At 63.3% G+C, this 42,463-nt stretch carries 41 protein-coding genes (1 of these 41 cut by a window edge); 18 read left to right on the plus strand and 23 right to left on the minus strand.

Going from position 1 to position 42,463, the window contains the following annotated elements:
- The 7 genes from JV201_RS10410 to JV201_RS10440 all read right to left on the minus strand — a co-directional run.
- Window positions 1-1,933: part of an RHS repeat-associated core domain-containing protein coding region (locus JV201_RS10410; protein WP_219407152.1), annotated on the minus strand (this coding region is incomplete at its 3' end). Its footprint begins 2,294 nt before the window's first position; the window shows 1,933 of its 4,227 annotated nt.
- Between the two features lie 174 nt (window positions 1,934-2,107).
- A complete protein-coding gene (locus JV201_RS10415; RefSeq protein ID WP_003209865.1) occupies window positions 2,108-2,869 on the minus strand; it encodes an SDR family oxidoreductase in 762 nt (253 codons plus the stop codon).
- Window positions 2,862-3,662: an SDR family NAD(P)-dependent oxidoreductase gene (locus JV201_RS10420; protein WP_219406857.1), complete on the minus strand. Its 801-nt coding sequence runs from the start codon at window positions 3,660-3,662 to the stop codon at window positions 2,862-2,864. Before JV201_RS10420 ends, JV201_RS10415 begins: the two co-directional genes overlap by 8 nt.
- Window positions 3,655-4,476 carry a molybdenum cofactor biosynthesis F family protein gene (locus JV201_RS10425; protein WP_102368617.1) on the minus strand — a complete coding sequence of 274 codons (822 nt, stop codon included), beginning with the start codon at window positions 4,474-4,476 and terminating at the stop codon, window positions 3,655-3,657. The genes JV201_RS10420 and JV201_RS10425 overlap by 8 nt, the downstream gene beginning before the upstream one ends.
- An 86-nt stretch (window positions 4,477-4,562) precedes the next feature.
- Entirely contained in the window at window positions 4,563-5,222 is a 660-nt protein-coding gene (locus tag JV201_RS10430; RefSeq protein ID WP_177009907.1) for a LuxR C-terminal-related transcriptional regulator, read from the minus strand.
- A 51-nt stretch (window positions 5,223-5,273) separates the two neighbouring features.
- Window positions 5,274-5,639 (minus strand): cupin domain-containing protein, encoded by a 366-nt coding sequence (locus JV201_RS10435; protein WP_087694950.1) that lies wholly within the window; start codon window positions 5,637-5,639, stop codon window positions 5,274-5,276.
- Between the two features lie 146 nt (window positions 5,640-5,785).
- Entirely contained in the window at window positions 5,786-7,084 is a 1,299-nt protein-coding gene (locus tag JV201_RS10440; RefSeq protein WP_219406858.1) for an FAD-binding oxidoreductase, read from the minus strand.
- 195 nt (window positions 7,085-7,279) lie between these two features.
- Between JV201_RS10440 and hpaR (JV201_RS10445) the strand changes: the two genes are divergently transcribed.
- The gene (gene hpaR / locus JV201_RS10445) at window positions 7,280-7,702 is read left to right on the plus strand and encodes a homoprotocatechuate degradation operon regulator HpaR (RefSeq protein ID WP_003209875.1); all 423 of its coding nucleotides are present in this window, start codon (window positions 7,280-7,282) and stop codon (window positions 7,700-7,702) included.
- Window positions 7,703-7,834: 132 nt separating this feature from the next.
- Here the strand turns inward: hpaR (JV201_RS10445) and hpaI are convergent, their stop codons facing one another.
- The 8 genes from hpaI to JV201_RS10485 form a co-directional block, all read right to left on the minus strand.
- Window positions 7,835-8,635, minus strand: a complete 801-nt coding sequence (gene hpaI / locus JV201_RS10450; protein WP_102368620.1) for a 4-hydroxy-2-oxoheptanedioate aldolase — start codon at window positions 8,633-8,635, stop codon at window positions 7,835-7,837.
- Window positions 8,636-8,653: 18 nt separating this feature from the next.
- Window positions 8,654-9,457, minus strand: a complete 804-nt coding sequence (gene hpaH, locus JV201_RS10455; protein WP_008437182.1) for a 2-oxo-hept-4-ene-1,7-dioate hydratase — start codon at window positions 9,455-9,457, stop codon at window positions 8,654-8,656.
- 10 nt (window positions 9,458-9,467) lie between these two features.
- Entirely contained in the window at window positions 9,468-10,772 is a 1,305-nt protein-coding gene (locus JV201_RS10460) for an MFS transporter (RefSeq protein WP_008437183.1), read from the minus strand.
- 51 nt (window positions 10,773-10,823) lie between these two features.
- Window positions 10,824-11,216, minus strand: coding sequence for a 5-carboxymethyl-2-hydroxymuconate Delta-isomerase (locus JV201_RS10465; protein WP_219406859.1), 393 nt, complete (start codon window positions 11,214-11,216; stop codon window positions 10,824-10,826).
- 142 nt (window positions 11,217-11,358) lie between these two features.
- Window positions 11,359-12,216: a 3,4-dihydroxyphenylacetate 2,3-dioxygenase gene (hpaD, locus tag JV201_RS10470; protein ID WP_003209884.1), complete on the minus strand. Its 858-nt coding sequence runs from the start codon at window positions 12,214-12,216 to the stop codon at window positions 11,359-11,361.
- Window positions 12,217-12,364: 148 nt separating this feature from the next.
- Window positions 12,365-13,825: a 5-carboxymethyl-2-hydroxymuconate semialdehyde dehydrogenase gene (gene hpaE, locus JV201_RS10475; RefSeq protein WP_219406860.1), complete on the minus strand. Its 1,461-nt coding sequence runs from the start codon at window positions 13,823-13,825 to the stop codon at window positions 12,365-12,367.
- A 5-nt stretch (window positions 13,826-13,830) separates the two neighbouring features.
- On the minus strand, window positions 13,831-14,601 hold the full coding sequence (locus JV201_RS10480) for a fumarylacetoacetate hydrolase family protein (RefSeq protein ID WP_003209888.1): 771 nt from the start codon (window positions 14,599-14,601) through the stop codon (window positions 13,831-13,833).
- Window positions 14,598-15,263: a fumarylacetoacetate hydrolase family protein gene (locus tag JV201_RS10485; protein ID WP_102368624.1), complete on the minus strand. Its 666-nt coding sequence runs from the start codon at window positions 15,261-15,263 to the stop codon at window positions 14,598-14,600. Before JV201_RS10485 ends, JV201_RS10480 begins: the two co-directional genes overlap by 4 nt.
- A 143-nt stretch (window positions 15,264-15,406) precedes the next feature.
- Between JV201_RS10485 and hpaA the strand changes: the two genes are divergently transcribed.
- Complete coding sequence (hpaA, locus tag JV201_RS10490) at window positions 15,407-16,309, plus strand: 4-hydroxyphenylacetate catabolism regulatory protein HpaA (RefSeq protein ID WP_003209891.1); 903 nt, start codon at window positions 15,407-15,409, stop codon at window positions 16,307-16,309.
- An 11-nt stretch (window positions 16,310-16,320) separates the two neighbouring features.
- Here the strand turns inward: hpaA and JV201_RS10495 are convergent, their stop codons facing one another.
- Entirely contained in the window at window positions 16,321-17,577 is a 1,257-nt protein-coding gene (locus JV201_RS10495) for an OprD family porin (RefSeq protein ID WP_219406861.1), read from the minus strand.
- 212 nt (window positions 17,578-17,789) lie between these two features.
- Here JV201_RS10495 and hpaR (JV201_RS10500) point away from each other — a divergent pair, with 212 nt between their 5' ends.
- Together hpaR (JV201_RS10500) and JV201_RS10505 are read left to right on the plus strand one after the other, a co-directional pair.
- Complete coding sequence (gene hpaR, locus JV201_RS10500) at window positions 17,790-18,212, plus strand: homoprotocatechuate degradation operon regulator HpaR (protein WP_008437189.1); 423 nt, start codon at window positions 17,790-17,792, stop codon at window positions 18,210-18,212.
- A gap of 88 nt (window positions 18,213-18,300) precedes the next feature.
- On the plus strand, window positions 18,301-20,691 hold the full coding sequence (locus tag JV201_RS10505) for a TonB-dependent receptor (RefSeq protein ID WP_219406862.1): 2,391 nt from the start codon (window positions 18,301-18,303) through the stop codon (window positions 20,689-20,691).
- Here JV201_RS10505 and JV201_RS10510 read toward each other — a convergent pair.
- Genes JV201_RS10510 through JV201_RS10520 form a run of 3 tightly spaced genes read right to left on the minus strand, consistent with a single transcriptional unit; the run spans window position 20,661 to window position 25,185 of the window.
- Window positions 20,661-21,614: a sulfonate ABC transporter substrate-binding protein gene (locus JV201_RS10510; RefSeq protein ID WP_102605828.1), complete on the minus strand. Its 954-nt coding sequence runs from the start codon at window positions 21,612-21,614 to the stop codon at window positions 20,661-20,663. The genes JV201_RS10505 and JV201_RS10510 overlap by 31 nt on opposite strands.
- Window positions 21,611-22,942, minus strand: a complete 1,332-nt coding sequence (locus tag JV201_RS10515; RefSeq protein ID WP_219406863.1) for an LLM class flavin-dependent oxidoreductase — start codon at window positions 22,940-22,942, stop codon at window positions 21,611-21,613. The genes JV201_RS10510 and JV201_RS10515 overlap by 4 nt, the downstream gene beginning before the upstream one ends.
- Window positions 22,943-22,944: 2 nt before the next feature.
- A complete protein-coding gene (locus tag JV201_RS10520) occupies window positions 22,945-25,185 on the minus strand; it encodes a TonB-dependent receptor (protein WP_219406864.1) in 2,241 nt (746 codons plus the stop codon).
- Between the two features lie 205 nt (window positions 25,186-25,390).
- Between JV201_RS10520 and JV201_RS10525 the strand changes: the two genes are divergently transcribed.
- The 12 genes from JV201_RS10525 (at window position 25,391) to gspD (ending at window position 36,866) form a co-directional block, all read left to right on the plus strand.
- Complete coding sequence (locus JV201_RS10525; RefSeq protein WP_008437199.1) at window positions 25,391-26,431, plus strand: LacI family DNA-binding transcriptional regulator; 1,041 nt, start codon at window positions 25,391-25,393, stop codon at window positions 26,429-26,431.
- Window positions 26,432-27,058: 627 nt separating this feature from the next.
- Complete coding sequence (gene gspE, locus JV201_RS10530) at window positions 27,059-28,753, plus strand: type II secretion system ATPase GspE (RefSeq protein WP_003209908.1); 1,695 nt, start codon at window positions 27,059-27,061, stop codon at window positions 28,751-28,753.
- Entirely contained in the window at window positions 28,750-29,952 is a 1,203-nt protein-coding gene (gspF, locus tag JV201_RS10535) for a type II secretion system inner membrane protein GspF (protein WP_102605832.1), read from the plus strand. The genes gspE and gspF overlap by 4 nt, the downstream gene beginning before the upstream one ends.
- A gap of 20 nt (window positions 29,953-29,972) precedes the next feature.
- Window positions 29,973-30,398 (plus strand): type II secretion system major pseudopilin GspG, encoded by a 426-nt coding sequence (gene gspG / locus JV201_RS10540; protein ID WP_003209911.1) that lies wholly within the window; start codon window positions 29,973-29,975, stop codon window positions 30,396-30,398.
- Window positions 30,398-30,829, plus strand: coding sequence for a type II secretion system protein (locus JV201_RS10545; protein ID WP_003209913.1), 432 nt, complete (start codon window positions 30,398-30,400; stop codon window positions 30,827-30,829). The genes gspG and JV201_RS10545 overlap by 1 nt, the downstream gene beginning before the upstream one ends.
- Window positions 30,826-31,194 carry a type II secretion system protein gene (locus tag JV201_RS10550; RefSeq protein WP_008437204.1) on the plus strand — a complete coding sequence of 123 codons (369 nt, stop codon included), beginning with the start codon at window positions 30,826-30,828 and terminating at the stop codon, window positions 31,192-31,194. The genes JV201_RS10545 and JV201_RS10550 overlap by 4 nt, the downstream gene beginning before the upstream one ends.
- Entirely contained in the window at window positions 31,191-31,808 is a 618-nt protein-coding gene (locus tag JV201_RS10555) for a prepilin-type N-terminal cleavage/methylation domain-containing protein (RefSeq protein WP_219406865.1), read from the plus strand. The genes JV201_RS10550 and JV201_RS10555 overlap by 4 nt, the downstream gene beginning before the upstream one ends.
- Window positions 31,805-32,527, plus strand: a complete 723-nt coding sequence (locus JV201_RS10560; protein ID WP_087694939.1) for a type II secretion system protein GspK — start codon at window positions 31,805-31,807, stop codon at window positions 32,525-32,527. Before JV201_RS10555 ends, JV201_RS10560 begins: the two co-directional genes overlap by 4 nt.
- Window positions 32,524-33,564, plus strand: coding sequence for a PilN domain-containing protein (locus tag JV201_RS10565; protein ID WP_219406866.1), 1,041 nt, complete (start codon window positions 32,524-32,526; stop codon window positions 33,562-33,564). The genes JV201_RS10560 and JV201_RS10565 overlap by 4 nt, the downstream gene beginning before the upstream one ends.
- Entirely contained in the window at window positions 33,539-34,150 is a 612-nt protein-coding gene (gene gspM / locus JV201_RS10570) for a type II secretion system protein GspM (protein WP_023659000.1), read from the plus strand. The genes JV201_RS10565 and gspM overlap by 26 nt, the downstream gene beginning before the upstream one ends.
- Entirely contained in the window at window positions 34,147-34,671 is a 525-nt protein-coding gene (locus JV201_RS10575; protein ID WP_008437209.1) for a general secretion pathway protein GspN, read from the plus strand. Before gspM ends, JV201_RS10575 begins: the two co-directional genes overlap by 4 nt.
- Complete coding sequence (gspD, locus tag JV201_RS10580; RefSeq protein ID WP_219406867.1) at window positions 34,668-36,866, plus strand: type II secretion system secretin GspD; 2,199 nt, start codon at window positions 34,668-34,670, stop codon at window positions 36,864-36,866. Before JV201_RS10575 ends, gspD begins: the two co-directional genes overlap by 4 nt.
- Before the next feature lie 8 nt (window positions 36,867-36,874).
- Here the strand turns inward: gspD and JV201_RS10585 are convergent, their stop codons facing one another.
- The 4 genes from JV201_RS10585 to JV201_RS10600 form a co-directional block, all read right to left on the minus strand.
- The gene (locus JV201_RS10585) at window positions 36,875-37,537 is read right to left on the minus strand and encodes an RraA family protein (protein ID WP_219406868.1); all 663 of its coding nucleotides are present in this window, start codon (window positions 37,535-37,537) and stop codon (window positions 36,875-36,877) included.
- A 26-nt stretch (window positions 37,538-37,563) separates the two neighbouring features.
- A complete protein-coding gene (locus JV201_RS10590) occupies window positions 37,564-38,901 on the minus strand; it encodes an MFS transporter (protein WP_257903310.1) in 1,338 nt (445 codons plus the stop codon).
- A 103-nt stretch (window positions 38,902-39,004) separates the two neighbouring features.
- Complete coding sequence (locus JV201_RS10595) at window positions 39,005-40,228, minus strand: pyridoxal phosphate-dependent aminotransferase (RefSeq protein WP_219406869.1); 1,224 nt, start codon at window positions 40,226-40,228, stop codon at window positions 39,005-39,007.
- Window positions 40,225-40,881 carry an RraA family protein gene (locus JV201_RS10600; RefSeq protein WP_008437212.1) on the minus strand — a complete coding sequence of 219 codons (657 nt, stop codon included), beginning with the start codon at window positions 40,879-40,881 and terminating at the stop codon, window positions 40,225-40,227. Before JV201_RS10600 ends, JV201_RS10595 begins: the two co-directional genes overlap by 4 nt.
- Window positions 40,882-40,985: 104 nt before the next feature.
- Between JV201_RS10600 and JV201_RS10605 the strand changes: the two genes are divergently transcribed.
- A complete protein-coding gene (locus JV201_RS10605) occupies window positions 40,986-41,870 on the plus strand; it encodes a LysR family transcriptional regulator (RefSeq protein WP_003209935.1) in 885 nt (294 codons plus the stop codon).
- A 332-nt stretch (window positions 41,871-42,202) separates the two neighbouring features.
- A partial coding sequence (locus JV201_RS10610) for a hypothetical protein (protein WP_219406870.1) occupies window positions 42,203-42,463 on the plus strand: 261 nt, incomplete at its 3' end.

Genomic DNA, 42,463 nt, shown 5'->3' on the forward strand with positions numbered 1-42,463 from the left:
CCGCCTTGCCAGACCGTTCCCACTCCCAGAAGAAACTCGCCCCACCGGCCAGTTCCCGCTCCAGGATCACCTGCTGATCGTCGTACCGATAACGCTCGCTTTCGCCTACCGCGTTGGTCGCCTCAACCAACCGCCAGGCATCGTCGTACGTGTAGGAAACAACGTTCTGTTCGGTAACCCAGCCCGGCTCCCGCTGCACCTGATAGTCGACGGCAACGATATGGCCGCGCTCATAMCGCAGCAGCAATCCYTGGCCAACRTGGTTATCGATCCGMTGAATCCGCCCGGAATARTCGCGRGMAATGCGCAGYCGGTTGTCATACGCATCGCTGATCGMCGTCAGCACACCGTYRCGGAAGTGGTAGAAAAGCGACGCCTGAGCCAGCACCMRTTCATCCGGCAAAGCACYCAGATAAATCGCCGCTTCCGCCAGGCTATTGGTGATCGCCGGCCGTGCAGCAGAGGGCAGGGGAAASGTSGTRCTGCGGTTTTCGTGATCGGTCCACACCACCGATTCACCGCTCACCACCAACCGCTGCGCCAGCGAATGRCTCCAGCCAAACCCCAACCCGCAATCCACTTCCACGGCRCTGCTGCGATACAACCGCGTCCAGGCAAAYGGCAGCACACCCTCCAACGAGCCGTCCGTCAGGGTCAGCAGTTCCTCACCAGTAACCATCGAAACCGGGCAGCCATTGGTACAGGTATTCGCCGAACAGACCGAAGCATCCCCATTGGGGTTTTTCGCCGAAGCTGGGGCATCATCCACATGTTCTTGCTTCACCAGCGCCGTGCGCGCCGTCTTCGGCTCCCGCACCATCGGTGCCGGATTGGAAATCTCGTCCACGCCAGCCTTCAACGGCACCGCCGCAGCCTTGACCGGTACTGCCTGACTCTGAAGCGATAACGGCTTAAGCACCTCCGCATGCCTATCCAGCGGGGCCGTACCGCCCAGCTTGGCAATCTGCTCCAACCACTCCCGTGCCCGCTCGGACCTGACCTTGCCCAGCACCTGCGCGCCCAGCCGTACCGCCACACCCATACCGCCGGTAGCCCACAGCAACAGCAGGTTGAGCAACACCTCGGTGGTGATTTCCCCGAGCAACTCAAACATGTAATGCGGCGGCAGCATGCGCATCCAGCTGACCATCGCGGACAGGTAGATGAACAGCAGCGGCTCGTCGCTGAGAATCAACAATCCTTTGGCAATCGCCTCATGACTGAGCTTCAGGAGCGCTCCAAGCTCGGCTTGGGAGAGGTACTGCAGGAGCTTTTCGCTGTTGGGCTTGATGTCTGCCAACCACTGGTACAGCTGCGCAATACCGTCCCAGAGGCCGTAAAGCACGTTTTCAAAGCCCCGCGCATAAGCCAGTTGCAGCGAGGTGTAGCGCTCGCCATAACCCGCCTTGGCATAGCTCTCCCATACCGGCTTGAACGTGCTCGTCCACTGACCGCGCAAGTTGCCTTCCAGCGAGCTGATCTCGGACTGATAGGAGGCATACAGTGCCTTGATGTGATCCCTGGAAACGTTGGGATAAAAGCTGACTCGATACTGCCGGTCGACGGTGCACTCGGTGACTTCGAGAATGCCGCTGGGGCCGATGGTCTTATGGATGGGATCGCCGAGGGGACCACCGTCTTGCGCGACTTCCTGCAGCATCACCGGCGTATTGCCGATGGGCACGAACCGTGTGCTCTGGAACATGTGCACCAGGGTCAACGGTGAGTTGGCCTTGCAGGTCGCGACGGTGCTGGCGGGATACAGGGAACGGGTGATGGGCGCGACCAGCGAAACCTCGTCGCCGACCTTGAACACCTGCTCGACATCCAGTGCCGAAAAGCTCCAGAAGCTCTCGGCCCACGCGTCGTAGGTGTTCAGGCAATGTGTAAAGTCATTGAGAACCCCATCGACGTCGCGCGTCTTCGGGTCCATCGCCGCCACGACCAGAAAGCCTATGGCGGGATTCAAGAGGCAGCCCCATCGGGCAGGGCATTAATCGAAAAAAACATCGGCGTTCCCTCGCGCTGTGTGATCAGGCGAGGGACTTTGCAGAGGTTCTCAGGGCAGGGGAGTAGAGGTTATCCGGCAGTTCGGTAGGACGTTTCGTTAAACCTCCGGCAAGGTCGAGCCGCCATCCACCACCAGCGTCTGCCCAGTGATATAGCCCGCCAGGTCCGATGCCAGGAACAGCATTGCCCCGGCGATATCCGACGGTGCACCCAGCCGTCCCAGCGGCACCCGGCTGGCGATCTGTGCATTTACCTGGTCATCCCCCAGGTTGCCCATGGCCGGGGTTGCGATCATGCCGGGCTCCACACCGTTGACTCGCACATTCAAACCGGCCAGTTCCAGCGCCGCATTGCGAATGAACCCGTTGACCCCGGCCTTCGACGCCGCATAGTGACTCAACCCCGGAAACGCAACCCGCGGCCCCGTGACAGACGACGTAACCAGCACGCAGCCCCGACCCTGACGGCGGAACATCGGCAACGCCGCCTGGGTCAGCCAGAACAACGCCGAGAGGTTGACCGCCAAGGTACGGCCGAGCATCGCCGGAGTGATCTCGGCAAAGGGCGTCAGCGGAAAATACCCGGCGTTATGCACCAGAATATCCAGCCGCCCCCAGTCGTGTTCCACCCCTGCAATCAGCTCGAAAACCGCAGCCGCATCCGCCAGATCCACCGTCACCGCTTCCACCTGGCAGCCGCGCCCGCACAGCTCCAGCGCGAGCGCCTCTGCCAGTTGCAGGTCGGCGATCATCACCCGCGCGCCCCGCAGGGCAAACGCTTCGACGATGGCCCGACCAATACCCTGGGCGCCACCCGTTACCAATACGTTGCGACCAGTGAAATCCAGGTCTTCATTCATGACGCTGCTCCATACGCGCATAGGCCAGCGTCGGCACATCGACGATGCTTGAGCCTCCGTCCGCCACCAGCGTCGCACCCGTAATGATCGACGCGTCACTGGAGGCCAGGAAGCGGCACACCCTGGCGATTTCTTCAGCGCTGGCGGGGCGTCGCAACGGCACGTCGGCGCACACCCGGTCATAGGCGTGTTGCAGCGTTTCGCCATAAAAGTCCATCAACGGCTGCATCTCCTCATCCGCCATCGGCGTGCGCACCCAGCCGGGGCACACCGCGTTCACCCGCACCCCGCGCGGGCCGTAATCCCGGGCCAGCGAGCGATTGAGCCCGAGCAAGGCATGCTTGGCCGTGGTGTAGCCGCACACCTCGGGCCCGGCAGCCAGTGAGGCAATCGAACCCATCAGCACGATGTTCCCGCCACTTTCCAGCAGCAGCGGCAAGCACGCCCGCGCACTGTAGAAGGCGCTGTCGAGGTTGCTGCGCAGCGCCGCTTCCCAGGTCTGCGGGCTGGTGTCGGTGGCGCTGCCCACGCCATGGCCGCCCGCACAGGCCAGCAGCACGTCGATCCGGCCGAAGCGCTGACGAATCTGCGCAATAAAACCCTCCCAGGTCTGCGGGCAGGCCGCATCACCCACCAGCACCCACCCCCCGGTTTCCCGCGCGACCTGCTCCAGCGGCTCGCGGCGACGGCCGATCAGTATCAACTGCGCACCCTCGGCAGCATACAGCCGGGCGCACGCAGCACCGATGCCCGTGCCGGCCCCGGTGATCACAATCGTGCTCGGCTCAGTCATCAGGATGCTCCGTGCGATTGAGCACCTGGCAGTAGGAACTGATGGGAAAGTTCGATAGTTCATCGAAGGAGGCGTCGGCATAGCCAAAGATCTTGCCGTCGCTGCGGTGTTGCTGCAGGTCGATCAGCACCAGGCCGAGGGTGGGGATGATTTTTTCGCGCCAGACGAACAGGTAGAGCTGGTCGGCGATCTTGTAGTAATCGCAGCGGTCGGTGTCGCACAGGCCTTGCTCGACACCCTTGAGGCATTGCCAGGCGTAGAACTGGTGGTTGAGGTAGATGTGCTCGTAGACCTCGCTCGGGCTGTAGCGATACTGGTTGCGCAGGCCGATCAGGTCGGTGGTTGGTGCGTGGGGGCATTGGCCTGGCTGCCACGGGCGGTCGAGATTGCCGTGGAGAAATTCCACTTCCACCGAAGTCAGCGGCTTGCCGGCAAGGGCGCGGCTGTAGAGGCCTTCGCGGGTTTGTTCCTGGGTGGGCATGCGCCCGAGCACAGCGGTGAACGAAGCGCTGGCGGTGTCGAGCACCAGGCTGACCGACCAGGCCTGCGTGCCTTCGCGCTTGATGAAATCCACCAGGTACAGGCCGGGGCGCACCGAGGTCGCACGGTAGGTGGCGCTGCCGCTGGAGTGACCGTCGGCTGCAACCCAGGAGAGGCTGTCGCGCTCGAAACGGTGCTCGATCTGCCAGCCATTGGCGAAGTGCAGGGTGAAGGCCTTGCCGCTCAGGTCGGCCAGGTTCGGCAGGATAAATGCCTCTGGGGCGAAGCCGTCGGCCAGGGCGCCCACGGTGATCCAGTCAGAAGGGGTGGTCATTTGCGAAGCTCCGGTTGGGTGGGTGAACACCACGAATCATCGCGCCCGGGAGCAGGCGCGGGTATCAACCGGATGGTTGAGGCGAACTACAGGAAAAGACTTCCCACCAGTTCTGTGCGACTGCTGACGCCGGCCTTGCGAAACAGGTTGATCAGGTGGGTCTTGATGGTGGGCAGGCCGACATCCAGCTCCTGGGCCAGCTGTTTATTGCTGGCGCCCTGGCGCAACAGCAGGGCGATCTGGCGCTCCTTGGGTGTGAGACCGGCCAATGCATCTTCAGTGGGCTGCATGTTGGCCACCGCCAGTTGCAGCAAGGTTTGCAGGGCGTTCAGTTGGGCCAGTTGCTCGCCGGTGAAAGCGCCCTGGTCGGCGGTGCGCAACAGCGAAATCGCCGCCTGGGGCTGGCCGGCGCGCTGGGCGAAAATCTCCACCACATCGACCACGCCATAGCGCCGCAGAAAATCCCCATAGCGCCGGGTATCCCGCGCCGGCTGGCGGGCCATGGCAACGTCCAGCGTTACCACCGCCAGGCCACTGGACAGGCAGTTGCGCGGTTGCAACGGGTCGAATTGGCGGTAGTTGTCGAGGTAGTCGCGGTGCATTTCGCCGCTCATGCCGTGCAACTGGAAATCCCGGGCTTGCAGCTGGCGGTCGACGCAATAGAACGCGGCCTGGCTGACCGGAATCAAGCGGGTGAAAGCCTGCAGGCACTGGCCGGCGACTTCGTGGGCGGGGAGAGCGTGCATGGGGGATACCTGCGCCAAAAGGCTGCCGACGGGTGCCGGCAGCCGGGGCTATCACACCACGGCGAAGTAGTGTTTGACGAAACTTTCGCTGACCACTTCCCACAGCACCGGGGTGCCCTTGGTCACGAACCAGCTGTCACCGGCCTTGTAGCGGGTCCTCTGGCCGGTGGACTCGTCGGTGAGCACCACTTCGCCGGTGACCACGGTGGCTTGTTCGGCAAACGGGTAGACCATGCGGAACTTGCCCTGGGTGGTGCCGAAATAGGCGCTGCTGACCGGGTCGGTGGGGGCACCGAAGGTCATTTTGCCGAAGGCCCGGACTTCGCCTTCGAGGATGGTCGAGCCGAGGTCGGCGACGGTGCCCCAGGCGTCGAGTTCGGATAGCTGGATGTCTTTCTTGAGGGTAACGAGGGTCATGGCAGTTGCTCCTGATGAGAAAAAATTAGTGACCAACTGTAGGAGCGAGCTTGCTCGCGAAGGTCGTCAACGATGACGTTGGCGTCCTGGATTAACGCGGCGCCCTTGGGTTTTTCGCGAGCAAGCTCGCTCCTACAGGGTGTTTGTCAGCGGCGGCCGTTCCAGTAACCGGAGAGCTGGTGCCAGGATTTGCCGGCGGTAAGCAGCAGCGGGCGGATCGCGTCCTTGCCGATGATGGTCGGGCGATGGATCGAGCTGACCAGGTCATACCGCGCCGAGCCTTCGCTCATGCCTTCGGCCAGCACCTTGCAGATGATGTGGCTTGGGGTCACGCCGAAGCCCGAATAGCCCTGCACATAGAACGCGTTGCTGCGCCCGGACAGGGTGCCGACCTGCGGGAACAGGTTCGGGCTGCAGGCCATCGGGCCGCCCCAGGCCAGGTCGATCTTCACGTCCTTGAGGTACGGGAAAATCTTCAGCATCAGGTTGCGGTTCCAGGCTTTCAAATCGCCGGGAATGTGCTCCACCAAAGGCGTGGCGGCGCCGAACAGCAGGCGGTTTTCGTGGGTGACGCGGTAGTAGTCGATCACCGGGCGAATGTCGCTGTAGGCCCCGCGAATCGGGCTGATACGGTTGATCAGCTCTTCTGGCAACGGCTCGGTCATCATCTGGAACGCGTAGGTGTTGATGGTCGAGCGGTGCAGTTCCGGCTCCAGCTTGTTGAGGAAACTGTCGCAGGCCCACAGCAGCTTGCTGGCCTTGACCGAACCGCGGCCGGTGCGCACGGTGATGCGCTCGCCATAACTGACTTCCAGCGCCGGGCTGTTCTCGAAAATCCGCACGCCGTGGCCGGCCAGGGCCTTGGCTTCGCCCAGCAGCAGGTTCAACGAGTGCACATGCCCGCCGCCCATGTGCAGCAGGGCGCTGCTGTAGGCGTCGGAGCCGATGATCTGCTTGACGTCGGAGCCGCCAAGAAAGCGGATCTCGTGTTGGGTGTTGATGGATTTGAAGTCTTTCTCCCAGGCGCGCAGGGTCTTTTCCTGGCGGGCGTTGAAGCCCATGTAGCCATAGCCGTGGCAGAAGTCGGCATCGATGTCGTACTTGGCGATGCGGTTCTTGATGATGTCGGCGCCCAGGTCGCTGATCTCGAAGATCTGGCGCAGGCCGTCTTCACCCACGTCCTTCTTGATCTTTTCCAGGTCGTGGCCGATGCCGGCCATGATCTGCCCACCGTTGCGCCCGGTACCGCCAAAACCCAGGTAACGCGCTTCCAGCACGACGATGTTGGTGATGCCTTTTTCGGCGAGCTCCAGGGCGGTGTTGATCCCGGAAAAGCCGCCACCGATGATCACCACGTCGGCTTCCACGTCCTGCTCCAGGGTGGGGAAGCTGAGGTTGTATTTCTTGGTCGCCGTGTAATAGGTCGGCGTTTCGATATTGATCATTGCGCTGCCTGACAGTGAAGAGCTAATGAGTGTATTAAGGCCGTTGGCGCGCTGGATGTCTTGATTCTGTGTGCCGCCGGTTTTGATCCTGCGCGCCAGAGCCTTCGCCGGCTTCACAAGTTATAGCGTGAGGTGGGGAGGAGAGTGTTAGAGTTTCGTTAAAACATTAACTAAATTTATCGTGACCCTGAGCCTATGTTGAAACCCAGACAATCCCTGACCCTGACCTTGCTTCAGGCCCGTGAAGCGGCCATGAGTTTTTTCCGGCCCTCGCTGAATGAGCATGGGCTGACCGAGCAGCAATGGCGGGTTATTCGAATTCTCAGCCAGCATGACGAGCTGGAGATTTACCAACTGGCGGAACTGGCGTGCATTCTCAAGCCGAGCATGACCGGCGTGCTGGTGCGCATGGAGGCGGCGGGGATGGTGCACCGGCGCAAGGCCGAGCAGGATCAGCGGCGGGTGCTGGTGACGCTGGCGGAGAAGGGCAAGGCCAGTTTCGAGTCGATGAGCCAGTGCATGGAGGAGAATTATCAGCGGTTGCAGGAGCAGTTCGGGGAGGAGAAGTTGCAGGTGTTGTTGGGGTTGCTGGATGAGTTGAAGACTATCAAGCGCTGACACACCGCCGATCCAAATGTGGGAGCGGGCTTGCTCGCGAATGCGGTGGGTCAGCCAACAAACCTGGCACTGATACACCGCTTTCGCGAGCAAGCCCGCTCCCACATTTTGGATCTTTGTGGTTTCAGAGCGTCAGTACACGCCGCCGGTAATGGCCGGTGTTGCGGTGTCTTTGAATTTCGCCGCCAACCCCTGCAACCCGCGCATCAACACGGTCGTATCCACCCCCACCGCCACAAACGCCGCCCCCAACTCGATATACCGCCGCGCCAGTTTCTCATCCGCACTCAAGATGCCCGCCGCCTTGCCGGCTTTTTGAATCCGCCCAATCGCGTCCTCAATCGCCGCCTGCACCTCGGGGTGCCCGGGATTCCCCCGGTGCCCCATGGCCGCGCTCAGGTCCGCCGGGCCGATAAACACCCCGTCCACTCCGTCAACCGCCGCAATCGCATCGAGGTTGTCCAGGCCTTCACGGTTCTCGATCTGCACCAGCAGGCACATCTGCGCATCGGCCTCATCCAGGTAACCGGGAATCCTGTTCCAGCGCGACGCCCGCGCCAGCGCGCTGCCCACGCCCCGTACACCACCCGGTGGATAACGCATCGCCCGCACCAGCTGCCGTGCCTGGTCAGCCGTCTCCACCATCGGCACCAACAGCGTCTGCACGCCGATATCCAGCACCTGCTTGATCAACGCCGTATCGCCGATCACCGGGCGAATCACCGGTTGGCTGTCATAAGGCGCGACAGCCTGCAGTTGGCCGAGCATGCCGCGCAGGTCATTGGGCGCGTGCTCGCCGTCGATCAACAGCCAGTCGAACCCGGCATTCGCCGCCAGTTCGGCGCAATAAGCGTCCGCCAAACCGAGCCACAGGCCGATCTGGGTCTCGCCACGTTGCAGGCGTTGCTTGAAGCGGTTGATGGGCATGTCCATGAAACAGTCCTCCAGTATTCAGACAAAGCGGCAGGAGATGGAACCCAGCATGTCGTAGTCGACATGGAAGGTGTCACCCGGATTCGCCGCCACCGGGCGGGTGAAGGAGCCGCCGAGGATGATCTGGCCGGGTTGCAGGGTGACGTCGTACGGCGCCAGTTTGTTCGCCAGCCAGGCCACGCCCTTGGCCGGATGGTTAAGTACCGCAGCCGACACCCCGGACTCTTCGATCACCCCGTTGCGGTATAGCACCGCCGGCACCTTGCGCAGGTCGATCTCGGTGGGGCGCACGGCGCGGCCGCCCATCACCACGCCGGCATTGGCGGCGTTGTCGGAAATGGTGTCGAATACCTTGCGGGTGGCGTTGGTGTGCGGGTCGATCTGCTGGATGCGTGCGTCGATGATTTCCAGCGCCGGGATCACCCATTCCGTGGCATCGAGCACATCGAAAATCGTGCAGTTCGGGCCCTTCAGCGGCTTGCCGAGGATGAACGCCAGTTCCACTTCCACCCTCGGCACGATGAAGCGCTCGAAGGGGATGTCGGTGCCTTCGTCGAAGAACATGTCATCGAGCAGGGCGCCGTAATCCGGCTCGGTGATGTTCGACGACACCTGCATCGCCCGCGACGTCAGGCCGATCTTGTGCCCGACCAGCTTGCGCCCGTCCTTGATTTTCCGGGCCACCCAGGCGCGCTGGATGGCGTAGGCGTCTTCAATCGTGATGTTCGGATGCTCCAGGGAAAACTGGCGCACCTGTTCACGGGAACGCTCGGCCTGGTCGAGGCGGGCGGCGGCTTGCTGAATAAGGGCTTGATCAAGCATGACAAAATCTCTACTGGGGATTGACGATGGCCGCATGGGTGCGCAGCACCAGCAGGCCGCCGAGGGCGATAAGCAGCGCCAGCACGTACAGGGCCAGGCTCGCGCTTTGGGTGGTGTCGCGCATCCAGCCGATCAGGTAGGGCGCGAGGAACGAAGCGATGCTGCCGAACGAGCTGATCAGCGCGATGCCGGCCGCCTGGGTGCTGTTGGACAGGAACGCCGGCGGCAATTGCCAGAACATCGGCAGCGCAGCGCTGGCGCCCATGCCGGCGAGGATCAGGCCGCCCAGCACCAGGGTCGGGTTGGTGGGCGAGAGCCCGGCCACCGCAATACCGATGGCCGACATCAGCAACGGCACGCACAGGTGCCAGCGGCGTTCGCGGTTGCGGTCGGACGAGCGCCCGCAGCCGATCATGAAGAAGCACCCGGCCAGATACGGTACGGCGCTCAGCAAGCCGACCTGGCTGTCGCGGCCGATGCCGGCGCCGTGGATCAGGGTGGGCATCCAGAACGCCAGGGTGTTCACCGCCAGCATCACCGCGAAGTACACCGCCACCAGCAGCCACACCTGCGGGTCACGCAGGATGCCGCCGAAGGAGGTGATGGATTTGCGCTGTTCTTCAGTGCTCAGTTGCTCGCGCAGTTGTTGCTTTTGCGCGGGCTCCAGCCACTTCACGGTTTCGAAGCTGTCGGGCAGGTATTTCAGGACGACCAGGCCGAGCAGCACCACCGGGGCGCCTTCGATCAGGAACATCCACTGCCAGCCCCGCAGCCCGCCGAAATCATGGAAGTTCTCCAGGATCGCACCGGACAACGGGCCACCAATCACACCGGCCATGGGCACGGCAATCGCAAACAGGGCGGTGACTTGCGCCCGGCGGCGGGCCGGGTACCAGCGGTTGAGGAACACCAGGATCCCCGGGAAGAAGCCGGCTTCGGCCACCCCCAGCAGAAAGCGCAGCACGTAGAAGCCCGTGGAGCTTTCGATCCACAGCATGCTGGTGGAGAGCACGCCCCACACCACCATCAGGCAGGCGATCCAGCGCCGTGGGCCGACCCGGTCCAGGGCCATGTTGCTGGGTACGCCGAACAGCGCGTAGGCGATGAAAAACAGGCCGGCACCGAGGCCATACACCGTGTCGCTGAAGTGCAGGTCGGTGCTCATCTGCATCTTGGCGAAGCCGATGTTGATGCGGTCCAGGTGGGCAAACAGGTAGCAGATCAGCAGCAACGGCATCAGTCGCCAGGTGACGATGCTGTGGGTGCGCTGATGTTCGATCAGGGTGGTGCTGTCGGCGGTATTGGCTGTGCTCATGATGTTGTTCTTTTTTGTTTGAGTGGCCATGGGCGGAAAGGTGGGCTGTGCTCAGCCCGCCTGGTTCTTCAGGAATGCGTGCACGTTGTTCTGCTTGAAATTCAGCTCGGGGTGCAGCTCGATCATCTCGAACGACAACGCCAGCAGCCGCTGGGATTGCAGCTCGGCGAAGTGCTCGGTGATGACCTTGAACAGGGCTTCGGCCACCGTTTTTCGGGTTTCCAGGTCGCGCCCGTGGCCGACCTTGAGGGTCATGTGGACGAAGGCGTAGTCATGATTGCCGTCGGCCATGCGCCAGGTGTCCAGGCGCACTCCGCGACTGCGGATGCCCCCCAGGGGAAACACGCCGCTGTCCCCCAGCACGGCGTGAACCTGCTCGAACAGGGCCGGCAGGTTGGCCTGCTGCTCGATGTTGTCGGTGTATTCCGCGATGAAGTGCGGCATGTGTATCTCCTCTTGGGGTGAGGTACAGCGAATTCCTTGTAGGAGCTGGCTTGCCTGCGATGGCATCAACTCGGTGCGACAGATACACCGAGGTGCCTGCATCGCAGGCAAGCCAGCGCCTACAGGTGATCTTCACCAAGGCTCATAAAGGGAAAATGGCATTGATCTGCCCGGTGCCCGAACTGCCGAACGGCTGGGTGATGATCTCGGCCGGCTGGTTGTAGTCCGGCCCGCCCAGCAGTCCCAGGAGCATCGCGGTGTCGTGCATCTTGCCTTCGCCGAAGCAGTGCTCGGCGTAGTCCGGCAGCATTGCGCAGAACTCCTTGAAGCGGCCTTGCTTCCACATCTCCACCACGTGCAGGTCCATCTGTTTGTCGAATTCACGGGTCCAGTTGTGGATGTTGGCTTCGGCTTCGCGGTCGTCCGAGAAGCGGTGGGAGAGGGAGCCCGAGGCCAGCACCAGGACTTTGCGGTCGCTCTTTTCGATGGCGCGGCGCACGGCGGCGCCGAACGCAAAGCTGTCTTCCAGGCGGTGCCAGGCGCACCACGCGGCAATCGAGATCACGTCGAACTTCTGCGCGTCCGGCACGCCCATGTGCATGTAGCGCATCGGTACCAGGGTGCCGTATTCCAGCTCCAGGCTCGGGATGTTGTGGGCCATGGTGCGCACGCCGGCCAGGTTGGCCTCGGCGGCGATCAACTCGCCCAGCTCGGGGCAGCCCGGGTACTCGTACTCCATGTTCTTGATGAAGTGCGGCAGCTCGTTGCTGGTGTAGGTGCCCTTGAAATGCTCGCCGCAGTTGACGTGATAGCCGCTGTTGACCAGCCAGTGCACGTCGAACACCACCGCGGTGTCGGCCCCCAGTTCACGGGCGCGCCGCCCGATTTCCTTGTGCCCGGCGATGGCTGCTTCGCGGCAACCGTGGTGCTTGCCGGGCAGTTCCGACAGGTACATCGAGGGGACGTGGCAGATCTTCGCTGCCAGAACCACTTCGCCCATGATCATTCTCCTGAGTATTTATTCTTTTGTAGGAGCGAGCTTGCTCGCGAAAAACGTCAACGATAACGCAGCACTTCTGTTAGCCCGCGGCGCCTGCGGGTTCTTCGCGAGCAAGCTCGCTCCTACAGGTAGCGTTGTTATATCCGGGTTACACACCCCAGCGCGGGATGTGATGACTGCCCATGGAAATGCACACGTTCTTGATCTCGGCAAACACTTCGAAGCTGTACTGGCCGCCTTCACGGCCGGTGCCGGAACCTTTTACCCCACCAAACGGCTGGCGCAAGTCCCGCACGTTCTGGCTGTTGATGAACACCATGCCGGCTTCGATGCCGTAGGCCAGACGATGCGCCTTGCCGATGTCCTGGGTCCAGATATAGGACGCCAGGCCGTACTCGGTGTCGTTGGCCAGTTGCAGCGCCTCGGCTTCGTCCTTGAACGGGATCAGGCACACCACCGGGCCGAAGATCTCTTCCTGGGCGATGCGCATCTGGTTGTTCACATCGGCAAACACCGTCGGCTGGATAAACTGCCCGCGGCTCAAGTGCGCCGGCAGGTTGGCCGGGCGTTCCAGGCCGCCGGCCAGCAGGGTGGCGCCTTCCTCGAGGCCAATCCTGATGTAGCCGGTGACCTTGTCGTAGTGGGCCTGGGTGATCATCGAGCCGACCTGGGTCTTCGGGTCCTGTGGGTCGCCGACGATCAGGCGTTTGGCGCGGGCGGCAAATTCGGCGACGAACTGCGGGTACACGCTCTCCTGAATGAAGATCCGGCTGCCGGCGGTGCAGCGTTCACCGTTGAGCGAGAAGATGGTGAACAGTGCCGCGTCGAGGGCGCGGTTCAGTTCGGCGTCTTCAAAGATCAGCACCGGCGACTTGCCGCCCAGTTCCATGGAGTACTTTTTCAGCCCGGCGGTCTGCATGATTTTCTTGCCGGTGGCGGTACCGCCGGTGAAGGAAATCGCCCGCACGTCCGGGTGGCGCACCAGCGCATCGCCGGCGGTGGCGCCGTAGCCCTGGATTACGTTCAGCACGCCTTTGGGAATCCCGGCTTCGACCGCCAGGCGCCCCAGTTCATTGGCCGTCAGCGGCGACAGCTCGGACATCTTCAGCACCGCGGTATTGCCCAGCGCCAGGCACGGCGCAGTCTTCCAGGTGGCGGTCATGAACGGCACGTTCCATGGCGACACCAACGCGCACACGCCCACCGGCTGGTACAGGGTGTAGTTGAGCATCTGGTCGTCCACCGGGTAACTGTGGCCGTCCATGCGGGTGCAGACTTCGGCGAAGAAATCGAAGTTGTGGGACGCCCGGGGAATCAGCACGTTCCTGGTCTGGTGGATCGGCAGGCCGGTGTCGAGGGTTTCCAGCTCGGCCAGGTGCGGCACGTTCTGTTCGATCAGCTCACCGAGCTTGCGCATCAGGCGGGCCCGTTCCTTGGCCGGCGTTCCCGCCCACTTCGGAAAGGCTTCCTTGGCGGCCGCTACCGCCTGCGCCACTTCCTCGGCCCCACCGCTGGCGACTTCACCGATGGCTTCGCCGGTGGCCGGGTTGTAGTTGATGAAGGTGTCTTTGCTCTCGACCTCACGGCCGTTGATCCAGTGTTTGATCATGTTGCTCAAGCCTCTTTACGGGCGGCGAAAAAGTCCGCCTCGCTGACAATTCGATTGACCAGGCGGCCTACGCCTTCCACTTCCACGACCACTTCATCCCCCGGCACCACATCCGCCAGGCCTTCCGGGGTGCCGGTGGCGATCATGTCGCCGGGCTGCAGGGTCATGAAGCTGGACAGGTACTCGATCAAATACGGGATGTCGAAAATCATGTCTTTCGTGCTGCCTTCCTGGCGCAGCTCACCGTTGATCCAGGTGCGCAGCTTCAGGTTGCTTGGGTCCGGTACGTCGGCGACATCCACGATCCATGGGCCTACGGGGGTGGTGGCGTCGCGGTTTTTCACCCGCAGGTTGGGGCGGTAGTAGTTTTCCAGGTAGTCGCGGATCGCGTAGTCGTTGCACACCGTGTAGCCGGCCAGATACTCCAGGGCGTTCTCGCGCTTGACGTTGCGCGCCGGTTTGCCGATGACCGCCACCAGTTCGCACTCGTAGTGCATGTAGGCGACGTTATCCGGCCGCCAGGTCACCTGGTTATGGCCGGTGTAGGTGCCGGGAGACTTGATGAACGCCAGCGGTTCGGTCGGTGGCTTGAAGGCCAGTTCGGCGGCGTGGTCGGCGTAGTTCAGGCCCAGGGCAAACATGCTGCCAGTGGCCGGTGGCAGCCATTCGACCTGGTCTTCGGCCAGCAGGCGGCCGTCGGCCAGGCGCACGGCGTTTTCAGCTTCTACCAGCACTTGGTGGGCTTCACCTTCAAAGCGAATACGGGCGTGTTTCATGACAGCTCCTCTGCCTTGATGTGGTTGACCAGGCGGCCCAGGCCGCTGATCTCGACTTCAACCGTGTCGCCGGGTTGCACATCCACCCGGCCTTCGGGCGTGCCGGTGATCAGCAGGTCGCCCTCGTGCAGGGTCATGAACTCGCTGATCTCGGCGATCAACTGCGGCAGGCTGCGCACGAAGTTGGCGGTGGAGTTTTGCTGGCGCAGTTCACCGTTGACGAACAGCTTCACGCTCAATTGATGCGGATTGGCGACCTGGTCGCGGGCCACCAGTTCCGGGCCCAATGCGCAGAAACCGTCCCGGCACTTGGCTTTCACCGCCGGGCGGTAGTAGCTGTCTTCCGGCAGGCTGAACTCATTGACGATGGTGTAGCCCGCCACATGCTCCAGGGCATTTTCGACGCTGACCCGGCTGGCGCTCTTGCCAATCACCACCCCGAGTGCCGGGCCCGGTTGCAGGCGTTCACCCTGTGGGTGCAGCACCACGCCGTCGTGGCCGTTGCGGGTATTGGGCGTCTTGATGAACAGCACCGGCTTCACCGGTGGTTTCTGGTAAGGCGCTTGTTCGAATTCGGCGAGACGTTGGTTCAGCAACCCCTGGTAGTTCAGCGCAACGCCGAACAGGGTGCCGTTCGCAACATCATGCAGGGCACGGCTCATGCTTTTCTCCTGGCAGTGGCGGGGCAGATTCGGACCTGCACCGTGGGAAATTCGTTAACCTGTTAACGTTATAATTAAGATGTTAACTATCGTCAAGCGTGGCAATATTTCAGGGCAGTCAAAACAACAAAGAGAATGCAGTGATGAGCGATCGTCAGCCGATCCCCAACATCAACATCGGGCAGGTCTACGACCAGCGTTACAGCGATGCCGAGGTGCACTACGACCGGCTCGGCAACCTGGCGGGATTTTTTGGCCGCAACATGCCGGTGCATCGCCATGACCGGTTTTTCCAGGTGCATTACGTCAAGACCGGCGCGGTGCGGGTCTACCTGGACGACCAGCAGTACCTCGAATCCGGGCCGATGTTTTTCCTCACGCCGCCGACGGTGGCGCATTCGTTCGTCACCGAAGCCGACGCCGACGGCCATGTGCTGACCGTGCGCCAGCAACTGGTGTGGGCCTTGATTGACGCCGACCCCAGCCTGGCCCCCGGCGCACAATTGCCGGCGGCCTGCGTGGCGTTGGCGCGGCTGGCACCGGAGTTTCAGCCCGAGGTGCGCCGCCTGGAATTCCTGTTTGATGAGCTGTGCAGCGAGATCAACGCCCAGGCCAGCGGACGCGGTTCGGCCCTGGACAGCCTGACGCGGCTGATCATGATCAGCCTGCTTAGGCTCTGCGCCAATTCCCTGGAAGCCCGCCCTGCACGCCACGAAGACCTGCGGATCTTTCACCGCTTCAACGAGCTGATCGAAGACCACTACCTGCAACACTGGCCGCTGTCGCGCTACGCCGACGGTATCGGCGTCACTGAAGCGCGGCTCAACGAGGTGTGCCGACGCATCGCCGACCTGCCGTCCAAGCGCCTGATTCTGGAGCGGCTGATGCAGGAGGCCCGGCGCCTGCTGCTGTTCACCGGCAGTTCGGCGAATGAAATCTGCTACCAGTTGGGGTTCAAGGACCCGGCGTATTTCAGCCGGTTCTTCCAGCGCTACGCGCAGATGACGCCGGGGGAATACCGCCAGCGTCAATCGGGGTTGCGTTGAGGTGGCCAGCGTTACCACAGGGCTACGGTGTAGCCGATGATCACCCGGCTTTCGTCGATGTCGCTGGTCAGGCCGTTGCTTGAGCGCAGGGTCGCATTGCGCAGGCGCACGTTGACGTTCTTCAGTGGGCCGCTCTGCACGGTGTAGACCAGGTCGGTGTCGCGCTCCCATTCGCGGCCGTTGCGCACCGTGGCGGTTTGCGCATGGCTGCCGTCGACGTAGCGGGTCATGAAGGTCAGGCCCGGCAGGCCGAGGGCGGCGAAGTTGTAGTCGTAGCGCGCCTGCCACGCGTCGGTGTTGGCCTTGGTGAAGATATTGATGGTCACCAGGTTGACCGAATACGGATCTTGCCCCGGGAAGGCAAAGTCGCCGTCGCCGGAAAGGCTCTGAAAGCCCAGGCCGAATTTGTGCGCGCCCACCGACAAACTGAACATGCCGTTGAAAAAGCGGTTGTCGATCCGCCCGCCGTCGACCCGCGAAGCGCTGCGCAGCAGGGCGCTGCCTTGCTCGCGGGTGTCGAAGTAGCGCAGGTCGGTGCGCAGGTTCACGCCTTGGGCCAGCGGCAGGTCATGCACCAGGCCGATGAAATTCTGGCGGTAGATGTCCTGCATCTGCGCGTAGTAATAGGTCGCCGCCAGGTGCGGGTTGATCGCGTAGGTGCCGCCGGCAAGGTCCAGGTGGCTGCTGTTGACGCCGCCGTAGCTCATGGACTCGTTGTTGGAGGAGTCCCGCAGGTTCTGTTTTTCCAGGCGGCCGACGTTCAGGGTCAGGCCGTCGATGTCCTGGGAGGTCACCAGTTCACCGTTGTAGGTCGACGGCAGCAGGCGGGTGTCGTTGTAGGCAGCCACCGGCAACAGCGGTTGCAGGGTGCCGAGCTTGAGCACGGTTTTCGACACGCGCAATTTGGCGGTCAGGCCGAGTTCGCTGTAGCTGTCGGCCGGCTCGCCGCTGGCGCCAGACGGCAGCAACCCGGTGCCCCGGCGGTCGCGGCTGGAGTCGAGCTTCAGGCCCATTTCACCCAGGGCGTCCACGCCAAACCCGACCACGCCTTCGGTATAGCCCGACTCCAGGCGCAGCACAAAACCTTGCGCCCATTCGTCTGCCTTGTTCTGCGGCGCGTTGGCCTGGCGAAAGTCGCGGTTCATGTAGAAATTGCGCAGGTCCAGGCTGGCCTTGCTGTCCTGGAAGAATTCGGCGTGGGCAACCAGAGGGCTAAACGCGGCGCACAGGCCAGCGCTTGCCGCCGTGCGAAAGAGGCACGAATGCATGAGGGGCGTTCCTTTTGTTGTTTTTGTTGGTAGAGCCCGCCACCAGGGCAGGGGCGGGCATATTGTTAACATGTTATCTTTAAGCTGAATAGCTGGATTAACAGGTTTTTATGAATTCGTTTCGAAATTAACGACTTGCTGCGTGCGTCGGGTTGCGCACGCGGAACACCGACTCTAAGCTTCGTCGCTTCGACCTCTATTGCGCGTGAACCATGCCCACCCCCAGACCGTCCCTTACGCTCACCTTGCTCCAGGCCCGCGAAGCGACCATGGCGTTCTTCCGGCCGTTGCTCAATGAACATGACCTGACCGAACAGCAGTGGCGGGTGATCCGCATCCTGCGCCAGCAAGGCGAACTCGAAAGCCACCAACTGGCGCACCTCGCATGCATCCTCAAGCCGAGCATGACCGGCGTACTGGGGCGGCTGGAGCGTGACGGCATCGTGCGCCGGCGCAAATCCGCCGAAGACCAGCGCCGGGTGTTCGTCGCCCTGACCGAACAGGGCCAGCAGTGTTTCGTCGACATGAGCGCCGGGATGGAAAGCAATTACCTGAAGATTCAGGAGCAGTTCGGCGAGGAATCCCTGGAGCAATTGATGGAGCTGCTCCAGAAGCTCAAAGGCATCAAACCGTAATAATCAAAAAATAGTGGCTGAAGCCTGTCCCTTTTTTTCACGTGACTGGTCATTCCAGGTAAGTGAACAAAATCGAGAGCTTCTTCCAATGCCCGCAATACGCCCGTTGCTGAACCTCAGCCTCATGCTGAGCCTGAGTGCCAGCCCGTTGTTCGTTCCCATCAGCTATGCCGAAGAAGGTGCCTCCCGGCGCAGCTACCAGGTGCCGGCCGGCAGCCTGAGCGCCGCGCTGACCCGTTTCGCCGGGCTGGCCGGGGTCAACCTCTCGGTGGACCCGGCGCTGGTCAGCGGCCGCAACAGCAGCGGGCTGTCCGGCGAATACGGCGTCGAAGAAGGTTTCGCGCGCCTGCTCCAGGGCTCCGGCCTGCAACTGCAGCCCATGGGCGAGCAGGCCTATAGGCTGACCCCGATTCCCGAAGGCGGCAGCCTGCAACTGGCGCCCACCTCGATTCTCGGCACCACCGGCGATGCCGACAGCGAGTCTTTCGCCGGTGGCCAGGTGGCGCGCCGTGGCTCCCAGGGCCTGCTGGGCTCGAAGGACTTCATGGATACCCCGTTCAGCATGACCACCTACACCAGCGCGGCGGTCAAGAACCAACAGGCGCGTACCCTTGGCGACCTGATTGCCAGCGACCCCTCGGTGCGCGCCACCAACCCGGCCGGCGGGCGCTATGAGCAATTCACCATTCGCGGCTTCAGCCTGTTCAACAGTGATGTCGCCTACAACGGCCTCTATGGCGTATTGCCGACCTACACCATCGATATGGAAATGGCCGAGCGCGTCGACATCATCAAAGGCCCCAGCCAGTTGATCAACGGCATCTCGCCACGGGGCAGCGTGGGCGGCGGGATCAACGTGGTGCCCAAGCGTGCCACCGACACACCCATCACCTCGCTCACCGGCAGTTGGGCCTCCGACAGCCAGGCGGGCGGAGCCGTGGATATCGGCCGGCGTTTTGGTGAAGACAACCAGTTCGGCCTGCGTTTCAACGGCGTGAAACAGTCCGGCGACACCGCCTGGGATCACCAGAGTGTCGACCGCGAAATGGCCGTGTTGGGCCTGGATTTTCGCGGTGAACGCCTGCGACTCTCCACCGACATCGGCCGCACCGAGCGCGACACCGACGCCCCTCAGGAACGTGTGCAAGTCGGGCCCAACGCCAGGGTGCCGAATGCCAACGACGTACGCCACAACTACGCGCAGCCCTGGAGCAAGGCAAGCACCAACGACACCTTCGGCACGGTCAACGGCGAGTTTGATCTCAGCGACAACCTAATGCTCTACGGCGGCGTCGGTGCGCGCAAAAGCAACCATGACTTCCTGCGCCATGCGGTGTCGGTGAGCAACAACGCCGGCGATTTCAGCGTGCAGCCCCGCGACTTCACCCGCGATGAAAACGTGCGCACCGCCACGGCGGGCGTGCGCAACTGGTTCCATACCGGCCCGGTGAGCCATGAGGTCAACCTGGCGGCCAGCTACTTCTACATGGACTTCGAAAACGGCGGCGCGCGATATGCGCAGGGTTCGAGCAATATCTACAACCCTGTGGAAACCCCGGCGCCTGGCCGGCCAACGCGATTTGACTCGAAGGTCTACACCGAAAACCGTTTCAGCGGTGTGGCGTTGTCCGACACCCTGGGTTTTTTCGATGACCGGTTGCTGCTGACCCTCGGTGCGCGCTGGCAGCGGGTCAAGGTCGACGACTGGACCGATGACGTCAAAGGCGACACCGCCTACGACGAGGAAAAAATTTCACCGTCCGGCGGCATCCTGTTCAAGGCCACCGACAAGCTCTCGTTGTACGCCAACTACATGGAAGGCCTGAGCCAGGGCAAGGTCGCGCCGTCGGCGTCGGTCAACGATGACGAAATCTTCCCACCGTTCATCAGCCGTCAGGTCGAAGTCGGCGCCAAGTACGACGCCGGTGCGTTCGCGGTGACGGCCGCTGTATTCAGGATCAAGCAGCCGGCCTACGAGACCAACGCCACCACGCTGGTCTTCGGCCCCAATGGCAAGCGCCAAAACGATGGTGTGGAACTCAGCGTGTTCGGCGAGCCGCTCAAGGGTTTCCGCCTGCTGGGCGGGGTGATGTACATCGACAGCGAACTGACCCACACCACCAACGGCACCTACGACGGCAACCGCGCGCCGGCCACGCCCAAGTACAACGTCAACCTGGGCGCGGAGTGGGACGTGCCGACTGTTGAAGGCCTGACCCTGACCAGCCGCGGGATCTATTCCAGCTCGCAGTACCTGGACCAGTCCAACGTCAAGGAAATCGACGCCTGGACCCGTCTTGATGTTGGCGCACGCTACGCCTTCAAGGTCGACGACAAGCACATCACCCTGCGGGCCAATGTCGAGAACGTGGCCAACCGGCGCTACTGGAGTTCGGCCGGTGCCTCGGATGACAGCGAGCCGGGGTTGACCTTGTCGACGCCGCGCACTTACTTGCTGTCGGCCACCGTCGACTTCTGAGGAGCCTGCCATATAGCCTTCTGTACATCGATGGGCTTGGGCAGCAGGCGGTTCTGGTAAAACAGGTCCGCCGTCTCTTGCTGCGCCCCAATGATGTGCTTATCAATCGGCAGGATCGGCGATGGCGGCCGGTTGTCGACGTAACGTGCAATCACCCCGGCCGGCAAACCCATGAAACGGGTCAGCACCTGCAGGCTGTCTTCGCGCTGGCTGCGGGTCAGGGCTTCGGCGGCGCTCAGTTCATCGAGCAGGGCGTGGATGAACGGACCATTGGCCTCGGCGTATGCACGGCGCGCGGTATAGATCGGCCCAGAAAGGTTCAAGCCTTCGCCATTGGCCAGGACGCGGCTCGGGCTTTGGCTCAGGGCCAGTGACGAGTAGGGCTCCCAGATTGCCCAGGCGTCGACACTGCCTTGCTCGAAGGCGGCGCGGGCATCGGCCGGTGGCAGGTAAACCGGCTGGATATCCTTATAGCTCAGGCCGGCTTTGTTCAAGGCCCGCAGGATCAGGTTGTGGGAGCTGGAGCCTTTCTGGAAGGCGACTTTCTTGCCCTTGAGGTCGGCGATGCCGTGCAGTGGGCTGTCGGCCTGCACCAGGATGGTTTCCGCCGTCGGCTTGGGCGGTTCAGCGCCGATGTAGACGAGGTCGGCGCCCGCCGCCTGGGCGAACAATGGCGGGATATCACCGGTGGACGCCACGTCCAGCGCGCCCACATTCAAGGCCTCGAGCATCTGCGGGCCAGCGGGGAATTCGATCCATTGCACCTTCGTCTGGTCGAAGCGTTTTTCCAGCAGGCCATGTTCCTTGGCGAGTACCAGGGCGATCGAGCCTTTCTGGTAGCCGATCCTCAGGGTGGCCGGCTCGGCGGCCATTGCAGTTTGAGTCAGGGCAAACAGCGCAAACAACAGTGCAGGAATTCTCATGCCGGTTTCTCCGCAAAGCGATTGGCCGGTCGCGCCAATCCAAGGTTTTCACGCAGGGTGGTGCCGGCGTATTCGGTGCGGAACAGGCCACGCCGTTGCAGTTCCGGCACCACCCATTGGGCGAAATCTTCCAGCCCGCCCGGCAGGTGCGGCACCAGCACATTGAAGCCATCGGCGGCGCCATTCTCGAACCAGTGCTGCAGTTCATCGGCGATCTGCGCGGGTGTGCCGATCAGGCTGTAGTGCCCGCGGCCACCGGCGATGCGCCGGCCCAGTTGCGCCAGGCTCAGTTGTTCGCGGCCCGCCAGTTCGGTCAGCAGTTGCTGGCGGCTGCGCTGGCCGCTGTCGGTCAATGGCAGGTCCGGCAGCGGGCCGTCCAGCGGGTAGCCGGACAAGTCGAAGTTACCCAGCATGCGCCCCAGTAACGCGACGCCAACCTGCGGTTCGACCAACTGCTGGAAGGCCTCGAATTTGTCCCGGGCTTCAGTTTCTGTCTGCCCGACCACCACAAACACCCCCGGCATGATCTTCAGCGCATCCGGTTCCCGCCCATATCGAGTCAGGCGACCCTTGAGGTCGGCATAGAACGCCTGGGCATTGGCCAATGATGTCTGGGCGGTGAACACCACTTCGGCAGTTTGTGCCGCCAATTCGCGGCCTGCCTCGGACGAACCCGCCTGGACAATCACCGGCTGGCCCTGGGGCGAGCGCGCCACGTTCAGCGGGCCCTTCACACGAAAGTGTTCGCCGACATGCCCGAGTACATGCAGTTTCGCCGGGTCGTAGTAGCTGCCACTCGCCTTGTCGCGCACAAAGGCATCGTCTTCCCAGCTGTCCCACAGCCCCGTCACCACCTGGTGAAACTCCCGGGCACGGCTGTAGCGTTCGCCGTGGCCGAGGTGCTCGTCGCGGCCAAAATTCTGTGCTTCGGCGGCGTTGTCCGAGGTCACCAGGTTCCAGCCGGCGCGCCCGCCGGACAGATGATCCAGTGAGGCGAACTTGCGCGCCACATGGTACGGCTCGTTGTAGCTGGTGGTGGCCGTGGCGATCAGGCCGATGTGTTCGGTCACCACGCTCAATGCCGACAGCAGCGTCAGTGGCTCGAAGTGATCCGAGCGCGCCATGCGGCTGGCAATGTCTCCGGTGGCGGCGGCAATGCTGTCGGCCACGAACAGCGCGTCGAATTTCGCCGCTTCGGCAATTTGCGCCAGGCGTTTGTAGTGGGCGAAATCCAGCCCGGCATTGGCCGGTACATCGGGGTGACGCCAGGCGGCGACGTGGTGCCCGGTGGCCATCAGGAAAGCGCCGAGTTTCAGTTCACGGGGCATGCTCAAAAATCCTTGCGCAGTTGCACGCCGAAGTAACGTTCATCGTCACGGGGTACGGCGCGGTAGATGTAGCTGCCGCCACTGGCCAGCAGCGGTGAATAGGACTTGTCGGTGAGGTTCTTCGCCAGCAGGGCCACGCGCCAGCCGTTGCTGTAGTCGGCCAGGGCGACGCTGGCGTTCCAGATGCCGTAGGCGCCTTGCTTGGTGTCGACGTTCTGGCTGATGTCGTACTGCACTTCGCTCTGCCAGCTGTAGTCGGTACCCAGTTCGATATCCAGGCCGTTATCCAGCGGGATGCTGTAGTCGGCGCGCACGTAGCTTTTCCAGTCCGGGCTGAAGGGCAGCGGCTTGCCGTTGACGTTGCAGGACGCGGCCGCACCAGGCGGGCAGGCGAACTCATCGATGCGGGCACGGGTGTAGGCCAGCGCGCCGGAGAGCTTCAGTTGTTGGGTGGCCTGCAGGGCGTAGTCGAATTCGACGCCTTCGGTGCTGACGCTGCCGGCGTTGATCAGGCGCGTCACCACTTGCCCGGCGACGGTGTCGAAGAAGTTCGCCTGGTAGTTGTCGTAGTCGCTGTGGAAGATCGCCAGGTTGGTGGTCAGGCGATTGTTCCAGCTGGTGGCCTTGATCCCGACTTCCCAGGTGTTGGAGGTTTCCGGTTTCAGCGCATCGGTGTCCCGTGGCTGCATGTTGAAGAACACGTTGTAGGCCGGGCCCTTGTAGCCGCGCGAGTAGGTCAGGTAGCTGGTGACGGTGTCGCTCAGGTCGTATTGCACCCCCAGTCGGCCGGACCAGCCGTCTTCATCCACCGAGCCCGAACTGCTGGTGGCCGGTTGAATGCCGCTGACCGTGGTGGCCGAGGTGGAGACACGGCGGTGATCGTATTCCAGGTCGTCGTGGGTGTAGCGCAGGCCGGCGATGCCACGAAAGGCCGAGGTGAAATTCAGCGTGGTCTCGCCGAACACCGCGTAGCTGTCGCTGGTGGTGCCGTAGTCGGCGATGCCGCGGTCGGTGCGTGTGGTGGTGGTCAGGGTGCGCTGGTAGGTTTCCTGATCCTTGCCGTGCATGTAGAACAGGCCGCCGACGTATTCGAGGAATTCGCCTTTGGGCGAGGCCAGGCGCAGCTCCTGGGAGTATTGGTCGAACGCCAGTTGGCCTTTGTCGGCGGTGCCGGGGAAAGCGGCGGTCACGGTGCCCAGGCGGTCGCCGTCCTGGTACTGGGTGTTGTCCCAGCCGCGCCAGGCGGTGATCGAGGTCAGGGTGTAGTCGCCGAGGTTCCAGTCCAGTTGGGCAGACAGGCCTTTGTTGGTGTCCTCCACGTGGCTGCGGGTGTCGGTGTTGATGTCGCGGTTGTCGCTGGTCCCGCGCACCGGGTTCAGCGCGTTGGCGAACGCCGGGGTCAGGGATTTGCTCACCACGCCATTTGGCGCATCGTCGTGGGACTGCATGTAGTCGGCAATCAGGGTCAGTTTCACGTCGTCGTTGGGGGTGAACTCCAGTTTGCCGCGCACGCCCTGATGGTTGTAGCCGTTCACTTCCTGGCCGTTGTGCTTGTTGTCGACGTTACCGTCGTAGCTGCCGAACAGCCCGCTGATGGAGCCCTTCAGCGTGCCGGGAATCAGGCTGCCGCCCAGGCCGAAGCGGGTGCGGCTTTCATTGCCGCTGAAGTAGGACTGGTCGATATAGCCGTGGGTCTCGGCCGTCGGCGCCTTGCTGGTGATATTCAGCACGCCGGCCGAGGCGTTCTTGCCGAACAGTGTGCCCTGGGGCCCGCGCAGCACTTCGACACGATCCAGGTCGAGCAGGTCCAGGGTAGCCTGGCCGGGGCGGGCGTACACCACGCCGTCAATCACCGTCGCCACCGTGGGTTCAACCCCGGGCGAGGTGGATATCGTGCCCACTCCGCGTACGAACAACGAGGTGTCCTTGTTCGACGCGCCGGTACGGAAATTCAGCGAGGGTACCTGCTGGACGATGCTCGCCACGCCGTTGCGATTGTCACGCTCCAGTTGTTCGCCATCGAGCACCGAAACCGCCACCGGGACTTTTTGCAGCGACTCTTCGCGGCGGGTGGCGGTGACCGTGACCGGCTTGAGGGTGGGTTCCTGGTCGTCGGCGGCGAATGCAGCGGGAACGGGCAGGGCGGCGAGCCCCGCCAGTAGCCAACCCAGGTGGGCGCGGCGCCCGGTGGCGGCGCGTATGGATTGCGAAAGTTTTTGAGGTTGCCCCGAATGTGTGTGCATGCTCTGACCGCTCGAAAAATGCCCTGAACCGCTGCCGTTCTGCGACGACAGCGCCGTTGAATCCGTCTTGGGCATTCGCTCGAGCGAGTAGCAGACAAAACGCTTTGGTAGCGCTAACATCGGCATTATTGGTAGGTGCGATATAGAGCGTCAAATACTAAAAAATTAGTTTTATATTCTTTTAGGTTTTTAACAGGATCGTCCCTTGAGCGAAGACAAACCCCGGAAACGCCGTGGTGCCGGCCGCGTCACCTTGAATACCGTGGCGCGCCAGGCCGGTGTGTCAGCGATTACCGTGTCGCGCTATTTCAACCAGCCGGAGCAGGTCTCGCCCGAACGCCGCGAACGCATCGCGGCGGTGGTTGCCGAATTGGGCTATGTGCCGAACCTGGTGGCGGGTGGGCTGGCGTCGGCGCGGGGCAGGATCGTCGCGATGGTGATTCCAAACATCTCCGGGCCGATCTTCGCCAATACCATCCAGGGCTTCAGCGATACCCTCAGCCGCCACGGCTACCAATTGCTGCTGGCGTCCAGTTACTTCAGCGCCGAGCAGGAAGAAAATGCAGTGCGCGCGTTTCTCGGCTGGTCCCCGGCGGCATTGGTGCTCACCAGCCGCTTCCATAGCGCGGGCACCGAGAAGATGATCGCCGAGGCGGATATCCCGGTGGTTGAAACCTGGGATTACCAACCCGAGCGGGAGCCGTTGCAGATTGGCTTCTCGCATTACGAGGTGGGCGTGACGGCTGCGCGCTACCTGCATGGCAAGGGTTATCGGCGCATCGCGTTCGTACAGAACAGCGCGCCGGGGGACTTCAGTGCACTGGAACGCCGGGATGGCTACAGCGCGACCCTGATTGAGCTGGGCATGCAGCCGTGGGTGTTTGCCCCGGACGCCGATCGCGCACCGTTTGAGGCGGGCAAGCAAGCGATGCAGGCATTGATGAGTGCCGCCATTCCACCGGACGCAATCATCTTCGCCAATGACAACCTGGCCGCCGGTGGCCTGCTGGCCGGGCAACGGGCAGGTCTGGAGATCCCCAAGGATTGCGCCGTGCTCGGCTTTGGTGATTACCCGTTTGCCGAAATGCTCTTGCCCAGTCTCAGCACCATCAAGCCGCCCGCCCTGGAGATCGGTGTGCTGGCGGCAACGCGGGTACTGGAAAGCCTGGGCGTGTTGCCGGTTGAGGATGAGGTGCAGCGCTTGAACCTGCTGGAGTGCCGCTTGATCGAGCGCGAGAGCGCCTGAGTCCAGTTGCGGCTCATGGCCATGTTGCGTTGACTCTCGGTATTTTCTGATAACGGATTATTCAAGGTCAGCCGCTGAAACATGCGTTTGATTGCGTGCGCTCGTCTCTTTTTTATCAGTGGGTAGTTCTTCTTCGGTGACAAGTTTTAGCGATGGCTAATTGCAATTAGTGCGGTGAGTTTCGCGATTTAAAAAGTGCAATGACTTGGTGGGTTGTTCTTTTGAGTAGTGTCCATGTGATATTGCAAGGTGGCCTATTGAACTGATCATTGATTGCCATTAGGTGCCGGGATAGACCCAGATCTTGCGTGAGGCTGGCGATATTTTCTTGCGCTGATGAACTAAGTTTAAACATGTCAGTCGATGCTTTAAATATCATGTGTACGGTCATGGCTAACTAATGGCGCCTGTTGGTAGTTCTAAAAGGCCATAACTTAAGTGGGCTGTAATACAAAATGTTTTGGTGTAGGGTCCGTACCTTGTCATGACAGCGCTTGCGCTAAAAACCTCCAGCTTAGTGTGGATGCCCTTGTTCCGGCGCGTGCCACGGAACAGGTTTTTAAATAGCCCCTCAGACTTGTGCAGATGCCCCAGCCGATACCGTCAATGCCCATCGATGCATGCCGAATGCAGATTCCGGATGCCGAACAAGTGTGCGCGTGGCTGATGCGAAAAGCCGGTCTGAAAACCGTCGACCTGGAACGTGCTCGACGGTTATCCCAGGAATCCGACGACCCCGAACTGCTCGGCCTGCTGACGCGCCTGGGGCTGGTTTCCGAAGTGGAACTGGCGCGGGCCTGGGCCGATTTGCTCGGCGCGCCGTTGCTGCTGGCGGACGCCGCACCGCCCGTGCTCGACCCGCTGCCGGCGCTGACCGAACGCTTCATGCGCCATTACCAGGTGGTGCCGGTGGGCTGGAGCCACGGTGGTGTGCGGGTGTTGGCGGCCAACCCGGCGCTGCTGTATCCGTTCCAGGCCCTGGCGTACGCGTGCGGCGTGCCGGTGTGGCTGGCGGTCGGGCCGCGCAACGAAGTCGAAACCCTGATCGAGCGTTACTACGGCCAGGGCCGTTCCGCCATGGGCACCCTGATCGAAAACCTCGACGAACAGGGCGGTGCCCTGGAAGACATCGAACACCTCAAGGACATGGCCTCCGAAGCCCCGGTGATTCGCCTGGTCAACCTGATCCTGCAACGGGCCGTGGAGCACCGCGCCTCGGACATCCATATCGAACCCTTTGAAAACCAGCTCAAGGTGCGCTACCGCATCGACGGTGTGCTGCATGAAGCCGAAGCGCCGCCGGCGAGTTCCTCGGCAGCGGTGATTTCCCGGGTCAAGATCATGGCGCGCCTCGACATCGCCGAGCGCCGCCTGCCGCAGGACGGCCGGATCATGTTGCGCATCCAGGGCAAGGAGCTGGATTTGCGGGTATCCACGGTGCCCACCAGTTTTGGCGAGTCGGTGGTGATGCGCCTGCTGGACCGCCAGACCGTGCAGTTCGATTTCCAGAGCCTGGGCTTTGATGGCCAGCGCCTGGAAACCTTTCTTGAAGTGCTCGAGCGGCCCCACGGCATCCTGCTGGTCACCGGGCCCACCGGCTCGGGTAAAACCACCACGCTCTATACCGCGTTGTCGCGGCTCAATACCGCCGAGCGCAAGATCATCACCGTCGAAGACCCGGTGGAATACCAGCTGGAAGGCATCAACCAGATCCAGGTCAAACCCGCCATTGGGCTGGACTTCGCCGGCGCGCTGCGCTCCATCGTGCGCCAGGACCCGGACGTGATCATGATCGGTGAAATCCGCGACCTCGAAACCTGCCGCATCGCCATCCAGTCCTCCCTGACCGGCCACCTGGTGCTCTCGACCCTGCACACCAACAGTGCCGCAGCAAGTATCACGCGCCTGCTGGACATGGGGGTGGAGAGCTACCTGATCGCCTCGACCGTCAATGGCATCCTCGCGCAGCGCCTGGTGCGCCGCCTCGACCCGGCGACCCGTGAGGCGTTCGAAGCCCCGCCGGAGCTGATCGAGGAACACGGCCTCGACCGCTTCACCGAGCAGCGCCCGATCCTGCTTTACCGGCCTCGCGCCAACGCCGCCGGCGGCGGTTACCACGGCCGCAGTGCAATCACCGAATTGCTGGTGATGAATGACGAACTGCGCAGCTTGTTGATGCGCCAGGCCGACGCCGCGACCCTCGAACAGGCCGCCCGCCGTGGTGGCTTGCGCACCCTGCATGAAGAAGGCCTGCGCCAGGCGGTGGCCGGTGTCACGTCCCTTGAAGAAGTGTTGCGCGTCACCCGTGGAGAGGGCGCGTGAGCCTGTTCAAATACCGTGCCCTGGACAGCCAGGGCGTCGCGCAGAACGGCACCCTCGAAGCGAAGGACCAGGCCGCCGCCGTCGCTGCGCTGCACAAGCGTGGCCTGCTGCTATTGCACATCGATGCCGCCGGTGCCCAAGGGCTGCGCAATGCCTTCGGGCGCGGTCAGTTGAATGGCGCGGCGCTGGTCAGTTTTACCCAGCAACTGGCCACCCTGCTGGGCGCGGGCCAACCGCTGGAGCGCTCGCTGGGCATCCTGCTCAAGCAGCCCGGCCAGCCGCAGACACGGGCGCTGATCGAGCGTATCCGCGAGCACGTCAAGGCCGGCAAGCCATTGTCGGCAGCGCTGGAAGAGGAGGGCAGCCAGTTTTCGCCGCTGTACCTGAGCATGGTGCGTGCCGGTGAGGCGGGCGGTGCGCTGGAGAACACCCTGCGCCAACTCAGTGACTACCTGGAACGCAGCCAGTTATTGAGAGGCGAGGTGATCAACGCGCTGATCTATCCCGCCTTCCTGGTGGTGGGCGTGCTCGGTTCCCTGGCGCTGTTGCTGGCTTACGTGGTGCCGCAGTTCGTGCCGATCTTCAAGGATCTGGGCGTGCCGATTCCGTTGATCACCGAAGTGATCCTGGGCCTTGGGCAGTTCCTCGGCGCCTATGGCCTGGCGGTTTTTGCCGGGTTGATCGTGACGGTCTGGGCCCTGGCGGCACGCCTGCGCAACCCACGACACCGCGAGCAGTACGACCGGCGCGTGCTGGGTATCCGCGTTATCGGCCCGCTGTTGCAGCGGGTCGAAGCCGCACGCCTGGCACGCACCCTCGGCACCTTGCTGAGCAACGGCGTGGCGCTGCTGCAAGCGCTGGTGATCGCCCGCCAGGTCTGCACCAACCGTGCCTTGCAGGCACAAGTGGCCCAGGCCGCCGAGTCGGTGAAAGGCGGCGGCACCCTGGCCAGTGCATTTGGCAGCCAACCGCTGCTGCCGGACCTGGCCCTGCAAATGATTGAAGTCGGCGAACAGGCCGGTGAACTGGACAGCATGCTGCTCAAGGTCGCCGACGTGTTCGACGTCGAAGCCAAGCGCGGCATCGACCGCCTGCTCGCCGCCCTGGTGCCGTCCCTGACGGTGGTCATGGCGGTGCTGGTGGCGGTGATCATGCTCGCGATCATGCTGCCGCTGATGAGCCTGACCAGCAATATATGAAGACCCAAGGAAGCAAGCCGATGCGCCATACCCGTTTCAAACCCGCCCGCCGCCAAGGCGGTTTCACCTTGCTGGAAATGCTCGCGGTGATTGTGTTGCTGGGCATCGTCGCGACCATCGTGGTGCGCCAGGTGGGCGGCAACGTCGACAAGGGCAAATACGGCGCGGGCAAGGCGCAACTGGCCAGCCTGAGCATGAAGATCGAGAGCTACGGCCTGGACGTCGGCTCGCCACCCAAGACCCTCCAGCAATTGGTCGACAAGCCCGGCAACACCGCCGGCTGGGCCGGACCGTACGCCAAGCCCTCAGACCTCAAGGACCCGTTCGGCCATGCCTTCGGCTATCGCTTCCCCGGTGAACATGGCGCCTTCGACCTGATCTTCTACGGTCAGGACGGCCAGCCCGGCGGCGAAGGCTACAGCGCCGACCTGGGCAACTGGGAATAATGCCGGCCCTCCAACGCGGCTTTACCCTGCTGGAGATGCTGGTGGTGATCGTGTTGATCAGCATCGCGGCCGGGTTGGTGGGATTTGGCCTGCAACAAGGCCTGCGGGTAGCGAAAGAGCGCCAGGTGGTCGGGCAGATGGTGGATGCCCTGCGCAGCACACGGGCACGGGCGATTGTCAGCGGCAGGTCGGCCAAGACCGTCTTCGACTTGGCCCGGCTGAGCTTTCAGGCGCCGGGGCAACCCATCAAGCACTGGCCGGCCGATCTGCAAGTGACCCTGCACACCGCCGAACACGCAGGCGCTGCGGTGGAGTTTTACCCCGACGGCAGCTCTACCGGCGGCAACCTGTTATTGGCCAATGGCACGCGACGCTGGCGCATCGACGTCGGCTGGCTGACCGGTAGCGTGCAGTCCAGGGCATTGCCATGAAGCGTCAGTCGGGTTTCACCTTGCTGGAAATGCTCGCAGCGCTGACCCTCATGGCGATCTGCAGCACGGTGTTGCTGGTCGCGTTCGGCCAAAGCGCGCGCTCGTTGTTGCAGGTGGCCCACAGCGACCGCCTGACCCATACCGCCTTGAGCGTGATGGATCAGGAGGCGTCGGGGCCCCTGGCCAGTGGCGTGCGCGAGGGCGAGCTGGACGGCATTGCCTGGCAACTGCGCGTCGCCCAGCAGCCCACCCGCATCGGTCAGCCACATTTGTTTCGCCTCGATCTCAGCGTCAGCGAAGGTCCGCGCCGCGCAAATTTCAGTACCTTGAAACTGCGCGCCAGCCGCGACGGGAGCCTCCAGTGAAGCAGCAGCGGGGCTTCACGTTGCTCGAAATCATGATCGTGCTTAGCCTGCTGGGCGTGTTGTTGGCCCTGGTGGGCGGCGCGCTCCTGGGAGCCAACCGTGCAGTACTCAAGGCGCAGCGCTACACCGTCAGCCTGGATGAAAGTCGCGCCGCGCAACAGTTCCTGCGCACTTCCATCAGCGAGGCGCTGCCCCTGGACGTGACCGAGGACGACAGCCAGACCAACGGCTTTTTTGTCGGCGCTCCCCAGCGCCTGCAATACGTCGCGACCTTGCCGGGCGTGCTCGGTGGCGGTATCCAGCGTTTCACCTTGCAGTTGACCGAGCGCGAGTTGCAGGTGGCGTTCGCCCGGTTTGAGTCCAATGCCCAAGTGAGCGTGCCGGCCACCCGCAGCGAACCGCAGGTGTTGCTGAAGAACGTCGAGGATCTGCAATTCAGCTATCGCGGCCTGTCGCCCAAGGGCCAGGCCACCGGTTGGATCAGTGACTGGCCGTGGACCAAACGCCTGCCTTATGCGGTACGCATTGCAGCACAAGTCAACGGACCGGTGCCGTGGGTCACCCAAGTGGTTGCCCTGCGGCTGAACCTCTGCAGCGGAGCATCAGGCGAATGAAGCGTCAGCGCGGCGTTGCATTGCTGCTGGTGCTGTGGGTACTGGCGTTGCTCAGCTTGCTGCTGGGCGGCCTGGCCGGTTGGGTACAACTGGAAAGCCGCCAGGCCCTGTGGCATCGCCAGCATACCCAGGCGCTGCTGGCGGCGGAGGCGGGCGTGGCGCTGGCCATGCAGGCCCTGGCCGACCCGCTGCAACGCAAGCAATGGATCGCCGACGGCCGTGAAATGCCGCTGGTATTTGATGACGCACAGCTTCACGTGAGCCTGCACAGCGAGCGCGGCAAGCTGTATTTGAACAGCGCCGAGGCCGCTGACTTTGCCCGCCTGGCCCTGGCCTGCGGTGCCACCCAGGCCCAGGCCAGCCGGCTCGCCGGGGACCTGGAAATGCGGCGCAACGCAGGCCTGGCGCCGTTCCGCGTGGTGGAGGAAGTGCGGCAATTGCCCGGCATGACCCAGGCGCTGTACAGCCGGCTGGCCCCGGAAATCAGTTTGTGGAGCGGCCTGGACCGGCCCGACCCCGCTTTCGCCAGCCCATTGATGCGCCAGGCGCTGAACCTGCCCCGGCAGAGCGCAGTAGGGGCCGACCCCGGTGACGTGCTGGTGATCGACAGCCGCGCACAACGCCCCGGCGGTTACCACGCCCGGTTACGAACCACGGTTTTATTGAGCCCATCGGAGGGAAGCGCACAACCTTATCGGGTGCTGCGTTGGCAAGAATGAATCCATACCTTTCGGCGCCAGTGGCGCGCCTTCAACAGCTGGCCGAACCGCTCACCCGGCGCTGGCGCGGCAGCTTGCTGCAAGTGGGCTGGCGCCTGTGGCTCAAGGAGCTGCGTGGCTGCCTGCCGGCGTGGCTGTCGGTCCGTGACATCCCCGAGCACCGCTACCACTGGCCGTTGACCGGGCCGGTGGCAAAACCTGCCGACGAGGTGCGCCAGGTGCTGGTGCTCGCGCCCTCGGCGGTGTTGCTGCAAACCCTGCAACTGCCCCTGGCGGTCGCGCGCAACCTGTCGACCGTGGTGGGTTATGAGCTGGACCGCTTTACCCCGTTCGAAGCTGAACAGTTGTACTTCGTGGCCCGTCAGGAACGGCGCACCGCCACGCATGTGCAGGTGACCCTGGTGGCCATCCTGCGGGAGCGCCTGGATCAAATCCTGTTGGACTGCGCTGCCCTCGGCTTGCAGCCCCATGCGGTGGATGTAGACGGGCCAATGGGCATCGACCTGCTGCCGGCGCCGTTGCGCCCACGCCAGCGGCCGGCCGGGAAGGGCTTGCAACGCAGCCTGCCCTGGCTGTGCGGCGCCTTGCTGATTGCCGCGATGCTGCTGTGGCTCAACGACCGCCAGCGGGTGCTCGACGTCATGCAGGCGCAGGTGCAACAACAGAAAGCCCAGGTCGCCGAGGTCCAGAGCCTGCGCCAGCAACTGCTCAATACCCGTGGCGCCGCGCAGTACCTGATTCGCCGCAAGTCGGCACAACCGCCGTTGGCGGCGTTGCTCAACGAGCTGACCGCCTGCCTGCCCGCCGATACCTGGATCGACCAGTTGGACGTCAACAACGGCGCCGACGTGTCCTTCTCCGGGCAAAGCGCCAAGGCGAGTGCCCTGATCACTCGGATCAAGGCGTGCCACAGCCTGGAAAACCCCCAGTTCGAAGGGGTGATCCAACCCGATGCGCAAACCGGCAAGGATCAGTTTTCCCTGCGCGCCCACTTGCACCAGGAGGCCGCCGATGCGCCGACCACTGACACCCCGTGAGCGTCGCGGCGCCGCCTTGCTGGTCCTGGCGCTGGTGCTGGGCGGCGGTTACTGGCTGCTGATCGACAGCTGGTTCGCCGGGCCATTGCGTGCCATGGGCGAGCAGGCCGAACAGCTGCGCGAACAACAGCAACGCTATGCGGGCCTGCTGCACCAGGGCGCCGCCTTGCGTGAGCAATTGGAGCAAGCCCGCCAGGACCCGGCCAGCAGCACCAGCCTGTTGCCGGGGGATGACCCCAGCGCCGTGGCGGCGGACCTGATGCAGCGCATCGCCGACCTGATCAACAGCCGCGCCGGCCTCGGCGGCGGCTGCAGCCTGACCCAGCGCATGCCCATCACCCCGGAGCAGGACGATACCGAGCCCTATCGCCAGGTCAAAGTCAGCCTGACCCTCAACTGCGCCATCGAACCCTTGACTGCGATCCTGCATGAGCTGGAGTACCAGCGACCGTTCCTGTTCGTGGATGAAATGAGCGTCCGTCGCGGGCCGAATGCCCCCGCCAGCGGCGGTGCCGGAAAGCTGGTGGTGCACCTGTTGGTGCGCGGTTATCTGCAACCGGCAGCCGCCACGCAGGCCCGCCGATGATCAATTCATTGCGCCCCCTCGAGTGGGTGTTGCTCGGTGTGGCCGGGCTGCTGGGCCTGCTGATGGTGGGCATCTTGAGCAGCATCGGCGACGCGCCGCAGTGGCTGGATGAGCCTGCCTCCGCCGTGCGCGCCAATGCTTCGGCGAAGGTTCACGTGGCCCCGAGTGCGACCCTGGAAAGCCTCGCCGGCACCTGGCAGGCGCCGCTGTTCAGCCCCGACCGCAGCCCCGATGCCGCCGTTGGCCAGGCCGAGATTTCCAGCCTGTCGAGCCTGAAGCTGACCGGCGTGCTGCTCGACGGCGACCTGCGCGTCGCGCTGCTCAAACGTGACGAGGGCCCGCCGCTCAAGGTCCACCAAGGCCAGACTCTGCCCAACGGCTGGCGCCTGGAACACCTGACACCGCTGCACGCCCGTTTTGTGCTGGATGGCCGCACGCAAACCCTGAGCCTCAGCGTTCCGCGTTTGCCGCCGCCGTCCACCACACCACCGATTTCCCTTCCTCACGAGCCCGCCCCTTGATCGATACTTCCCCTAGCGCCTTGCGCACCAGCGTGTTTTGCCTGGCCACCGCCGTCGCCTTGGGCGGCTGTGGGTCATTCCCCGATCACCTCGACCCGGACGATGCCTTGCTTCACGAGGCGATGCAGGGCACCGGTTCGCAACGGCCGCCCGTGGACCCGGCCAGCGAGTCGCCTGCGGCCGACAGCCGCCAACCCCAGGCGCCTACGCCGCCCCAGCGCCAGTTGATTCGCGGTAACCAGCAGTTCGTGCGCCAGCCCGCACCGGCGCCGGCGGTCAAGGATGAAGCCAGCGGCGACATCGTGTTCAACTTCGCCGACCAGCCGATTGAAGCGGTGATCAACAGCGTCATGGGCGACCTGCTGCACGAGAACTACAGCATCGCCCAGGGCGTGAAAGGCAACGTAAGCTTTTCCACCTCAAAGCCGGTGAACAAGAAACAGGCGCTATCGATCCTCGAGACCCTGCTGTCCTGGACCGACAACGCGATGATCCGCCAGGGCCAGCGCTACGTGATCCTGCCCGCCAACCAGGCGGTGGCGGGCAAGCTGGTGCCGGAAATGAGCGTGTCGCAACCCTCCAGCGGGCTCTCGGCACGGCTGTTTCCGCTGCGCTATATCTCGGCCACGGAAATGCAGAAACTGCTCAAGCCGTTCGCCCGGGAAAACGCATTCCTGCTGGTGGATCCGGCGCGCAACGTGCTGAGCCTGGCCGGTACGCCGGATGAGTTGGCCAACTATCAGGACACCATCGACACCTTCGATGTCGACTGGCTCAAGGGCATGTCGGTGGGCGTATTCGGTTTGCAACGGGCTTCGGTGGCCGAGTTGATGCCCGAACTGCAAAAAATGTTTGGCCCCGACAGCGGCATGCCCCTGGCGGGCATGGTGCGCTTCCTGCCCATCGAGCGGACCAATTCGGTGGTGGCGATCTCGTCCCAGCCGCAGTACCTCAGCGAAGTCGGCGACTGGATTCACACCATCGATGAGGGCGGCGGCAACGAGCCGCAGATGTACGTCTACGACGTGCGCAACATGAAGGCCACGGACCTCGCCAAATACCTGCGGCAGATCTACGGCACCGGCGCGATCAAGGACGATACGCCGGCCAAGGTGGCGCCGGGTCTGCGCACGGCGACCTTGTCGTCACTCAATACCAGCGGCGGCACCTCGGGTGGCTTGAACAACAGCAGCAATAGCCCGCCCGTCAGTGACGATGAGGACCAGGCCCCGGCCGCCACTGAAGACACTGAAAACGCCGAGCCAGGCGCTGCCAAAAGCCTCGACGCCGGCACCCGGATCACCGCGCAAAAAAGCAGTAACCAGTTGCTGGTACGCACCCGACCGGTGCAGTGGAAGGAGATCGAATCGGCGATCAAGCGCCTCGACAACCCGCCGCTGCAAGTGCAGATCGAGACGCGCATCCTCGAAGTCAAACTCACCGGCGAACTGGACCTAGGGGTGCAATGGTACCTGGGCCGCCTGGCGGGCAACTCCACCAGCACCACGGTAGCCAATACCCCTGGCAGCCAGGGCGCCCTGGGTGGCGGCGGTGCGGGATTGGGCGCGGATTCGCTGTTCTATTCCTTCGTCAGCTCCAACCTGCAAGTGGCCTTGCACGCCCTGGAAACCAACGGCCGCACCCAGGTGCTGTCGGCGCCATCGCTGGTGGTGATGAACAACCAGCCGGCGCAGATCCAGGTGGGTGACAACATCCCCATCAGCCAGACCACGGTCAACACCGGCAACGCCGACAGCACCTTGAGCAGCGTCGAATACGTGCAGACCGGGGTGATCCTCGACGTGGTGCCGCGGATCAACCCGGGCGGCCTGGTGTACATGGACATCCAGCAACAGGTCAGCGACGCCGAGAACCAAACCACCAACAGCAGCGACACACCCAACAACCCGCGTATCTCCACGCGCTCGGTGTCGACCCAGGTGGCGGTGCAAAGCGGCCAGACCGTGTTGCTCGGCGGGCTGATCAAGCAGGACAACGCCGAGAGCGTCAGTGCGGTGCCGTACCTGGGGAAAATCCCCGGGCTGCGCTGGTTGTTTGGCAACACCAGCAAGTCCAAGGACCGCACCGAACTGATCGTGCTGATCACACCGAGGGTGATCACCAGCAGCGGCCAGGCACGGCAGGTGACGGATGACTATCGTCAGCAGATGCAGCTGTTGCGGCCGGCGAACTGAAGGCCCTTTCAGCCCTTGCGTTGCAGGGTGTGATAACCCAGCGCTGCGCGGACTTCACGCAGGGATTTGCCTTCATCGAGCAGCGCCCGGATACGCGCTTCCACCGCTTCAATCGAGCGTGCACAGGCTGCCACTTCATGGGCCCGCTCGCGCGGCACGATCACCACGCCATTGGCGTCGGCGACCACGATGTCCCGGGCGCACACCCGGGCCTGGCCGATGGACACCGGCTGGTTTACCGCTTCCACTTCAACCCGGTCCTTGCCCGTGCGCATGAACCGGCCCTTGGTGAACAGCGGGTAGCCGTCGCCCAGGGCCTTGCTCACGTCGCGGCACACGCCATCAATCACCGTCGCGGCGATCCGCTGGCTGCCGGCGTACTGGGTCATGATGTCGCCCCACACCGTGCAGTCGGTGCGTCCGTCGTTGTCGATCACCACCACATCGCCTTCGGCCACGTCATCGATAAAGTCGCCTACGGTGCCCGGCGGGGTGCTGGCGCTGACGTAGCGCACCGTGAAGGCCGGGCCGACCACCACCTGGCGATAGTTGTCCAGGGGCATGATTCCCAGGCATTGGCCGGGCAGGCCTAGCTTGTCCAGGGCGTCGGACACGCCCGGGGTGTCCAGGCCGGCAAACAGGGCAACCAATTCTTGGTCTTGGGGTGACATGGATAACTCCTCGTGGTGGTGACAAATCAGGTCGTGTGGCTGGAGGCCGGGCGGGGCTCGGCAATGGTCAGCAAAATGATGAAGCTGATGAACGAGCCGATCGCCAGCCAGGCAAATACGTAGTTCCAGCCGTAGTTGTCCAGCAGCAGGCCGGTGATGAAGGGCGTGGCGGCGGCGCCCAACTGGCCGATCATGTTCACGATGGCGTTGGAGATCGGGAAGGTCTTCTTGGTGGTCAGGCCCATCGGGTAGACCATGTAGGACGAGAAGCCGAGGCTCAGCACCACGCCGGTCAGCATCAGCAGCAAGCCGTAGGGCAGGGGCTCGGCCGGTGAATTGATCAGCAGGTACATCATCAACGAGGTGCCGACGGCCGACAGCAACATGCCCGGCTTGCGGCGCCCGCCCATCAGGCGGTCCGAGCAGAAACCGCCCAGCAGGTTGCCCAGCACCGCGCCCACCCAGGGCGCTGCCGAGACCAGGCCCATGTTCATGATCGAGAACTGCTTGACGGTCATCAGGTAGGTGGGAATCCACGCCAGCAGCACGCTGGAGACACCGAGCTGGAAGCAGTAGCTGGTGGCGCACCCCCAGATATTCCATGAGGTGAAAACCTGACGGTTGGTTTCCAGGGGCTTTTCATCGCGGGTGCGGATCACCCGGTCGAGCTTTTTCACCCACGCCGGCGTCTTGTGCACACGGGCGGTCTGGGCGATTGCGGTGTCTTCGACGATGTATTGAAGTTCGGCCTGGTTGACGAAGCGGCTGCGGGACGGATGGTCGGTGACCAGGAAGTACCAGACCACCGCCAGCACGATGCCCGGGATCGCAAAGAAGTAGAAAATTTCGCGCCAGCCCCATACCGAAATGATCACGGCACACAGCGGCGGCACGATCACCGGTCCGAACTTCACGGCCGACAGAAAGATCCCCGACGCGGTGCCTTTTTCCCGTGCCGGAAACCAGTTATTGATGGTGGTGGTCATGCTGATGGGCAGCGGGCCTTCGGCGATACCCAGGCCCAGGCGATAGAGTTTCAGCGCCAGCAGTGAGCTGGCGGTGCCCACCAGCCCGGTCAACAGGGAGGTTAGCACCATGGCCCCCGGCAGGATCCGGCTGACGCCAAAGCGCCCGAAGGCAAAGCCCGACGGCAGTTGTGCCAGGGCGTAAGCCAGCAGGAACAGGCTGACCAGGCCACCGGCCTGGGCGTTGCTCATTGCAAATTCCTGGCGAATGAACGGCAGCGCCACGCCGAGGTTGGCCCGGTCGGCGGCGGCCACGGTGTAGATCAGGAAAATCAGCGCAGCAACCACCCAGCGGTATTGGCTGCGCACAGCGGGTTTTATGACTTCAGGCATAGACATGGGGGCGGACCTTGTTGTTGTGAGTGTTGTCCTGTTCGGCCTTAATCTTAAGAAGGGGCGCACGCCACCATTAGCGATATTTATCTATGTGAACTCATCACTTTTATTCTTCTGCCAGCAAGCTGCTGCAGAAGCCGCGGATTGCCTCGCACGCCTGGCGCAACGACTTGTCATCCAGGGCATAGGCGATGCGGATGTACGGCCCCAGGCCGAAGGCGCTGCCATGCACCACGGCTACATTGGCCTCATCCAGCAGCGCCAGGGCCACGTCTTCATCGCTGCGCAGCAGCCGCCCGCCCGCCGAGGTGCGCCCGATCAGCACGGCGCATGAGGCGAACGCGTAGAACGCGCCGGCGGGGCTGATGCACGTCAGGCCTGGCGTGTCGTTCAGCAACTGGACCATCAAGTCCCGGCGCGCCTGGAACACCCGGCGGCTGTCGCGGATGAAATCCCTGGGGCCTTCCAGTGCAGCGAGGGCCGCCTGTTGCGAGATCGAACAGGCGCCGGAGGTCTGCTGGCCCTGGAGTTTTTCCATGGCCTCCAGCAGCCAGCGTGGGCCGGTGGCGAAACCGATGCGCCAGCCGGTCATGGCATAGGACTTGGACACGCCGTTCATGGTCAATGTACGCGGTGCCAGCCGGGGTTCAACCTGGGCCAGGGTATGGAACACCTGGCCGTCGAAGATCAGGTGCTCGTAGATGTCGTCCGCCAGGATCAGCACCTGCGGGTGGGCCAACAGCACTTCGGCCAGCGCCCGTAGCTCGCCCTCGCTGTACACCGCACCGGTGGGGTTGGACGGTGAGTTGAGGATCAGCCAGCGCGTCTGCGGGGTCATTGCAGCGGCCAGGGCCTCGGGTGTCAGCTTGAAACCGCTGTCGGCATCACAGGTGACGATGCGCGCTTCGCCGCCGCACAGTTGCACCATCTCCGGGTAACTGACCCAGTACGGCGCGGGCACGATCACCTCGTCGCCTTCATTGAGTGTGGCTGCCAGGGCGTTGTAGATCACCTGCTTGCCGCCGTTGCACACGAGGGTGTCCTGCCAGGACACGTCCAGGCCGTTTTCGCGCCGGAACTTCGCCGCCACCGCCTCCCGCAGGGCCCGCGCACCGGCCACCTGGGTGTAGCGGGTATGCCCGGTTTCAATGGCCTGGATCGCGGCTTCGCGGATATGCGCCGGGGTGTCGAAATCCGGTTCGCCGGCGCACAGCGAGATAATCTGCGCGCCTTGCGCCCGGCGTTCGGCGACGCGGTCCATGATGCGATAGGTGGCAGACGGTTGTGCGCTGGCCAGGCGCGGGTTCAGCCGCTGGATATCGGTACTCATCGGCTGATCGCCTCAAACTGTGCGTCGTGCATCACCTCGACCACAGAGCGCCCACTGCGCACGGCCTGCACCATGCCGTCCTGGCGGCGGGCAATGCGCTCGCCCAGGTCCAGGACCTTTTCGATCACCGCCTGGGCCACGAATACCGTGCCGCAGGTATCGGCAATCACGTAGTCGTCCTCGCTGACGCTTACGCCAGCAACGCTGAGGGTCACGCCGGCGTCGAGCTGCACCACGCGGTTGCGCGCACTGATCATGGTCACGCCGCGTCCGTACACCGGATAGCTGATGGCTTCGCTGCCGTCGATATCGCGGCTGAAACCATCAATCACCGTACCGCGTATGTGTTTGCGCAACGCCGCGTTGGCGATGATGTCGCCCCAGCAGGAAATGCCCTCGATACCGCCGGCAATCACCAGCACCCGGTCGTCTGTCGCGACCTGTTCGATCACCGGGGTGATCAAGTGCACGGTCGGGGCGATGTCGGACTTGGGGCCGAGCAGTACGGTACTGGCGCGGCCAACGATCTTCGGGCAGTTCCACAATGGGCGCAGGCCCACGGTGGCGCCGGGCAGGCCGAGGAAGTCGAGGGCGTCGGACACGGTGTTGGTGTCCAGTGCGGCCAGGCGGTCGAGCAAACGGTCAGGGGTCATGGGCAAGCCTCGGGTGACGGAGGCGGCCAGTGTCAGGCAGTGCCTATGATAGGTATATTACGAAGTACAGAAGCCTTGCATACGCTTAACCTATGGATAAGACCATGATCAACTTTCGCCTGATTCGTCACCTCTGGTTGTTCCTGGCCGTGGCTGAAGAGCAGAACTTTGGCCGTGCGGCCAAGCGCCTCGGCATGTCCCAGCCACCGCTGAGCGAGCAGATCCAGGTGCTGGAGCAGGCGCTCAAGGTCAAGCTGTTCGACCGCTCCCGACGGGGGGCCAAGCTGACTCCGGTGGGCGCGGCGATCCTGCCGGCGGTGCGCAAGTTCGCCGAGCAGCTGGAGCGCCTGGAACTCGCCGTGGAAGAAGCGGTGGCGGGGCAGTCGGGGATGTTGACCATCGGCGCGATTTCCACGGCGATGTTTGATGTGCTGCCGGGGTTGATCGAGCAACTGAAGCTTGATTACCCGCAGCTCACGGTGTCGGTGCGGGAAATCGACAGCGTCGAGGCGTTGCCGGCGCTGGAGGCCGGGGATATCGACCTGGCGTTTGCCCGGCTGGATGGTGACCTTGGGGCTTCGGTGCAGTCATTGCCGCTGACGGAGGACCGGCTGGTGGTGGCGCTGCCGGTGGATCATCCGTTGGCGAGTCGTACGCGGATCAGTTTGTCGAGCCTGGCGAATGAGCCGTTGGTGATGTTTTCGCGCAACGTCAGTCCGGTGTATTTCGACAATTTGATCGCGACCTGTCGTGCCAGCGGGTTTTCGCCTCGGGTGCTGCATGAAGTGCGGTCGGTGGCTTCGCAGATCGCGTTTGTCAGCTATGGGCAGGGTATTGCGTTGGTGCCGGCGTCGTTGAAGAAGCTGGCGCCGGCCAATGTGGTGTTTCGGGCGTTGAGCCAGAAGCTCAATGTGGTGACCACGGCCGTCGCCTGGAATACCCAGCGGCCGAACCCGGTGGTGGAGGCGGTGATCGCGCGGTTTCGCTAGGGGTTGGGGTTGAGTACATATCCGTTATTTAGGTAACGGCGGCTTATGGTTCCGCTCTTACAGCGGGTCACTTTTGGCAAACGCCCGGAATGCCGGCCCAGCCAAAAGTAACCAAAAGGTCTTTGCCCCACCACTCGGTGCCTCGCCYAGGCTCGGCATGCCCGCACTCCGGCCCGGTTCCGCGGGCCGCCGCGACGGGCCATCCATGGCCCGGCGCGGCTAAACCGGCATCCTTGCCGGTTTACCCGCTCCACCGTGCCTACTTGCGGCCATCGTGGTTGACGGGGCCCGCAGATCAAAATCAGAGCACAGCGGCCTACCGGCCGGCTTGAGTGTTAAAAGCAAAAGCAAAGACCAGAGCGAAAACAGAGCTGCTTTTCTGTGGGAGCGGGCTTGCTCGCGAAAAACCTGAGAGCGCCGCGTTCATCCAGAATGCCCGCGTCATCGTTAACGACCTTCGCGAGCAAGCCCGCTCCCACATTTGGACCGTGCCCGCTTTAGCTTTTGATTTGGCTTTTAAACACTCAAGCCGGCCGGTAGGCCGCTGTGCTCTTGATCTGCTTTTGATCTTGATCTTGGGCGCCCCGTTAAAC

It is taken from the genome of Pseudomonas sp. Colony2 (assembly GCF_019382755.1).
In the GTDB taxonomy this organism is placed as follows: domain Bacteria; phylum Pseudomonadota; class Gammaproteobacteria; order Pseudomonadales; family Pseudomonadaceae; genus Aquipseudomonas.

Coding starts and splice junctions, on each gene's coding strand:
- JV201_RS10415 (WP_003209865.1), bottom strand. CDS start 2,869: ATGAATGAAGACCTGGATTTCACTGGTCGCAACGTATTGGTAACGGGT.
- JV201_RS10420 (WP_219406857.1), bottom strand. CDS start 3,662: ATGACTGAGCCGAGCACGATTGTGATCACCGGGGCCGGCACGGGCATC.
- JV201_RS10425 (WP_102368617.1), bottom strand. CDS start 4,476: ATGACCACCCCTTCTGACTGGATCACCGTGGGCGCCCTGGCCGACGGC.
- JV201_RS10430 (WP_177009907.1), bottom strand. CDS start 5,222: ATGCACGCTCTCCCCGCCCACGAAGTCGCCGGCCAGTGCCTGCAGGCT.
- JV201_RS10435 (WP_087694950.1), bottom strand. CDS start 5,639: ATGACCCTCGTTACCCTCAAGAAAGACATCCAGCTATCCGAACTCGAC.
- JV201_RS10440 (WP_219406858.1), bottom strand. CDS start 7,084: ATGATCAATATCGAAACGCCGACCTATTACACGGCGACCAAGAAATAC.
- hpaR (WP_003209875.1), top strand. CDS start 7,280: ATGTTGAAACCCAGACAATCCCTGACCCTGACCTTGCTTCAGGCCCGT.
- hpaI (WP_102368620.1), bottom strand. CDS start 8,635: ATGGACATGCCCATCAACCGCTTCAAGCAACGCCTGCAACGTGGCGAG.
- hpaH (WP_008437182.1), bottom strand. CDS start 9,457: ATGCTTGATCAAGCCCTTATTCAGCAAGCCGCCGCCCGCCTCGACCAG.
- JV201_RS10460 (WP_008437183.1), bottom strand. CDS start 10,772: ATGAGCACAGCCAATACCGCCGACAGCACCACCCTGATCGAACATCAG.
- JV201_RS10465 (WP_219406859.1), bottom strand. CDS start 11,216: ATGCCGCACTTCATCGCGGAATACACCGACAACATCGAGCAGCAGGCC.
- hpaD (WP_003209884.1), bottom strand. CDS start 12,216: ATGGGCGAAGTGGTTCTGGCAGCGAAGATCTGCCACGTCCCCTCGATG.
- hpaE (WP_219406860.1), bottom strand. CDS start 13,825: ATGATCAAACACTGGATCAACGGCCGTGAGGTCGAGAGCAAAGACACC.
- JV201_RS10480 (WP_003209888.1), bottom strand. CDS start 14,601: ATGAAACACGCCCGTATTCGCTTTGAAGGTGAAGCCCACCAAGTGCTG.
- JV201_RS10485 (WP_102368624.1), bottom strand. CDS start 15,263: ATGAGCCGTGCCCTGCATGATGTTGCGAACGGCACCCTGTTCGGCGTT.
- hpaA (WP_003209891.1), top strand. CDS start 15,407: ATGAGCGATCGTCAGCCGATCCCCAACATCAACATCGGGCAGGTCTAC.
- JV201_RS10495 (WP_219406861.1), bottom strand. CDS start 17,577: ATGCATTCGTGCCTCTTTCGCACGGCGGCAAGCGCTGGCCTGTGCGCC.
- hpaR (WP_008437189.1), top strand. CDS start 17,790: ATGCCCACCCCCAGACCGTCCCTTACGCTCACCTTGCTCCAGGCCCGC.
- JV201_RS10505 (WP_219406862.1), top strand. CDS start 18,301: ATGCCCGCAATACGCCCGTTGCTGAACCTCAGCCTCATGCTGAGCCTG.
- JV201_RS10510 (WP_102605828.1), bottom strand. CDS start 21,614: ATGAGAATTCCTGCACTGTTGTTTGCGCTGTTTGCCCTGACTCAAACT.
- JV201_RS10515 (WP_219406863.1), bottom strand. CDS start 22,942: ATGCCCCGTGAACTGAAACTCGGCGCTTTCCTGATGGCCACCGGGCAC.
- JV201_RS10520 (WP_219406864.1), bottom strand. CDS start 25,185: ATGCACACACATTCGGGGCAACCTCAAAAACTTTCGCAATCCATACGC.
- gspE (WP_003209908.1), top strand. CDS start 27,059: ATGCAGATTCCGGATGCCGAACAAGTGTGCGCGTGGCTGATGCGAAAA.
- gspG (WP_003209911.1), top strand. CDS start 29,973: ATGCGCCATACCCGTTTCAAACCCGCCCGCCGCCAAGGCGGTTTCACC.
- JV201_RS10545 (WP_003209913.1), top strand. CDS start 30,398: ATGCCGGCCCTCCAACGCGGCTTTACCCTGCTGGAGATGCTGGTGGTG.
- JV201_RS10550 (WP_008437204.1), top strand. CDS start 30,826: ATGAAGCGTCAGTCGGGTTTCACCTTGCTGGAAATGCTCGCAGCGCTG.
- JV201_RS10560 (WP_087694939.1), top strand. CDS start 31,805: ATGAAGCGTCAGCGCGGCGTTGCATTGCTGCTGGTGCTGTGGGTACTG.
- JV201_RS10565 (WP_219406866.1), top strand. CDS start 32,524: ATGAATCCATACCTTTCGGCGCCAGTGGCGCGCCTTCAACAGCTGGCC.
- gspM (WP_023659000.1), top strand. CDS start 33,539: ATGCGCCGACCACTGACACCCCGTGAGCGTCGCGGCGCCGCCTTGCTG.
- JV201_RS10575 (WP_008437209.1), top strand. CDS start 34,147: ATGATCAATTCATTGCGCCCCCTCGAGTGGGTGTTGCTCGGTGTGGCC.
- JV201_RS10585 (WP_219406868.1), bottom strand. CDS start 37,537: ATGTCACCCCAAGACCAAGAATTGGTTGCCCTGTTTGCCGGCCTGGAC.
- JV201_RS10590 (WP_257903310.1), bottom strand. CDS start 38,901: ATGTCTATGCCTGAAGTCATAAAACCCGCTGTGCGCAGCCAATACCGC.
- JV201_RS10595 (WP_219406869.1), bottom strand. CDS start 40,228: ATGAGTACCGATATCCAGCGGCTGAACCCGCGCCTGGCCAGCGCACAA.
- JV201_RS10600 (WP_008437212.1), bottom strand. CDS start 40,881: ATGACCCCTGACCGTTTGCTCGACCGCCTGGCCGCACTGGACACCAAC.
- JV201_RS10605 (WP_003209935.1), top strand. CDS start 40,986: ATGATCAACTTTCGCCTGATTCGTCACCTCTGGTTGTTCCTGGCCGTG.